53 protein-coding genes (2 of these 53 only partly in view) are annotated in these 56,386 nt (G+C 61.3%); 25 read left to right on the plus strand and 28 right to left on the minus strand.

Annotated elements, in window-relative coordinates; all coding sequences use genetic code 11:
- The 5 genes from OCT39_RS16715 to OCT39_RS16735 form a co-directional block, all read left to right on the plus strand.
- Positions 1-25: the 3' portion of a sarcosine oxidase subunit alpha family protein gene (locus tag OCT39_RS16715; RefSeq protein WP_263585561.1), read on the plus strand. It extends 3,017 nt beyond the left edge of the window; 25 of the gene's 3,042 nt are visible here — the last part of the coding sequence; its start codon lies off the left edge, out of view; its stop codon occupies positions 23-25.
- Positions 18-653, plus strand: coding sequence for a sarcosine oxidase subunit gamma (locus OCT39_RS16720; protein WP_263585562.1), 636 nt, complete (start codon positions 18-20; stop codon positions 651-653). Before OCT39_RS16715 ends, OCT39_RS16720 begins: the two co-directional genes overlap by 8 nt.
- Positions 654-722: 69 nt before the next feature.
- A complete protein-coding gene (gene purU, locus OCT39_RS16725; protein ID WP_263585563.1) occupies positions 723-1,589 on the plus strand; it encodes a formyltetrahydrofolate deformylase in 867 nt (288 codons plus the stop codon).
- Between the two features lie 120 nt (positions 1,590-1,709).
- On the plus strand, positions 1,710-3,092 hold the full coding sequence (locus OCT39_RS16730; protein WP_263585564.1) for an L-serine ammonia-lyase: 1,383 nt from the start codon (positions 1,710-1,712) through the stop codon (positions 3,090-3,092).
- 368 nt (positions 3,093-3,460) lie between these two features.
- Complete coding sequence (locus OCT39_RS16735) at positions 3,461-4,174, plus strand: SDR family NAD(P)-dependent oxidoreductase (RefSeq protein WP_263585565.1); 714 nt, start codon at positions 3,461-3,463, stop codon at positions 4,172-4,174.
- A 5-nt stretch (positions 4,175-4,179) separates the two neighbouring features.
- On the opposite strand, the gene OCT39_RS16740 is transcribed toward OCT39_RS16735, so the two are convergent.
- The 5 genes from OCT39_RS16740 to pobA all read right to left on the minus strand — a co-directional run bounded on the left by OCT39_RS16740 (position 4,180) and on the right by pobA (position 9,939).
- On the minus strand, positions 4,180-5,400 hold the full coding sequence (locus tag OCT39_RS16740; RefSeq protein ID WP_263585566.1) for a CaiB/BaiF CoA transferase family protein: 1,221 nt from the start codon (positions 5,398-5,400) through the stop codon (positions 4,180-4,182).
- A 36-nt stretch (positions 5,401-5,436) separates the two neighbouring features.
- Positions 5,437-6,936 carry a tripartite tricarboxylate transporter permease gene (locus OCT39_RS16745; RefSeq protein WP_263585567.1) on the minus strand — a complete coding sequence of 500 codons (1,500 nt, stop codon included), beginning with the start codon at positions 6,934-6,936 and terminating at the stop codon, positions 5,437-5,439.
- A 36-nt stretch (positions 6,937-6,972) separates the two neighbouring features.
- A complete protein-coding gene (locus OCT39_RS16750; protein WP_263585568.1) occupies positions 6,973-7,473 on the minus strand; it encodes a tripartite tricarboxylate transporter TctB family protein in 501 nt (166 codons plus the stop codon).
- A gap of 84 nt (positions 7,474-7,557) precedes the next feature.
- Positions 7,558-8,544, minus strand: a complete 987-nt coding sequence (locus tag OCT39_RS16755; RefSeq protein WP_412031145.1) for a Bug family tripartite tricarboxylate transporter substrate binding protein — start codon at positions 8,542-8,544, stop codon at positions 7,558-7,560.
- A gap of 210 nt (positions 8,545-8,754) precedes the next feature.
- Positions 8,755-9,939 carry a 4-hydroxybenzoate 3-monooxygenase gene (gene pobA / locus OCT39_RS16760; protein ID WP_263585570.1) on the minus strand — a complete coding sequence of 395 codons (1,185 nt, stop codon included), beginning with the start codon at positions 9,937-9,939 and terminating at the stop codon, positions 8,755-8,757.
- Between the two features lie 149 nt (positions 9,940-10,088).
- Here pobA and OCT39_RS16765 point away from each other — a divergent pair, with 149 nt between their 5' ends.
- Positions 10,089-10,991, plus strand: coding sequence for a helix-turn-helix domain-containing protein (locus OCT39_RS16765; protein WP_263585571.1), 903 nt, complete (start codon positions 10,089-10,091; stop codon positions 10,989-10,991).
- Positions 10,992-11,062: 71 nt separating this feature from the next.
- Positions 11,063-11,791, plus strand: coding sequence for a hypothetical protein (locus tag OCT39_RS16770; protein WP_263585572.1), 729 nt, complete (start codon positions 11,063-11,065; stop codon positions 11,789-11,791).
- Positions 11,792-11,809: 18 nt separating this feature from the next.
- On the opposite strand, the gene OCT39_RS16775 is transcribed toward OCT39_RS16770, so the two are convergent.
- The 8 genes from OCT39_RS16775 to OCT39_RS16810 all read right to left on the minus strand — a co-directional run bounded on the left by OCT39_RS16775 (position 11,810) and on the right by OCT39_RS16810 (position 21,344).
- Positions 11,810-13,099, minus strand: coding sequence for a TRAP transporter large permease (locus OCT39_RS16775; RefSeq protein WP_263585573.1), 1,290 nt, complete (start codon positions 13,097-13,099; stop codon positions 11,810-11,812).
- On the minus strand, positions 13,089-13,616 hold the full coding sequence (locus OCT39_RS16780; RefSeq protein ID WP_263585574.1) for a TRAP transporter small permease: 528 nt from the start codon (positions 13,614-13,616) through the stop codon (positions 13,089-13,091). Before OCT39_RS16780 ends, OCT39_RS16775 begins: the two co-directional genes overlap by 11 nt.
- 3 nt (positions 13,617-13,619) lie before the next feature.
- Complete coding sequence (locus OCT39_RS16785; protein WP_263585575.1) at positions 13,620-14,651, minus strand: TRAP transporter substrate-binding protein; 1,032 nt, start codon at positions 14,649-14,651, stop codon at positions 13,620-13,622.
- A gap of 151 nt (positions 14,652-14,802) precedes the next feature.
- Positions 14,803-16,380 (minus strand): sulfatase, encoded by a 1,578-nt coding sequence (locus OCT39_RS16790; protein WP_263585576.1) that lies wholly within the window; start codon positions 16,378-16,380, stop codon positions 14,803-14,805.
- Positions 16,373-18,337 (minus strand): TRAP transporter permease, encoded by a 1,965-nt coding sequence (locus OCT39_RS16795; RefSeq protein ID WP_263585577.1) that lies wholly within the window; start codon positions 18,335-18,337, stop codon positions 16,373-16,375. Before OCT39_RS16795 ends, OCT39_RS16790 begins: the two co-directional genes overlap by 8 nt.
- A gap of 84 nt (positions 18,338-18,421) precedes the next feature.
- Positions 18,422-19,432 carry a TAXI family TRAP transporter solute-binding subunit gene (locus OCT39_RS16800; RefSeq protein ID WP_263585578.1) on the minus strand — a complete coding sequence of 337 codons (1,011 nt, stop codon included), beginning with the start codon at positions 19,430-19,432 and terminating at the stop codon, positions 18,422-18,424.
- A gap of 65 nt (positions 19,433-19,497) precedes the next feature.
- On the minus strand, positions 19,498-20,487 hold the full coding sequence (locus OCT39_RS16805) for a LysR family transcriptional regulator (RefSeq protein ID WP_263585579.1): 990 nt from the start codon (positions 20,485-20,487) through the stop codon (positions 19,498-19,500).
- Positions 20,488-20,678: 191 nt separating this feature from the next.
- Entirely contained in the window at positions 20,679-21,344 is a 666-nt protein-coding gene (locus OCT39_RS16810; RefSeq protein WP_263585580.1) for a GntR family transcriptional regulator, read from the minus strand.
- 137 nt (positions 21,345-21,481) lie between these two features.
- Here OCT39_RS16810 and OCT39_RS16815 point away from each other — a divergent pair, with 137 nt between their 5' ends.
- Genes OCT39_RS16815 through OCT39_RS16825 form a run of 3 tightly spaced genes read left to right on the plus strand, consistent with a single transcriptional unit; the run spans position 21,482 to position 24,588 of the window.
- Entirely contained in the window at positions 21,482-22,549 is a 1,068-nt protein-coding gene (locus tag OCT39_RS16815) for an aromatic ring-hydroxylating oxygenase subunit alpha (RefSeq protein WP_263585581.1), read from the plus strand.
- Complete coding sequence (locus tag OCT39_RS16820) at positions 22,546-23,514, plus strand: PDR/VanB family oxidoreductase (RefSeq protein WP_263585582.1); 969 nt, start codon at positions 22,546-22,548, stop codon at positions 23,512-23,514. The genes OCT39_RS16815 and OCT39_RS16820 overlap by 4 nt, the downstream gene beginning before the upstream one ends.
- Positions 23,515-23,562: 48 nt before the next feature.
- Complete coding sequence (locus tag OCT39_RS16825) at positions 23,563-24,588, plus strand: TRAP transporter substrate-binding protein (RefSeq protein WP_263585583.1); 1,026 nt, start codon at positions 23,563-23,565, stop codon at positions 24,586-24,588.
- A gap of 104 nt (positions 24,589-24,692) precedes the next feature.
- On the opposite strand, the gene pcaG is transcribed toward OCT39_RS16825, so the two are convergent.
- The 5 genes from pcaG to mdlC form a co-directional block, all read right to left on the minus strand.
- The gene (gene pcaG, locus OCT39_RS16830) at positions 24,693-25,325 is read right to left on the minus strand and encodes a protocatechuate 3,4-dioxygenase subunit alpha (protein ID WP_263585584.1); all 633 of its coding nucleotides are present in this window, start codon (positions 25,323-25,325) and stop codon (positions 24,693-24,695) included.
- A 16-nt stretch (positions 25,326-25,341) separates the two neighbouring features.
- Entirely contained in the window at positions 25,342-26,064 is a 723-nt protein-coding gene (pcaH, locus tag OCT39_RS16835) for a protocatechuate 3,4-dioxygenase subunit beta (RefSeq protein ID WP_263585585.1), read from the minus strand.
- A 127-nt stretch (positions 26,065-26,191) separates the two neighbouring features.
- Positions 26,192-27,130: a pca operon transcription factor PcaQ gene (pcaQ, locus tag OCT39_RS16840; RefSeq protein WP_263585586.1), complete on the minus strand. Its 939-nt coding sequence runs from the start codon at positions 27,128-27,130 to the stop codon at positions 26,192-26,194.
- Between the two features lie 65 nt (positions 27,131-27,195).
- Positions 27,196-28,212: a TRAP transporter substrate-binding protein gene (locus tag OCT39_RS16845; RefSeq protein WP_263585587.1), complete on the minus strand. Its 1,017-nt coding sequence runs from the start codon at positions 28,210-28,212 to the stop codon at positions 27,196-27,198.
- Between the two features lie 75 nt (positions 28,213-28,287).
- On the minus strand, positions 28,288-29,868 hold the full coding sequence (gene mdlC, locus OCT39_RS16850) for a benzoylformate decarboxylase (RefSeq protein WP_263585588.1): 1,581 nt from the start codon (positions 29,866-29,868) through the stop codon (positions 28,288-28,290).
- A gap of 102 nt (positions 29,869-29,970) precedes the next feature.
- On the opposite strand from mdlC, the gene OCT39_RS16855 reads away from it, so the two are divergent.
- A complete protein-coding gene (locus tag OCT39_RS16855) occupies positions 29,971-30,870 on the plus strand; it encodes a LysR family transcriptional regulator (protein ID WP_263585589.1) in 900 nt (299 codons plus the stop codon).
- An 84-nt stretch (positions 30,871-30,954) separates the two neighbouring features.
- On the opposite strand, the gene OCT39_RS16860 is transcribed toward OCT39_RS16855, so the two are convergent.
- From OCT39_RS16860 to OCT39_RS16890, 7 genes are all read right to left on the minus strand, one after another.
- The gene (locus OCT39_RS16860; protein ID WP_263585590.1) at positions 30,955-32,406 is read right to left on the minus strand and encodes an aldehyde dehydrogenase; all 1,452 of its coding nucleotides are present in this window, start codon (positions 32,404-32,406) and stop codon (positions 30,955-30,957) included.
- Between the two features lie 70 nt (positions 32,407-32,476).
- Positions 32,477-33,646, minus strand: coding sequence for an alpha/beta fold hydrolase (locus OCT39_RS16865; protein WP_263585591.1), 1,170 nt, complete (start codon positions 33,644-33,646; stop codon positions 32,477-32,479).
- A gap of 11 nt (positions 33,647-33,657) precedes the next feature.
- Positions 33,658-34,860, minus strand: a complete 1,203-nt coding sequence (gene pcaF / locus OCT39_RS16870; protein WP_263585592.1) for a 3-oxoadipyl-CoA thiolase — start codon at positions 34,858-34,860, stop codon at positions 33,658-33,660.
- Between the two features lie 10 nt (positions 34,861-34,870).
- Positions 34,871-35,638, minus strand: a complete 768-nt coding sequence (locus tag OCT39_RS16875) for a CoA-transferase subunit beta (RefSeq protein ID WP_311960863.1) — start codon at positions 35,636-35,638, stop codon at positions 34,871-34,873.
- Between the two features lie 5 nt (positions 35,639-35,643).
- Positions 35,644-36,462 carry a CoA transferase subunit A gene (locus tag OCT39_RS16880; RefSeq protein WP_263585594.1) on the minus strand — a complete coding sequence of 273 codons (819 nt, stop codon included), beginning with the start codon at positions 36,460-36,462 and terminating at the stop codon, positions 35,644-35,646.
- A 225-nt stretch (positions 36,463-36,687) separates the two neighbouring features.
- Positions 36,688-38,016: an adenylosuccinate lyase family protein gene (locus OCT39_RS16885; RefSeq protein ID WP_263585595.1), complete on the minus strand. Its 1,329-nt coding sequence runs from the start codon at positions 38,014-38,016 to the stop codon at positions 36,688-36,690.
- 162 nt (positions 38,017-38,178) lie between these two features.
- Complete coding sequence (locus OCT39_RS16890; RefSeq protein WP_263585596.1) at positions 38,179-38,850, minus strand: TetR/AcrR family transcriptional regulator; 672 nt, start codon at positions 38,848-38,850, stop codon at positions 38,179-38,181.
- Between the two features lie 163 nt (positions 38,851-39,013).
- Here OCT39_RS16890 and OCT39_RS16895 point away from each other — a divergent pair, with 163 nt between their 5' ends.
- The 6 genes from OCT39_RS16895 to OCT39_RS16920 all read left to right on the plus strand — a co-directional run bounded on the left by OCT39_RS16895 (position 39,014) and on the right by OCT39_RS16920 (position 45,782).
- Positions 39,014-40,048, plus strand: coding sequence for a DctP family TRAP transporter solute-binding subunit (locus OCT39_RS16895; RefSeq protein ID WP_263585597.1), 1,035 nt, complete (start codon positions 39,014-39,016; stop codon positions 40,046-40,048).
- Between the two features lie 83 nt (positions 40,049-40,131).
- Entirely contained in the window at positions 40,132-40,629 is a 498-nt protein-coding gene (locus OCT39_RS16900) for a TRAP transporter small permease (RefSeq protein ID WP_263585598.1), read from the plus strand.
- Positions 40,626-41,891 (plus strand): TRAP transporter large permease, encoded by a 1,266-nt coding sequence (locus tag OCT39_RS16905; protein WP_252108025.1) that lies wholly within the window; start codon positions 40,626-40,628, stop codon positions 41,889-41,891. Before OCT39_RS16900 ends, OCT39_RS16905 begins: the two co-directional genes overlap by 4 nt.
- 100 nt (positions 41,892-41,991) lie before the next feature.
- The gene (locus tag OCT39_RS16910; RefSeq protein ID WP_263585599.1) at positions 41,992-43,878 is read left to right on the plus strand and encodes a bifunctional sugar phosphate isomerase/epimerase/4-hydroxyphenylpyruvate dioxygenase family protein; all 1,887 of its coding nucleotides are present in this window, start codon (positions 41,992-41,994) and stop codon (positions 43,876-43,878) included.
- Positions 43,875-44,747, plus strand: a complete 873-nt coding sequence (locus OCT39_RS16915) for a shikimate dehydrogenase family protein (protein ID WP_263585600.1) — start codon at positions 43,875-43,877, stop codon at positions 44,745-44,747. Before OCT39_RS16910 ends, OCT39_RS16915 begins: the two co-directional genes overlap by 4 nt.
- Before the next feature lie 84 nt (positions 44,748-44,831).
- Positions 44,832-45,782: an AEC family transporter gene (locus OCT39_RS16920; protein ID WP_263585601.1), complete on the plus strand. Its 951-nt coding sequence runs from the start codon at positions 44,832-44,834 to the stop codon at positions 45,780-45,782.
- Here the strand turns inward: OCT39_RS16920 and aroQ are convergent.
- Positions 45,779-46,228, minus strand: a complete 450-nt coding sequence (gene aroQ / locus OCT39_RS16925; protein ID WP_263585602.1) for a type II 3-dehydroquinate dehydratase — start codon at positions 46,226-46,228, stop codon at positions 45,779-45,781. The two genes, OCT39_RS16920 and aroQ, sit on opposite strands and share 4 nt — an antisense overlap.
- 139 nt (positions 46,229-46,367) lie before the next feature.
- On the opposite strand from aroQ, the gene OCT39_RS16930 reads away from it, so the two are divergent.
- The 3 genes from OCT39_RS16930 (at position 46,368) to OCT39_RS16940 (ending at position 49,586) form a co-directional block, all read left to right on the plus strand.
- Positions 46,368-47,162, plus strand: coding sequence for an IclR family transcriptional regulator C-terminal domain-containing protein (locus OCT39_RS16930; protein ID WP_263585603.1), 795 nt, complete (start codon positions 46,368-46,370; stop codon positions 47,160-47,162).
- Between the two features lie 57 nt (positions 47,163-47,219).
- A complete protein-coding gene (locus OCT39_RS16935) occupies positions 47,220-48,080 on the plus strand; it encodes a DUF72 domain-containing protein (protein ID WP_263585604.1) in 861 nt (286 codons plus the stop codon).
- Between the two features lie 162 nt (positions 48,081-48,242).
- The gene (locus tag OCT39_RS16940; RefSeq protein WP_263585605.1) at positions 48,243-49,586 is read left to right on the plus strand and encodes a sodium-dependent transporter; all 1,344 of its coding nucleotides are present in this window, start codon (positions 48,243-48,245) and stop codon (positions 49,584-49,586) included.
- Between the two features lie 96 nt (positions 49,587-49,682).
- Here the strand turns inward: OCT39_RS16940 and OCT39_RS16945 are convergent, their stop codons facing one another.
- The gene (locus OCT39_RS16945; RefSeq protein WP_263585606.1) at positions 49,683-49,898 is read right to left on the minus strand and encodes a PA3496 family putative envelope integrity protein; all 216 of its coding nucleotides are present in this window, start codon (positions 49,896-49,898) and stop codon (positions 49,683-49,685) included.
- A gap of 257 nt (positions 49,899-50,155) precedes the next feature.
- Here OCT39_RS16945 and hexR point away from each other — a divergent pair, with 257 nt between their 5' ends.
- From hexR to OCT39_RS16960, 3 genes are all read left to right on the plus strand, one after another.
- Positions 50,156-51,010, plus strand: a complete 855-nt coding sequence (hexR, locus tag OCT39_RS16950; RefSeq protein ID WP_263585607.1) for a transcriptional regulator HexR — start codon at positions 50,156-50,158, stop codon at positions 51,008-51,010.
- Between the two features lie 87 nt (positions 51,011-51,097).
- Positions 51,098-53,299 carry a DNA helicase II gene (uvrD, locus tag OCT39_RS16955; protein WP_263585608.1) on the plus strand — a complete coding sequence of 734 codons (2,202 nt, stop codon included), beginning with the start codon at positions 51,098-51,100 and terminating at the stop codon, positions 53,297-53,299.
- A 99-nt stretch (positions 53,300-53,398) separates the two neighbouring features.
- On the plus strand, positions 53,399-54,487 hold the full coding sequence (locus OCT39_RS16960) for a TRAP transporter substrate-binding protein (RefSeq protein ID WP_263585609.1): 1,089 nt from the start codon (positions 53,399-53,401) through the stop codon (positions 54,485-54,487).
- A 77-nt stretch (positions 54,488-54,564) separates the two neighbouring features.
- Here the strand turns inward: OCT39_RS16960 and OCT39_RS16965 are convergent, their stop codons facing one another.
- Entirely contained in the window at positions 54,565-54,990 is a 426-nt protein-coding gene (locus tag OCT39_RS16965) for an acyl-CoA thioesterase (protein ID WP_263585610.1), read from the minus strand.
- A 132-nt stretch (positions 54,991-55,122) separates the two neighbouring features.
- Here OCT39_RS16965 and OCT39_RS16970 point away from each other — a divergent pair, with 132 nt between their 5' ends.
- Both OCT39_RS16970 and OCT39_RS16975 read left to right on the plus strand, forming a co-directional pair.
- The gene (locus tag OCT39_RS16970) at positions 55,123-56,061 is read left to right on the plus strand and encodes a PstS family phosphate ABC transporter substrate-binding protein (protein WP_263585611.1); all 939 of its coding nucleotides are present in this window, start codon (positions 55,123-55,125) and stop codon (positions 56,059-56,061) included.
- Between the two features lie 81 nt (positions 56,062-56,142).
- Positions 56,143-56,386, plus strand: the beginning of a protein-coding gene (locus tag OCT39_RS16975; RefSeq protein WP_263585612.1) for an ABC transporter permease subunit. The gene runs 866 nt beyond the window's last position; the window shows 244 of its 1,110 coding nt (coding positions 1-244); it begins with the start codon at positions 56,143-56,145; its stop codon lies off the right edge, out of view.

Raw genomic sequence — 56,386 nt, forward strand, 5'->3', positions numbered from 1 at the left:
GAAAGGAGAGCGCCAGAATGTCTAACGTGAGCGCCAAGCAGTTCAACACCGTGCCCGCCGGTAATCCGGCGGTCGAGTCGCCGCTTCACTGGAGCTACCAGCAGCAAAAGAGCACCCACAGCGCCAATGCCGGCGTGGTGCTGCGCGAGAAGGCGCTGCTGGGTCACGTGGTGCTGCGCGGCGGCGCCATCGTGCTCGACGAGGCGGTGCGCCAGGTCCTGGGCATGAGCCTGCCGGCCAAGCCCAACACCGTCGAGCGTGACGAGGCCGGCGAGCGCTCGATTCAGTGGATCTCGCCGGACGAGTGGCTCGTGATCGTGCCCGGCGGCGAGGAGTGCGACCTTGAGCGCCGCCTTCGCGAGGCGCTGGGCGATGCCCACGTCAGCATCGTCAACGTCAGCGGTGGCCAGACCGTGCTGACGCTTGCCGGCGACAACGCCCGGGAAGTACTGATGAAGACGGTCTCGTTCGATGTTCACCCCCATGCATTTCCGGTCGGCAAGGGCGTGACCACCATTTTCGCCAAGGCGACCGTGGTGCTGCGCCGCTCAAGCGAGACCGAGTGGGAGCTGGTGGTGCGGCGCAGCTTCGCCGACTACTGCTACCGCTGGCTGCTCGACGCATCAAAAGAATACGGTATCGATACACAATAAAAGCAGGACGGCCGGCACCCGCCGGCCACCCTGACCGCGATGAACTGACCTTGATGAATGAGAAGCGCCATGAGCCGATTAACGGATACCTGGATCATCACCGCCCAGTGCCCGAGCATTCTGGGCACGGTCGATGTCGTCACCCGGTTTTTAAAAGAGCAGCACTGCTATATTACCGAGCTCAGTTCCTTCGATGACCGGCTGGGGGAGCGCTTTTTCATTCGTGCCGAGTTTCGCCCGGAGCTCGACGATTTTAGCGAACAGGCGTTCGAGGAGGCCTTTGCCCCCCGCGCCCGCGAGTTCGACATGAGCTTCGAGCTGACCCCGCCGGCCAAGCGCACCGGCGCGGTCATTCTGGTCTCCAAGGCGGACCACTGCCTGAACGATCTGCTCTACCGCTACCGTACCGGGCAGCTTGCGCTGGATATCAAGGCGATCGTCTCCAACCATCCGGATCTGCAGCCGCTGGCCGAGTGGCATGATCTACCCTATCACCACCTGCCGATCACCCCGGAGACCAAGGCCGAGCAGGAAGCCCAGGTACTCGACATCATCGAGCAGACCGGGGCGGAGCTGGTGATTCTGGCGCGCTACATGCAGGTGCTGTCGCCGCGCATGTGCCAGCTGCTCGACGGCCGCGCAATCAATATCCACCACTCGCTGTTGCCGGGTTTCAAGGGCGCCAGGCCCTACCACCAGGCCTACGACAAGGGCGTGAAGCTGGTCGGCGCCACCGCGCACTACATCAACAATGACCTGGACGAAGGCCCGATCATCGCCCAGGGGGTGGAGCCGGTGGACCATGCGCACTACCCGGAGGATCTGGTCGCCAAGGGGCGCGATATCGAGTGTCTGACGCTCGCTCGGGCCATCGGCTACCACCTGGAGCGGCGGGTGTTTTTGCACGGCGGCCGTACGGTCGTGTTCGGCAACTGACCGAACGCCCTCACCGCGGTACCTCGACTACAGTAAGTACAACAAACGACGTCGCCTTGCCGGCCGATGGGTTCGCCCGTCGCCGGTGAGCCGGCGCGCTATTCTCATCAGAGGTCTTCCATGCCTATCAGTGTCTTCGACCTTTTCAAGATCGGCGTCGGCCCATCCAGCTCGCATACGGTCGGCCCCATGATGGCAGCCTTCAAGTTCGCCGCGGCGGTAGAAGACGCCGGCGTACTCGACCGGGTCAGCCGTCTGGAAGTGCATCTCTACGGCTCGCTCTCCGCCACCGGCGTCGGCCACGGCACCGACCATGCCACCGTCATGGGCCTGATGGGCGAACGCCCGGATCGGATCGACCCGTCGATCATCGGCCCCACGATCGCGGCGCTCAAGGAGACGCGCACGCTGTCGCTCAATCGCCAGAAGGACGTCACCTTCGTCTGGGAACGGGACATGCGCTTTCACGACGAAAGCCTGCCCCACCACCCCAACGCCATGAAGCTCTGCGCGTATGACGAAGCCGACCAGGTCTTGCTCGCGAACACCTACTACTCAGTGGGCGGCGGCTTCGTCGTCGACCAGCACCAGGTGGACGCGAAGCTCGAGGACATGGACAGTGCCGAGATCCCTTTCGACTTCAACTCCGCCGAAGAGCTGTTGGCGATCTGCAAGCGCGAGAAGCTCAGTGTCAGCCAGCTGATGATGGCCAACGAGAAGACCTGGCGGCCCGAGCAGGAGGTGCGCGACGAGCTGTGGCGCATCTGGCAGGTGATGTGCGAGTGCGTCGACAACGGTCTGACTCACGAAGGCGTGCTGCCCGGCGGGCTCAACGTCAAGCGCCGCGCCAAACTACTGCACCAGCGTCTGTCCGCCGCCGAGCAGAACCCGTGCTTGATCGCGACTACCTTCTCCGCGATGGAGTGGGTCAACATCTTCGCGCTGGCCGTCAACGAAGAGAACGCTGCCGGCGGGCGCATGGTCACCGCCCCGACCAACGGCGCGGCGGGCATCATCCCGGCGGTGCTGCACTACTACATGAAGTTCCAGGCAGGCTCTTGTGATCGCAACGTGGTCGACTTTCTGCTCGCCGCCGGCGCGATCGGCATTCTGTGCAAGAAAAACGCCTCGATCTCCGGCGCCGAAGTGGGCTGCCAGGGCGAGGTCGGCTCCGCCTGCGCCATGGCCGCCGCGGGCCTGGCCGAAGTGATGGGCGCAACGCCAGAGCAGGTCGAACACGCCGCGGAAATCGGTCTGGAGCACAACCTCGGGCTCACCTGCGACCCGGTCGGCGGGCTCGTTCAGGTGCCCTGCATCGAGCGCAACGCCATCGCCACCGTCAAGGCGATCAACGCAGCCCAAATGGCGCTGCACGGCGACGGCACCCACTTCATCTCGCTGGATAAAGTGATCCGCACCATGCGCGACACCGGCCGCGACATGCTCGACAAGTACAAGGAGACCTCCAAGGGGGGGCTGGCGGTGAATGCGATCGAGTGTTAAAAATTTTATTATCTTGAAGATTGAGCCCGAGCTTCGCTTCGGGCTTTTTTCATTTTCACTGCCACTGTTTTTTCATTTGACGGCTGATCAACGCTGCCGATTCCTCAAGTTATTACCGCTTCAACTTTTATTTCCAAAAGCTTTTACAACTAATGTTGCATTGTTAGCACTCTCAACAAAAACAATCATGGATGCTATACGAACATTCGTACGCCATACGTACTTCAAAAAATCGGTCTATTGCCATGAGGCGCCATCGATATTGACTTTTCGGAACTGCACACCGGCTTAACGTCTCATGAGTGCCAAAAAATGGCCGCTGAGTAACGATCTTTTTGTTACCACTTCTACTCGATCAGGAATACCAAATGTCGACTCCCTTTGCTGTCGTAACAGGCGGCGCCCGAAACATCGGTCAGGCGATCGCCCTGCGCCTGCAGCAGGATGGCTACCGCGTCATCGTGCTCGATATCGTCGAACCCGACGCACCGTCGTTGAAGGAGTACGCCTACCAGGTCGACCTTTCGGACGCCGCCGCGACCCAGGAGCTCTTGTTGAAGGTGACGCAGGATCTCCCCATCAGCTGTCTGGTGAACAATGTCGGTATCGTGGCACCGGCGCTATTGGACGATACCGACATCGACGATTTCGACAGGCTGATGCACTTGAACGTGCGCGCGGCGCTGGTCTGCACCAAGGCATTGTTACCCAAGCTGCGTGAGAGCGGGAAAGGCCGTATCGTCTTCAACGCTAGTCGCGTGGTGCTGGGCAAGGAAGCCAGAACTCTCTATAGCGCCACCAAGGGCGCCGTGCAAGCCATGGCGCGCACGTGGGCGCTGGAGCTTGCTGGCGATAGCATCACCGTCAACTGCGTCGCGCCGGGGCCGATTGCCACCACGGCGTTCTGGAAGAACAACCCGCCAGACTCCGAGCGCGCGCGGCGCATTATCGATAACGTGCCGGTAGGGCGCATGGGCCAGCCAGAGGAGGTGGCCCATGCGGTGAGCTTCTTCTGTGACCAGCGCAGCGGCTTCATTACCGGCCAGACACTTTTCGTCTGCGGCGGTGTCACCGTCGGCTAAGGCGCCTACACGACGCCACTCTCCTGTAAACGGCGAATCGCTTCGTCGCTCTTGCCCAGCAGGCGGCCCAACACGTCCCGCGTATCTTCACCAAGCGCCGGCGGTGCCTTGGTGTAGCTCAGCGGCGTTTTGGAGTACTTGATGGGGTTGGCAACGCCGGGCACGCTTCCAAAGGCGCCCGGCACATCGATCTTCATTCCCCTGGCCTTGACTTGCTCGTCCTCGAAGACTTGCGCGATGTCCTGAATGGGGCCGCAGGGGACACTGATAGACTGCAAGAGCTCCGTCAGCGCCGCGCTATCAAAGCTCTGCGTAACTTGGCGGATGATGGCCACCAGCGCTTCGCGATGCTGAACCCGCATGGGGTTAGTGGCAAAGCGGGGATCATGGGCCACCTCGGCCAGGCCAACGGCGTTGCAAAAACGCTGGAACTGGCCATCGTTACCGATCGCGATAATGACTTTCTCGCCGCCCGCGGTGGGGAACGGCTGATAGGGAACCAGGTTAGGGTGGTATTCCCCGGTACGTTTCGGGGGCGTGCCGCTACAGAAGTAATTCAACGCCTGATTGGCAAGCCAGCTTACCTGTACGTCGAGCAGCGCCATGTCGATATGTTGGCCTTCGCCGGTCTGGTGGCGGTGATGCAAGGCGCCGAGTATGGCAATGACGGCGTTCATGCCCGTGGTCAGGTCCGCCACTGCCATGCCCACACGTTGTGGTCCGGCGCCCGGCTCATCGTCCGGCGCACCGGTGATGCTCATCAGCCCCGCCTGTGCCTGGATAAGGTAGTCATAGCCTGCCATGCTGGCCATGGGGCCGGTCTGCCCGAATCCAGTAACCGAGCAGTAGATAATGGCCGGATTGATCGCCGACAGACTCGCGTAGTCGAGCCGCTTGCTTGCAAGCCCACCCGTCTTGAAATTCTCCACGACGATATCACACTGCTCGGCGAGTTCATGAAGCAGAGCCTGGCCTTCCGATCGCGCGATATCGACCGTGACCGAGTGTTTACCCCGGTTGGCCGAGAGATAGTAAGCCGACTGGGGCGACTGTTGCCCCTCACCCTGCCACCAGGGCGGCCCCCAGTGCCGCGTATCGTCGCCAAGCTCAGGCCTCTCGATCTTGATCACCTCGGCGCCCATGTCCGCCAGTATCTGCGTACACCAGGGCCCAGCCATCACCCGGCTCAAGTCGAGCACACGTACTCCTTTTAAAGGCCCTGACATAGTCACTCCCCTGCTCGATTATCCTTACTAAACCGTTTACGATTCCAGCTGCTTGGCCTTATCGGCTGCACGTCGCTCCTGAAAAAACTTGAAGAGTGCATAGGCGATGGACCCAAACGTTAGTGCGATGAAAAACCAGGTGATGGGACCACGCACGAAGACCGACAGATCCCCGTGACTGATCAATAGTGAGCGCCGCAGGTTGTCCTCGAACATCGGCCCAAGAATAAATCCAATCAAAAACGGTGCAGCGGGTATGCCCGAACGATTGAAGAGATAGCCCACCAACCCGAACACCAGCATCAGCCAAATATCGAAGGTCGAGTTATTGACCGCGTAAGCGCCGTAGATACAAAACATCAACACGATGGGAAACAGGATGGACTTGGGAATATCGGCAATGAGCGAGAAGTACTTGATGGCCGCATTACCGACAACCAGCAGGATAACCGAGCTAAACATGATGCCCAAAAACAAGGCATAGATCAGCGAGAGGTTCTCCTGGAACATGATGGGCCCGGGGGTCAAGCCGTGTACCATAAAGGCCCCCAGAATGATGGCAGTAATGACATCGCCGGGAATCCCCAGCGACAGCAGAGGAATCAGCGTAGCACCCGCGACGCCGTTGTTACCCGCTTCGGCAGCGGCTACGCCCTCGACTTCACCCTTACCGAAGTTAGCCTTGTTAGGCGAGCGCCGCCGCGCGTCGCTGTAGGAAATGAAGGCGGCGGCCGTTGCACCGGTGCCGGGGATGGCACCAATCAGTACACCAATCAAGCTGCCTCGAATGATGCTTTTCAGGCTGCGCTTCAACTCGGCCAGGGTCATGCCCGCGCCGCTTGCCTTGGCCTTGATGTGAGGCACGATTTTCTTTCTATAGAATTCCAGTATTTCGGGTATGGCGAACAGGCCGATCAGTAGTGGAATAAAGGAGATCGAATCCATCAGGTTGTAATTGCCAAAGGTAAGGCGCTGCGAGCCAAAGACTGAATCCAGCCCCACCAGCGACAAGAGTATGCCCATGAAAGCGGCCAGTAGCCCCTTCACCATGGAGCCGCTGGCCAGCGAAATGATGATGGTCAGAGAGAAGCAAATGAGCCAGAAGAATTCCGGTGCGCCGAAGTTAAGCGCTATCTTGGCCAGATACGCGGCAAAGAAAATCAGGGCGATATTGGAGATGAAGTCGGCAATGACCGAGGAGAACAGTGCCGTTTTGAGCGCCTTCTTGGCGTTACCCTGCTGTGCCATGGGATAGCCATCGAGCAGAGTACAGGCCGAGGCAGGAGAGCCTGGCGTGCGAATCAAGATGGCAGTGATCGACCCACCATACATGCCGCCCTTGTAGATACCCACCAAAAGCAGGATAGCGGCGACCGGCTGCATCGAAAAGGTGAAAGGCAAGGCCAAAGCCACCGCCATGGTGGCCGTTAGACCGGGGATCGAGCCAACGGTGACACCGATAACGACGCCCAAGGCGATCGCAATGAAATTATCGATGCTCAAAAATAACTGTAAGACTTCCGAAACGTTTTCCATAAATCACCTAGGCCGTGCGTTGTTGCTGTCGCGTCTTTAGAGGGGCATCAACGGAAGTGGAACATTCATCACGTTGACAAAGAGCAACGTCACGCCAACGGGAAAAGCGATGGCAAAGCCGTACGCCCACCAGGTTCTGACGGGATGAGCCAGAAACAGGAGAACGGTGGCCAAAATGCCCGTCAAGATCGCGCCCAGTGACTCGAAGAACAGAACGTAGACCAGGATGGCGGCCAGCATGATAATGAAACGACGCAGCGGCCCTTTCACCAATTTCCGCTCATCGTTTTCGCCCTTTTGACGCACCAGCACCCCTTGCAGGATCAGAAGAACAGAAAATGCAAACATCAGCCAACTGACGATATTGGGTAGCCATCTGGGCGACATCATCGGGTTCTGAAGAATGGGAGGCTCACCGATATAATTGGGTACGAGGTAGAGCGCCAAAACAAGCGAAATCACCAGCAGTGCGACGCCGGTGATAAAATCCAGGGAGTCTTTGATTTTTTTCACGACATTGGGACCGGAGAACGACATAACTGCCTCTGGGAGAGACACGTTAAAGTAAGCAAGAAAAGCGAAGGCCGTTATGACCTTCGCCCTCGTTCTACAAACCAGCGTTTACTGACTGATGCCTGCCTGCTCGGCGACCTCCTGCCAGCGTGCCAGGTCGTCGATGACGAACTGCTTGAACTCTTCGCCTTCGACTTGTCCCGGCTGGGCGCCTAGCTGCTCGGCAAAGTCGAGGAATTCCGGGCGTTCCATCACCTCGTCCAGTGCCGTTTTCAAGGTGTCATAACCCTCTTCAGGGAACGAGTTATGCGCAATCAAACCAAACCAGGCGGTCGTCACGAACTGATCCAGGTTGTATTCGCCGATTTCAGAAAGCGTGGGTACGTCCGGTAGATAAGGCGAGCGCTCCGCTGAAGTAACGGCAAGTGCGCGCAAATCGCCGGATTTAATATGCGGATAGACCGTCGGCATGTTCTCGAAGGCGACGTCGACGTCTCCGCCCAGTAAGGCGGGGAGCGCCGCACCGCTACCGGCGAAAGGTACGGCGGTCATTTTAGACCCCGTTAAGGTCTTGAACAGCTCACCCGACATGTGGATAGAACTACCCACACCGCTGTGGCTGAAGGCCATGTCCTGATCCTGGGCGGCTTCAATGAACTCGATGACCGAGTGATAGGGACTGTCCGCCGGCACCACCATGACGTTGGGAATGTCGATAACGTTCTGAATGAAGGTGAAATCTTCGACAGGGTCATAAGACAGGTTGGGATAAATGGCGGCACCAATCGTATGCCCCGGAGAAGCCATCAAGAGTGTATGATCGGCGTCACGACCGCCGCGCGCCAAACGGCCAGTACCGACCGTTGAGCCAGCGCCAGGCCGGTTTTCGACAATGACATTGGCATCCAGCTCGTCGCTCAGCAGGTCAGCGACCCGGCGTGACAGCACATCCGTGGTACCGCCCGGCGCGTAGGGAACGACCAGCCGAATATCCTTTGTAGGCCAGTCGGCGACGGCAGCGGTAGAAAAAGAGGCGGAAATCAGCATGGCGCTGCTACAGACAGCCCAGGAACTGACGGTTAAAAACTTTTTCATCATGATCTTTCCTATGCGTAACTGCAGAATTGTTCGCCATTCGTACATATATTCGCACTACATACAAATAGGGTACTGCGTTACCCTACTGCTAAAAAACACAACTTTAGTAGCAGCTTGCTGAGCATTCTGAAAAGGGCCATTCAGCTCTGACGTGTGTTTGTCATTGAGGATGAACAGAAAATTCTGCTATTCCGATATGACTTAATGCTACTCGAGCGGCTCATAAGGCAATCCGACATAGTTCTCTGCAACCGTCTTGAGTCCCGCCTCGGAGCGTGTGACGTAATCGAGTTCGGCGAGCTGCAAGCGACTGTCGAAGTTGTCTTTCTCGGAGAAGGTGTGCAGCATCGACGTCATCCACCAGGAGAAACGCTCGGCCTTCCAGATGCGTTTCAGGCAGGTCTGCGAGTAGCGCTCGATCAAGTCCGTGCGGCCTTGCTGATAGACCTTCACCATCAGCCGGTAGAGCGTATTGACGTCACTGGCGGCGAGGTTGAGCCCCTTGGCGCCGGTGGGCGGGACGATGTGCGCCGCGTCGCCGACCAAAAACAGTTTGCCGTACTGCATGGGCTCCACCACGAAGCTTCGAAGCGGCGCGATACTCTTCTCGATGGAAGGCCCGGTCACGAGCTTGTTGGCCACCTCGTCGGGCAGACGGCGCTTGAGCTCTTCCCAGAAGCGCTCGTCGGACCAGTCCTCCACTTTTTCATCCAGCGGCACCTGCAGGTAGTAGCGGCTGCGGGTGGCGGAGCGCATGCTGCACAGGCTAAAGCCACGCTCGTGGCGGGCGTAGATCAGCTCATCCGACACCGGCGGCGTGTCTGATAACACCCCCAGCCAGCCAAAGGGATAGACCTTTTCGAACTCGGTGAGGCGATCACCGGGAATGCTCTGGCGCGAGACGCCGTGGTAGCCGTCGCAGCCGGCCACGTAGTCACAGTCGAGCCGGACGGTTTCGCCGTTATGCTCGAAGGTGAGATAAGGCGCGTCGCTTTCCAGATCGAAGAGCTGAACGTCGTCCGTTTCATAAAACGTGGTGGCGCCGGCGGCCTCGCGGGCCGCCATCAAATCGCGCGTCACCTCGGTCTGACCGTAAACCATCACCCGACTGCCGCCAGTCAGCTCATCCAGCGCCACACGCACGCGGCGGTTGTCGAAGGCCAGCTCGAAGCCGTCGTGGGGCAAGCCCTCTTCATCCATGCGCCGATCGACTCCCGCTTCACGCAAAAGATCCACCGTGCCCTGCTCCAGCACCCCGGCGCGGATACGGCTCAGCACGTACTCGCCGCTGCGCCGCTCGACGATCACGTTGTCGATCCCCTGGCGCTGCAACAGCTGCCCCAGCAGCAGGCCGGACGGGCCGGCACCGATAATCGCCACCTGTGTTTTCATTGAAGGCCCTCTCAAAGCATTGTTTCATCACGCGTCATGAATTGTATTTTTGATCGAATGAGGCGCTTGGATAAGGCAATATATCGCCTATTATCTGGATTTTTGGCGTATAAATGATCAACTTTAGTCACATGCGCCAGGAGCATGCGATGTCGTATTCTTCCATCGTTCCCGTATTCAAGCTCTACGGCGAAACCCGGCACTGGCCCACGCCGGATCTTTTGCACTGCGAATCGATTCCCGAGCGCAGCCGGCTGCACGACTGGCGTATTCGCCCGCACCGTCATACCGATCTGGTTCACGTGTTGTTGATCACTAAAGGCAGCGTGGATCTGGAGCTGGAGGGAGCCCACCACTATCAGCGGGATGCGGGGGTTATCGTGGTGCCGGCCATGACGATTCACGGGTTCTGTTTTTCGCCGGACGTGGCGGGGTACATCGTGACGCTGGCCCAACCGCTGGCGGACCATCTGGGGGTGGCGCTTGACGATGGCCGAGCGCTCAAGCAGCCGGGGTTTTACACCCTCGAAACCGCCGGAAATAGAGCGCAGATCGTCACGCTCGTCGAGCAGATCGACCGTGAGTATCGCCACCCGGCGCCGGGGCGGCGACAGCTTCTGGAGGTGCTGGCCCAGGCACTGGCCATCGAGCTCGAACGCCTGGTATTGCCGCGCAAACCCACGCCCCAGCGTTTGGTGCCCAAACCACGCGAAAAGGGCCGCCAGCACCTTGAACGGTTCCACGCGTTGGTCGAGCAGCGCTTCAGGGAGCAGCCCGGCATCGAGGCGCTGGCCGGCGAGGTTGGGCTCAGCCGCGCACACCTCAACCTTTTGTGCCGTCAGCAGGAGGGCCTGAGCGCCCTGCAGATACTCCACGAGCGGGTGTTGTTGGAGGCCAAACGCCAGCTTACTTATACCAACATGACCATCGCCGAGATCGCCGACGGCCTTGGTTTCTCCGAGCCGGCCTACTTCACCCGGTTTTTCAAGCGTAATACGTCGCTGGCTCCGCGCGCGTTTCGGCAGCGCCAATTTTCAGAGCGCGCAGAGTAGTGCCATAATTCAGGGACCGTCATCTCCCACGATACCCTATGGGTACTCACTCGGTAGCTTAAGGCTTGCGTATGTATAAAAAATTACAGCGATTCTTTTTTTTAAAGCGGCCTGGCTGGTACCTGCTCAACCGCGCGCCGGTGAATCCGGTGCTGAATCTGCACGGCTTGACGCCCATGCCTCACCTGGATGACAAGAGCAGCAGTCGCTTTTTCCTTCAGGAGAAGACCGATACGCTGTTCAAGCTCGTGCATGATAAATACTCGCCACGCGAGGATTTCTGGCGCTGGCTGGGGCGCGACATCATCTCCAAGCGCTTGACCGGCTCCTATGACGCCCACAAGGAGTACCAGAGCCGGCGTATTTTGAAAAAGCTGGGCCAGCGCACTGTCAACGTGCGCTGCTACGGCGTGGCGCTCAACTTCTTGAACCCGCTGGGCTCGCTCTATGCCATGGAGCACATGAGCCGGTGCCAGGCGGGAAGCGACTACTATGCCACCCTCGATGACACAAGCCGCGCCCGCTTCATCGATACCCTGGCCTCTCAGGTCGCGGCGCTGGCCGAGGCGGGCTACTATCACCGCGACCTGCACCTGGACAACCTGATGGTCGACGAAAGCACTCAGCTGATCTGGATCGATACTCACGTGAAGGCGCTGCCCTCGTCGCGGGAAAAGCGCCAGGCGCTGTTCGACAACATGCTGACCAACAGCCGCATCGACGACCCGGCCGACCGGGCCCGACTCAAGGGTCACCTCGCGCCGTATTTTTCCAGCGCAAACGAGGCCCGGAGCCATTAAGGATGAGAGCAGATAAGGCTAGAGCAAAAAGAACGTGCTTAGAATCGGGAAAATGATCAGCAGCGCCAGCCGAACGAAGTCCGACACGATGAACGGCGCCACGCCCTTGAAGATCTCGCCAAGCCCGACGTGCGGCGCCATGGCCTTGATCACGAACACGTTCATGCCCACCGGTGGGGTGATCAGGCCAAGCTCGACCGTCAATACCGTGATGACCCCGAACCAGACCGGGTCAATCCCCAACGCCTGGATGATCGGATAGACCACTGGAACGGTGATCACCAGCATGGCGATGGAATCCATGAACATGCCGAGCACGAAGTAGAGCAGCAGGATGCACAGCACCACCACGATGGGCGCCAGGTCCATGCCGTAGAGAAAGTCGCTGATGGAAAACGAGATGCGCGATACCGAGATGAAGTAGCCCAGTGTCTCGGCGCCGACCAGCATGAAGAACACCACCGACGACAGCGCCAGCGTCTCCTGCAGGCTGCGCCAGAGACCGGCCCCGCGCATGCCCTTGTAAAGCGCGTAGAGAAGCGTGGCGAATGCCCCGACGCTAGCGCCCTCTGTGGGCGTGAACAGGCCGAAATAGATACCCAGAATCATCACCAGAAAAACGGCGAAGAAAGGCACGAGACCGGATATCGAGGAAAACTTCGCCCGCCAGGACGTCCGCTCGCCGGCCACGGCCAAATCTGGGCGCAAGCGCATGACGACCGTTACCGTCAGCGCGTACATGACCAGCCCCATCAGGCCCGGAATCAGCCCCGCCATGAACATGTCGCCGACCGACTGCTCGGTCAAAATGGCGTAAATCAGAAGCGCGATACTCGGCGGAATCATGATGCCGAGCGTGCCGCCCGCGGCCAGCGCCCCGGTGGCCAGGCCCCGGTTGTAGCCGTAACGCTCCATTTCCGGTAGCGCCACGCGGGTCATGGTGCTGGCGGTGGCCAGCGACGAGCCTGAAATCGCCGAAAACACTCCGCAGGAGCCAACCGCGGCAATCGCCAGGCCCCCTTTCCAGCCGCCGCAGATCGTGCGCGTGGCGTCAAACAGCTTGCCCGCCATGCCCGAGTGTGCCGCCAGCACGCCCATCAGGATGAACATGGGAACGGCGCTGAAACTGTAGTTCGACAGCACCTCGATGGGCACCGTTTTGAGCTGCGCGATGGCGGCGTCCCAGCTGATGATCTGCGCAAAGCCGCCCACGCCGATGATCAGCATGGTCAGCGCGACGGGCACTCTGAGCACCATCAGTACCAGCAGCAGGCCAAGACCGATGGCCCCGATCATTTCACTCCCCATCGGCCACCTCCACATCGACACCAAAGAGCGCACCCAGCAGCGCATGCAGGGCGCTGCGAATGCCGAGCAGCAGGCTCATGGCCGCCGCCGCGTAGTAAATGGGTCCCATGGGCAGGCGCAGATCCTGGGTTACTTCACCGTGACGCGAGGCCGCCGCCGCCGAATCCAGAAGCCCGGTAAACAGCACCAGTCCCAACGCGGCAAAACCCAGCAGATAGACGCCGTGAAGGCGATTTTTCACCCACTGGGGCAATCGATGCGAAAACGCCTCGACCACCACCTGGCTTTTTTCGACGTTGGCCGCCATGGCCGCCAGCAGCGAACACAGCATGAGGTAGCTCACCAGCTCGACGCTGCCGCTCACGCGTAGCGCAAACGCGCCGTCGGTCAAGCGATAGAGATAACGGGTACTGACATCGGCGATCGTGACCATTAGAAGCGCCACTAGCGCCACACCGGCGACCACGCGACAACAAAAGGCCAGCCAGTGGCTGGCCTTCTCCAGAGAACGCTGCACCGATTACTCCTGGGGGCTTTCGCAGGCTGCGCTGGCGCTCAGCGCGGCCTGATAAACGTCCCGCGCCTGATCGAGGCCGCGCTCTTCGAGCTGGCTCAGGTAGGTTTCGATACCTTCCTCCAGCGGTCCCTGCCAGTCCGGGTCCTCGAGCGGATTTTCGATTTCGCGAATCGTGTGCCCGGCGTCGACCGCTTCCTGCTTGCCTTCCACATCGAGACGATCAAAGACCTCGCCAGCCTTCTCGGCCCACTTCATGCCGGAGTTGTCGTCGATCACCGCCTGCTGCTCCGGCGTCAAACGATCGTAGGCGCGCTGGTTCATGGTCGCGACGAAAATCAGTGTGTAGAACGGCACCTCGGTGTGATAGCTCACCAGCTCGTTGATACGAAAGCTGCCAAGCCCCTCCCAGGGAAAGCTCAAACCGTCGATGACGCCGCGCTGCATCGACGTATAGATGTCCGGCGCCGGCATACCGACAGGGCTTGCGCCCATGTTCTCGAGCATTTCACCCGCCACGGCGGTCGGGCGGCGAATGCGAAGTCCTTCGAGATCTGCCGGTGTCTGCACATCGGTGCCGGTGGTATGGATGCCGCCGGGGCCGGTGGTGAACATGAACAGCGGCCGCGTATCCTCGTACTCGCTGTCCAGGTGGCCTTCGTCATAAAGGGTTTGCAGTACGCACGCGCCCTGGGTTGCCGAACTCGCCACGCCCGGAAGCTCGACGATCTGGGAAAGCGGAAAACGCCCCGCCGTGTAGCCCTGAGCGGTTGCGCCGATGTCGGTAATGCCATTAGCCGCCGCTTCGTAGATGGAATCCGGCTTGGCGAGTGTACCCGAAGGGAACATTTGTACGGTCAAGTCACCGCCCGACTCTTCGGCGATGGTATCGGCCCAGGCCTGTAGAATATCCTCGTTGACTCCAGAGGCGCCGGGCCAGAAGTGAGCCATACGCAGCGTGGTGGCTGCCTGGGCGGAAGCGATGGAAAGGCCAGCGATGGTGGCGGCGAGCGCACACCGGGCGAAAACAGCTTTCATGAGGAGCTCCCGTTCTTTAGGTAGAACACGGTTGTTCGCATAACGAATATTAGTTCGTCTTATGGAGTCAACCTTAATCCACTAGTCGCCCCCAAAGCTAATCGACCTTGGTCTATATTTAGAATCCATCCATTCCCGCTTCTCCGCATTACTAAGCGCGAGCGACCGGCGCAGGTACCGTTTCGCTGTGCGCCAGCTCAGTTTGAAGTAATTTTTCCAGCAGCCGAGTCTTGAGCGCCGACGCTTCCGGAGCGCTCCATAGGTTATGAAACTCACCAGGATCGCTCTCAAGATCATAGAGCTCTCCCCATTCCAGCCCCTGGAATACCGATAATCGATACCGTTTATCTCGAAGCGAGTGAATATTGGGACATACCCCCAGGCCATTCATGGGCGCCTGATGCGCATACTGGATGAGCAAGGAATCCGGTGCTGTCGAGGCATCGGTCAAATCACGCCCCTGCATTCCCCAGGCCGGCTCGATGCGGGCTCGCTCCAGAATCGTTGCGCCGATATCCAATGTTTGGCCCAGCCGCTCACTACGTACGCCCCGCTCGCCTTCAGGATCGGCCCAGATAAAAGGCACACGGGTAATCTGTTCGTATTGCTCGGCTCCCTTGAACAGCAACCGATGATCGCCCAGATGGTCCCCGTGGTCAGATGTGAATATGGTGACCGTCTCATCGGCTCTTCCTGAATCGGTCAGCGCCTGCTGTACCCGACCGACTGCGTCATCGATCATCGTGATCATGCCACAGGTCAACGCCTGCGCTTCTTGTGCTTCTCTGGCCGAACAACCAATAGCGTTCATGCCTTGAAGGTTGGCCTTGCCCGCTTGACGGGTTTGCAATACGCCAGCCACGTGCGGCGGCGGAGTCCAGTCGCTGGCCTTGAAGGCCGCCGGCAACGGCATCTCATCCGGTGAGTACATGTCCCAGTACTCGCCTGGCGGGTTGAAGGGGTGGTGAGGATCAGGCCAGCTCACCATCAAAAAGAAGGGACGATCGCTATCCTTACGCGCATCGATCCATGCACTGGCGCGTTCAGCAATGTAGGAAGTCGAGTATAGTTCTGCAGGTACGGCGGTACGTACCGCTTGCGGGCAGGAGTAGTCGTGCGGAAGCTGATTTTCCTGCCCCATCAAACAGCTCGCTTCGGGCTTTCGCTCGAGCATCCACTGGGTATAGTCGCCCCCCACCTGGTCACCGTGTCCCGTTACCAGTTCCACATGATCGAAGCCATAAAAAGGCGTTGGCACCCTGGGCATCTTGCCCGCCCAAAAATCAGGCTCCTCGACATGGTAGAGAGGGGAAGCAAAGTCATGACGCACTGCCTCGCCCAGCTCTCCCTTTGCCTTATGGTAGCCAGGCCGACCTTCATCAGGCTTGTGTAGCGGCGCGATACCGGTAAACGTCTGCAAATGACTCTTGCCGATCAGCGCCGTTTCATAGCCGGCGTCGCGCAATAGCTCGACGAAGGTGACATTGCGTTGAGAAAGCGGAATACCGTTGTAGCGCACCCCATGCCCGGAAGGCAGACGGCCGGTCATCAGACTGGCGCGATTGGGCATGCACACAGGGCTTGCGACATAGAAACGATCAAAGGTCGTACCTTGCGCCGCCATCGTGTCGATATTGGGCGTACGTACTAACGGATGGCCATAGCATCCAAGGAAATCAGCGCGATGCTGATCGGTGATGAAAAGAATGAAATTGGGTCGATCAGACATCAGTGAGCCTCGCAGAAGTAGAGTTTGCACGAGAATTGCGAGTGGCCATGCGTCGCCAGATAATGAGCGCAACGCTCAGTATCAAAGCAATCGCTCCGGCCCATATATAGGGCGACAGCAAAACCATTGCACATATAATGCGCAGTAACCGCTCCCAGATCGGTAGTGGTCGCTTGTCAAAGCCGATCAGCGCGCTGGCTGCCTGATACAGGGATACCGCCAGCGTCAGCAGTGAAAAGAACACGAAGCCAAACGACGCCGCTGCCGCCGCTTCACTGCCTAGCAGCAGTGCCGGGTTGTAGACAAAGGCAAACGGAATGATGAAGATCATCGCCCCTACCCGCGTCGCCTCGACCGCCGTGCCAATGGGGGTCCCCTTGGAAATCGAAGCAGCCGCGTAAGCCGCAATGGCCACGGGCGGTGTAATCACCGAAGCCACGCCGAAGAAAAAGACAAACAGGTGGGCGGTCAATAGATCAACCCCAAAGCCGGTGAGCGTCGGCCCCATCACCGCCACAATCGCGATGTAAGCAGGCAGGGTCGGCATGCCCATACCCAACACGATGCACCCGCCAGCGGCAATGAGTAAGGCAGCGATAAGCGAGCTGTTCGCGGCTGCCGACAAGAGCACGGCAAACTTGGTCGGCATGCCGGTCGCATTGAGCGTCGACACCACGATACCAACGATGGAAATTGCAATGGCGAGCTGCGCCACCGTCTTGCCACCGTCTGCCAAAGCGACAATCAACTTCCATGGCGCGCGACGAACGTCCGGGTTGATGAAGCTCATGGGCACCAGCGCAAGGATTGCCGCAATGGAAGCTCCTGCCGGAGAGAGGCCGCTGATCAGCAACCAGACGATCAGCGCAATGGGCCCAAATACCAGTGCCAGATTGACCCAGTCCTGCCCCATCGGCTTTTCGATGTTGGCTTCTTCATCTTCGCGGGCGACGATACCCAGTTTTTCGGCTTCAAAAAATACGGTAAGAAACAGGCTCACGTAGTAAGCGATAGCGGGAATCACTACAGCGAGGATCACGGTGAGATAACTAACCCCGACGATATCCGCCATAACAAGCGCAGCGGCCCCCATGATGGGCGGCAAAATTTGTCCGCCGGTGGAGGCAGAAGCTTCTACCGCACCAGCAAAGTTGCCGGAAAACCCACGCCGGCGAATCATGGGAATAGTGACGACGCCGGTGCCTACCACGTTAGCTACAGCGCTGCCGGAAACGGTTCCAAACAGTGCCGAGGCGAAGATAGCGGCGTAGGCCGGGCCGCCGCGAAACCGGCGCATCAAGTGAAAGGAGATGCGAATCATTGAGGCACCTGCGCCACAGCCTTCCAGCACTGCCCCAAGAATGATGAAGGGTAATACAGTGGAAAGCACGATCCCCATGATGTTGCCAAGAATGCCCTGGCTGGCGTCATACCAGATATTCTGCGCCACAAACTCGTTCATGTCGCCGATGATGGTTTCAAAGACGCCCGGCCAATAAGGACCGGTCACCAGATAGCCAAATACAATGGCTCCAAGAATGGCGATGGGCCCGCCCCACAGCCGCCAGCAAGCGATAATGGATAGTACCGCCGGGATGGCAGCCATCCACGCTTCTCTGGCCGAGAAGAACATGAAACTATCCTTCAGAATCATCGAGATCTGGTAATAGTCCCAGCAAACCCAACTCATTAGAGCCAGCGCCACGGTATAGAGAGCCACATGCAAAACCGTTAGACGTTCCTGCTGAGCCAGACGTTGGGCGTCCCATATCAGAAAGTTCAGAAAGCACAGCCAGTAAAACAAGGGACGGAACCAGTCGAGTTCAAAAGGCCCCACCCGCGGGAGCACGCCATAAGTGGGCAGAACATTCGCCAGTCCTACCAGGGCAATAGCGAGGCCCACGGCAAAACTCGTCCACTGCAGCATTTTTAAGCTGCGTGAAAAAAGGGTTGTCATTGGATGATCTCCCGGCCTGAATAGGCCTGAATCCTTCACAGCAAAGCAGAGGATCCCCGATCCGTTCCGGGATCAGGGAATGGCTCAATCGGCTACCAGGTGCTCAGGAATGGTGATGCCTTGCTCTTCGTAGTAGCGCGCTGCGCCGGGGTGAACCGGCATGTTCGCACCTGCGAAAGGGTCATCTGCGTCCAGGCGAGCCAACAGGGCATTGGCAGACTGCATGTTATCGAGATTATCAAAGAACGACTTGGTCAGCGCATAAGCGGTTTCATCCGACATATTCTTGTTAGCGCCCAGCATCATCACCGTCACCATGATGTTTTGATCCATGTCGCCATTAACCTGACCCTGGTAGGTACCTGCAGGCACTACTTCGGTGCGCACCGCTTGATCTTCGAGGTAATTGCGCCAGCCTTCACTGTCGACCACCTCACCCGGTACGCCAAGAATGCGAATGTCACGTTGCAGGCTCAACTCCTGAACCGACTGCTGGCCCACGGCCGCCGACATGATATACATGTCAAACTGACCATCCTGAAACGCTTGGCTAGCACTCTCCCAGGGCAGTCGGACGCCTTCGTAATCACTGCCATCCTCTAGTCCACCGGACGCTTCATGGATCATACCGCGCGCCTGGTTGGCCGCCGCACCGGCGGGGGGGCCCACGTAAATACGCTTACCTGCCATATCATCCCAGCTATCGATACCGCTATCCGCCCAAACGATGGGGTGAAACGATCCGCCCGGGAAAGTGAAAAGCATGCGCAGGTTGTCCGCGAAGGACTGCGCTTGTTCGGCGGTATTGGCATAGGGCCCGACACCCCGCTGCATTGCATTGAATGCCGGGGGCGGCACCACGGCCAGATCCAGTCGGCCCGCTCCAACCTTGATCGCTGAGCGAGTTAGCGCCTGTCCTAAAGATACTTGAAGGTCATATCCGGCAGCAGGTGTGAACTGGGCCCAGGCCTGGGGCACAATGCCAGTCAATGAGGCGCTGCCGCCTCCCTCGATGCTAAGTGTTTCGGCGTGCGCCGATAGTGCTCCCCCAGCAAGGGCGACTACCAGGCTGATCGATTTCATTGTTTTAAGCATTTTATTGTCTCCAGCTCAGAATTAAGCGCTGAACCATGAGAGTAGAACATTCAATTGCCAGTAGCTTATTCTTTATCCATCATTTTCATATCATTTTTGGTATGTTGCGAAGCGCCTGGCAGGTTCTCACGAAACATTTGCATCAGCATACGCAAGGCCGGCCCCGGCTGCGTATCAGGCAGCATGGTTAGTCCCACCGGACCGCGTAAGGCATCATCGCGGATTGGCAGCACCACCACGTCTCCACTGGTACGCGCCTCCGTCACTAGTGCCTCAACCGTCACCACCACATGATTTGAAGCGCGTATGATCTTGTTGATAAACCCAGCATCGATGGACTCCAGAGCGAAATTAGGCGCCACTACCCCGCTACGAAAGAGAAAACGCTCCAACTCCTGACGAATGACAGTCCCTGGAATTGGCGCCAGCATGGGCATTTCCAACACCGTTCGAAGCTCAACATTGGCACCCGGTTGCGCCAGCACGTGCTGCGCTCCCACGGCAAAGACGATCTCCTCGTCATAGAGATGCTGAAACGTCAGGCCCTTCATGGAAACGGTATCTGAAAGTCTTCCAATGACCAGATCCAGCCCCCCCTGGCGCAGCCGCGCTAAAAGGTCTGCATTGGCCCCCGAAACGATACGAATAGTGGTGTGTGGGTAAACATGCTGAAAATCTTCGATAATAGCGGGTAATACCAAGCCGCAGACATTGGGTAGCGCCCCAATGCGCAGTAGCTCACGACTACCGCTAATATCCTGGGTCGCCCGTACACCTTCCGCCATTAGCGCTATACCAGCCTCGGCGGCATCGAAAAGTTTTCGACCGTGTGGCGTGAGTACCGCGCCGCGTAACGATCGATCGAACAGGGAGACATTAAGTATCGATTCGATCTCTCGAATTGAGCGAGAGACAGCGGGCTGCGTTATGCCGAGCACGTTCGCTGCCGCCATGAAACTGCCATTTTGCGCCACTGCAATGAAACAACGGATTTGACGAAAGCTTATTCTCGCCAACAGATGGGCGGTATTTTCGATGAGAGACTCCTTTTTCAATTCACCAGTCGAACATCGATCGTTCTTTTGGTGCCTTTGATAACGCGCGACAGTTGACGTCAATTACTGGAAAGAGATCAAAGGGCGCCTTTAAGCCATGTATTAATCGATAAACACCTGAAGTCTCGATATATTTAAATATTATCCAGAGTTAATACGGACTGATCGAAATGATTGATCTTCAAATAAAATCAAAAAAGCTCCTGATAGCGAAGGCCAATCAGAGCGTGCTCGCGCATCAGCATTTCAGCCCGTGCACCTTCGCCATTGTCCAGTGCCTGAAAGATAAGCTCGTGATGTAATTGAGCCAACTGTAGCTTTCGAAACTCCTTTATCAGGTCATTATCATCAATCACGATAGAAGCGGCCGCTGCAAAGGGTAGATGGTTGTTACGAGCAATGGCATCGCCAATGACGGCGCTACCGGCAGCACTCACGATCCGCTCGTGAAAACGGTAATTGAGCTCGATCCAGCGCTCGACATCCTCGTCCTCAAGAAACCCCTTCTCCAGCACGCCCTGACCTTTTTGGATCCAAAAAAGCAAATCGCCGCGCAGATCGTCGGCCATACCGCGCTCTGCGACGCGTTTGGCGGCCAAGCCCTCCAGCGCGCCACGCACTTCTACGGCGCAGTAGATGTCCGCATTAGTGAATTCCCGCACCATATAACCACGCTTGCCCGCGCGCTTTAGAAGCCCCTCCTGCTCCAGGCTTCGAAATGCGAGCCTGACAGGCGTTCTGGAAACACCCAAGCGATTGGCCACGGCTTCTTCACCCAATCTCGCGCCCTGGGGATAGAAGCCATCCTCAATCAGCTTACGCAATCGGCTGGCTACGCTTTTATCGTTATTGCCCATTACCGCTCCTGTATCAATCATTTATCGCTGCGCGCAATGAGAGCTAAACCAAAAGTATAGGTTGACGAATAAAACGGTCACGCTCTTTACTTTGGATCCAATTATAAAAAAACCATAATACCTAAAAGGATACCACCGTGACTCATCAAGCCCCCTATCCCCAGAACACCTGGTACGTTGCGTGCACACCTGACGAGATTTCTGAAAAGCCCCTCGGGCGAACCATTTGCAATAAGCAGCTGGTTTTCTTTCGCGGTGATGAAGGCCGCATCGCCGCCATGGAGGATTTCTGCCCTCACCGTGGTGCGCCGCTCTCATTGGGGTTCGTGCGCGACGGTAAGCTGGTGTGCGGTTATCACGGCTTGGAAATGAACTGTAGCGGCAAGTGCGACAGCATGCCCGGCCAGCGCGTACGCGGCTTTCCCAGCGTCCGGACGTATCCGGTCGAGGAGCGCTACGGGTTTATCTGGATCTGGCCAGGCGATTCTGACAAGGCGGACACGAGCCTCATTCCCGTGCTCGAGTGGGCGGATAACCCCGAGTGGGCCTATGGCGGCGGACTCTATCATATTGGCTGCGAATACCGGCTGATGATCGATAACCTCATGGATCTGACTCACGAGACCTACGTTCACGCCTCCAGTATCGGCCAGCCGGAGATCGAAGAGGCCGCGCCGGATACCAACGTCAACGGCGATGAAGTCGTCACCCGCCGCGAGATGGAGAACATTCCGGCCCCGCCGTTTTGGCAAGCGGCGCTGCGCGGCAACGGCCTGGCCGACGATGTCCCGGTGGACCGCTGGCAGATCTGTCGCTTCACCCCGCCAAGCCACGTGCTGATCGAAGTGGGCGTCGCTCATGCCGGTAATGGCGGGGCCAAGGCGCCGGCAGACAAGAAGGCGTCGAGTATCGTGGTCGACTTCATTACACCGGAGTCGGATACCTCGATCTGGTACTTCTGGGGCATGGCGCGCAACTTCAAACCCGAGGATCAGGCGCTGACCGACAAGATCCGCGAAGGCCAGGGCAAGATTTTCGAGGAGGATCTGGAGATGCTCGAGGCGCAACAGCGCAATCTGCTCAGGTACCCGGACCGCCAGCTTCTGAAGCTCAACATCGACGGCGGCGGCGTACAGGCACGCCGGATCATCGACCGCATTCTTTCCGAGGAGCGCGAAGCCGCAGGCACGGAGGCGAGCGTATGACCCACACCGCCCCCTCGATGATCGTGGAGGTCAAGGCGCGCCACGTCGAGGCGCGCGATATCGTTACCTTCGAGCTTGCCGACCCTCACGGGCGGGAGCTGCCGGCGTTCAGCGCCGGCGCGCATATCGATGTGCGCGTCAAGGAAGGGCTGGTGCGCCAGTACTCGCTTTGCAACCATTCAAATGACCGTGACCGTTATCTGATCGGTGTGCTGCGCGATGCCAATTCACGCGGCGGCTCCCACGCCATGCACGATGAGCTCCAGGTCGGCGATCTGGTGCCAATCAGCGCGCCGAAAAATCACTTTCCGCTCGAGCCCGCCGAGCACACGCTGCTGTTGGCCGGCGGTATCGGTATTACGCCGCTTTTATGCATGGCCGAACGTCTGGCGCATACCGACGCTGGATTCGAGCTGCACTACTGTACCCGCTCCCAGGAGCGCACGGCATTTTATCAACGCCTAAAGGACTCGAGTTTCGCCGAACGCGTGCACTTTCACTTCGACGACGGCGACGCCAGCCAGCACCTGAACCTCGAAGCGCTGCTCGGCCACCCCAGGGCCGATACCCACGTTTACGTATGCGGCCCCAAGGGTTTCATCGATGCGGTCATGACCACCTGCAAGGCTAGCGGCTGGCCGGAGGATCAGGTGCATACCGAGTACTTCAGCGGCGCCGACATCTCGAGTGACGACGATGGTAGCTTCGAGGTGCGCATCGCCAGCAGCGGTGCAAGCTTCACCGTGCCGGCGGACAAGACCGTCCATCAAGTGCTGGCCGAAAACGGTATCGAGATCATGGTCTCTTGTGAGCAGGGCGTGTGCGGCACCTGCCTGACCCGCGTGCTCGAAGGCGAGCCGGATCACCGCGACCTGTATCTGGAAGAGCACGAGCACGCGGCCAACGACCAGTTCACGCCGTGCTGTTCACGTGCTAAAAGCAGCGTACTCGTATTGGACCTTTAAGTTTTCATCAACCCGGATCCTGCTCGAGAAAGCAAAAGGATAACTATAATGAAAAAAATCCCGACAACCGTGACACGTGCCGCGCTGATGAGCGCGCTCGTTTTCTTACCCGCCGCCGCCCAGGCCCAGACCACGCTGCGCCTGGCCCACGTTTGGCCCGGCGGCTCGATGGTCGACAGCGCGCTCTTTCAGGCCTGGGCCGACAGCGTCAGCGAAGCGTCCGGCGGCGAGCTCGACGTGGAGGTGTTTCCCAGCCAAACGCTCGCCAAGTCTGCCCAGACGTATGACAGCACTGCCCGCGGCATTGCCGATATCGGCGCCTCGGCCCAGGGTTATACGTCCGGACGCTTCCCCTTGACGCAGATCGTCGAGCTGCCCGGCGTCTCCTCGAGCGCCCGCGAAGGCGCCTGTATTCTGCAGTCGCTCTATGACCAGGGCTACCTGGAGGACGAGTATGCCGACACCCGGCCACTGTTTTTCTTTACCACCGGCCCGGGTTACCTGCACACCAAAGAGCGCCAGATCGAAAAGCCCGAGGACCTGGCCGGCCTGCGGCTGCGCCGGCCCACCTCGGTGGTCGGTGACATGATGGAGCGGCTGGGGGCCCAGGCCGTCGGTATGCCGGCGCCAGACGTCTTCACTGCCATGCAGCGCGGTGTCGTCGACGGGCTGAGCTTCAACTGGGAAGGCATGAAGACCTTCCGCCTCAGCGAGCTGGCGAACTACCACACCGAAGTACCGCTTTACGATCTCTCGCTGTTTGCCGTTATGAACCAGCGTAACTACGATGCCCTGCCGGTAGAGCTTCGCCAGGTGATCGATGAACACAGCGGCATGGCATGGTCGATGCGCGCCGCCGAGGTCTACGACACGCTGATTGCCGAAGGTCGCCAGGAGGCCGTCGAGGCGGGCCACACGTTCATCGAGATCGACGATGCGCTCACCGACCCCGACTGGGGCCCGGTGCTGCAGGAAACCATCGACCGCTATCTCAACGAGGTCGGCGGTAATGCGCAAGAGATTTACGATACGGCCATGAGCCTCAAGGCAGAGTGCGCGGTGAGCGACGCCTGACGCTCAATAAAAAACCGAGCAAACGAGGCGGCTTTAAGGAGCCGGCAGATACGAAAGCGCCGGGGCAAAGCCCCGGCGCTTTTTCATAGCATGCTGAGCAAGGCTCAAAAATCGAAAAAGACCGTTTCGCCCGGCCCCTGCAGATGGATATCGAAGCGGTAGCGGACGGCGCCATCACGCTCTTCGCGCCTGGCGATCAGCGTCTGGCGGCGGATATCGGACTCGACGCGGGAGAGCACCGGGCAGGCCGCGTTGGCCTCAACCTCATCGTCGAAGTACAAGCGCGTTTGCAGGTGAATATTGATACCGCGGGCGAAGATCGCCAGGTTGATGTGCGGTGCCATCGGCTGGCCGTTTGGGTGGCTCACTGCGCCGGGCTTGATGGTCTTGAACGACCACTCACCGCCCTGTTCGGCGATCGTGGCGGTACGGCCAAACCCGTTAAAATCATTACGTAAATCGTAATCCATTTGATAATGACCATCGGCGTCGGCCTGCCAGGCTTCCAGAAATGCGTCGCGAACCAGGTCATTGTTGCCGTCGATGACGGTGCCGACGATTTCGATATGTTCACCCCTGGCATTGGGCCCGGCCATCTCGTTCCAGATCTCTTCGTCGCGTTCCGGATTACCAGCGGCGGCCGGCGCCAGACCGATATGGACGTAGGGCCCGGCGGTTTGCGAGGCGGTCTCGCGCAGCATCAGCTCGCTGGTCGGCTGGGTGTTGGGCTGTTTCATATGGTTCTCCCCTGCCTTACTGGTTTTCGAAATAGGTTTGGAGTTCACCGCGCACCACGATATCGAAACGATACGCGAGGCAGTCCATCGGCCGGCTCTGAGCCATATCCAGGCGCCCGACCATCGTCTCCACGGCGTCCGGGTCTTTCAGCGTATGCACGATCGGGCAAAGGGGAATCAGCGGGTCGCCTTCGAAATACATCTGGGTGATCAGGCGCGTCGAGATCGAGGGCCCCATGACGGAAACGTGAATGTGCGCCGGGCGCCAGCTGTTGACGTCGTTGGGCCAGGGGTAAGGGCCAGGCTTGATGGTACGAAAACGATAAAAGCCCTGATCGTCGGTCAAACAGCGCCCCACGCCGCCGAAGTGCGGGTCCAGCGGCGCCAGGTAGGCATCCTTTTTGTGGCGGTAGCGCCCGCCGGCGTTGGCCTGCCACATTTCCACCAGTGTATGGGGTATGGGCTTGCCGAACTGATCGACCACGCGGCCGTACATGATGATTCGCTCGCCCTGGGGCAGACCTTCGCCCTGGGTGAAGTTCATCAGCAGGTCGTTGTCGAAACGGCCCATGCGCAGGTGGCGAAAGTCCGGTCCGGTCAGCTCCGAGGCGGTGGGCTGTTGCAGGCTCATCAGCGCCTGCTGGGGCGAGCGCGCCACCGATGTCTTGTAGCCGGGGGCATAGGCCGGGGGATGCCAGGTGCGGTCACGGGTCACGAAGCGGTTATAGTGCTGGGTCATGGGAGAGGCTCTTGATGGCATTATAAGCACCGGCCAGGCGTGCGCCGGTAAACCGCGAGTGTGGCGCGTTGCCTCTCGCTTGCCAATTGAAGAGTCATGGCCACTCATAACCCATGGGTTATGAGCACTAAGACCTTGGTCGAATGCGCTGTGCCGCGACCTGACGCAGTGTTTCGCAAAACGCATCGCGGCTCATCGAGGCCTTCATGCTCGCGTTGGTGCAAACCCCCACCGACCCGCCGTGGGCCTCGAAAGGCAGCGCGACCTCGACGAGTTCGCCCTTGTCGAGCTCGCCGATCACCGCCTCGCGCGGGGCGATCCAGAGCGCATCGCTTTCCAACGTATAGCGGTGGCTGACCGGCAGCGACAGCGTTTCAAGCAACAGCGGCGGCAGCGTGATGGCGTGGCGCACGCAGAAGCTGTCCACCTGCTGGCGCAGCGTGGTTTGGGGCGGCGGCAACACCCAGGGGTAGTCGACGAGTTGGTCGGCGGCGACCGGCGCCACCCGTGCCAACGGATGAGCACGGCGGGCAACGATCACCAGTGGCTCGTAGTAGAGATGCTCGAAGTAAAGATCGCCGATTTCCCGCGCCTCGGTCATCCGGCCCACCACCATGTCCAACTCGCCCAACCGCAGGCGCGACAGCAGATAGGCGCTGGCCCCGGTCACGACCGATACGCACACCTCCCCGATGCCAGGCGGTGGCGCGGCATGAAAGCGCTGGATCGCCAGCGGCAGCAAACGGCTTTCGACGGTAGAGAGCGCCCCCACCCGCAGCCAGCGCGTACCGCGATGACCGTCGCCAATGGCACCCACGCCTTCATCGAGCGCTCGCAGAGCGGGCCCGGCGTGGCGCAGTAGTGTCAGCCCCGCCTGGCTAAGCGATACGCCCTGGGGCCCCCGTTCGAACAGCGGCGTCTCGAGAATCTCTTCGAGCTCGCGAATCGCCTTGGAGATGCCTGGCTGGCTGATCGAAAGCGCCTCGGCGGCACGAGCAAAACTGCGCCGCTTGGCGACTTCGAGAAACGCCGTCAGGTGGCGCAGTTTGATACGGGCGTTCAGCATGGCGCTCTATCCGCGAAACGAAAGCACTACCTTCGCCGATTCACGCGCGCATGAAAACCGTGGCGTTACTCGCCGCACTCGTCACGCAGGCTCAGCGCGCGCTCATGAACCTCGCGAGCGTTGTCCAGCCCGCGCTCCTCGAGCCGCGTCAGATAGCGCTCGGTGCCCTCCTCCAGCGGGCCCGCCCACGCCGGGTCACCGAGAGGGTCCTCGACGGTATGGATGGTGTCGCCCTGTTCCAGCGCTTCGTCGCGCCCCACCGCGTCCAGGCGGTGATACACCTCGCCAGCCACCTGCGACCACGCCATGCCGCTGTGCTGATCGATCACCGCGCGCGCCTCGTCGGAGAGCGCCTCAAACGCATCGCGATTCATCACCGCCATGACCGCACCAGAGTAGTAGGGTACTTCCAGATGATAGTCGACCAGCTCATTGATCCCAAACACGCGCATCGCCTCCCAGGGGAAGCTCAAACCATCCATCACGCCGCGCTGAAGCGAGGTGTAGATATCCGGCGCCGGCATGCCGATCGGGTCGGCGCCCAAACTCGAGAGCATTTCGCCGGCGACGTCGCTTGGGCGGCGAATGCGCAGCCCCGCCAGATCCGACGGCGACTGAATCTCGGTGCTGCGCGTATGCAGATACGCCGGGCCCGTGGTGAATAAAAACAACACCTTGACGTCCTCGTACTCGCTGTCGATCAGCCCCTCGTCGAACATCGTTTGCAGAATACAGGAGCCTTGAGTGGCACTACTGGAGATGCCCGGTAGTTGCACGATCTCGGAGAGTGGAAAGCGCCCGGACGTGTAACCCTGAAGCGAGGCGGCGATGTCGGAAATGCCATCGACCGCACCCTGGTAGGCGTGATCGGGCTTGCTCAGCGTACCCGAGGGAAATATCTGAACGTCGAGCTCCCCCTGGGAGGCTTCTTCGACGCTGTCGGCCCAGACCTCGAAGATCTCCTTGTGAACGGCGGAGGCCGACGGCCAGAAGTGAGACAGGCGCAGTGTCTCGGCGTGAGCGGCAAGCGACGCGGTGGCGGCCAGCGTTACGATGAGGCCTTGTGAGATGGCGCGTTTCATGAGGTCATCCTCTTTTTGTCGTTGTAGGGCGATAGCCGTGATCGGCGTGTCGCAAAAGCGTGGCGGCGCCCGCCGCTAGGTCTGCAGGGTGGGCACCTCGATCAGTAACGGTGCATCCATGGCTAGGCCCTTCGTCAGCGCGGCCTCCAGACGCTCCCGATTGCTGGCGCACACGGTCTCCACGCCGTAGCCTTTGGCCAGCGCGCAGAAGTCGATATCGGGTACATCGAGCCCCGGCGCATCCTCCGCCTGCATGTGCCTGGCAAAGCCGCGCAGTGCGCCGTAGGTGCCGTTTTTGAGGATGATGAAGATCACCGGGACGCGGTACTGCGCGGCGCTCCAGAGCGCCGTAATGGCGTAGTTGGCAGAACCATCCCCTACCAGAGCGATCACCTGACGCTCGGGCCTGGCGAGCTGGACCCCCACCGCGGCCGGCAAACCAAACCCGAGCCCGCCGGCGGCGGGAAAGAAGTAGCTGCCGGGATGGCGCATCTCGACCCGCTCCCAGAAGATCTCTACCGTCGAGGTGGCCTCCTTGACGTAGATGGCATCCTTTGGCGCCAGCGCGTTCACGGCCTCGAATACGTTGGCCGGCGCCATTCGGCTCTCTTCGTCAGCAACGCCGCCAGGCGCGGGCAGCGCCTCGGGCATTGGCCGCTCGCTGGGCTGCAAATGCGGCAAGAGTGCCTCGAGCATCGCGTGCACACTGCCTACGTATGCCTCGCCCATGGGTGCCCGAGCGGCTTCGTCCGCGTCGGAGGTAACGTGTATCAGGCGGGCCCCATCCGGCAGGTAATGCCCCGGCGCGTACTTGTGATAGCGAAATACCGGCGCGCCGACGACGACGACCAGATCATGACCCTCGAGCTGCTCGGTGATTCCGGCGATCGCCGCGGGCAGAACGCCGCGAAAGCAGGGATGACGATTGGGAAACGGGCAGCGCGACGCAGACGGCGCCACCCACACCGGCATTTTCAGACGCTCGGCAAGCGCAACGGCCAGGGCATTGGCCTGCTCGGCGTCTACCTCCGGGCCGAGTACCAACACCGGGTTGTTCGCTGACTGAAGGCGCAGGGCCAACTGCTCGACCTGCGCCACCTGCGGTGCGCCGGCCTGATGTAGCTCACGCGCCAGCAGATGCCGGGCGTCATCGCCGGTCTCACGCTGCCAGTCGTCGTGGGGAATCGAGACGTAAACCGGCCCCCGGGGCCGAGCGTTCGCGCTGTGAATCGCCTGGCTCAACGCTCGAGGCGTGTCTTCCGCGCAGGCCGGTTCATAGCTCCACTTGACCAGTGGCCGGGGGAGTTGCGGCGCGTCGACGTTGGCGAGCATCGACTCCACGCCGATCATCGAACGCGCCTGCTGCCCGGCGGTGAGCACCAGCGGCGAGTGAGAGTACCAGGCGTTGGTCAGCGCTCCCATGGCGTTGCCAGTCCCCGCGGCCGCGTGCAAATTGACGAAGGCAGGCTTGCCACTTGCCAGCGCGTAGCCGTCCGCCATGCCGGTCACCACGCCTTCGTGCAGGCCCAGAATGTACTCGAAATCCGCCGGCATACCCTTGAGAAACGGCAGCTCGTTGGATCCTGGATTACCAAAGATTTTGGCGATCCCTTGGCGGCGCAAGAGTTCATAGCTAATCGCGTGAACGCTGGGCATCGTCTGCTCCTGATTGAATTTGTTTCATTCACGCTAACGGGCTCACCTATAATCAATCAAATCAATATTATTTCTTATAAAAATAGATGAGGCTTATAGACAATGGCGCAGGTCGATCTGAATCTGATGCGCACTCTGGTAATGCTGTATGAAACCGGCAGCGTGACCCAAGCCGCCGAGCAGCTTCACGTTACCCAGCCGTCGATCAGCTACGCCTTGAATCGGCTCCGCGAGCTGTTCGACGACCGGCTGTTCGTGCGCACCGCCCGGGGAATGGAGCCCACCACGGTGGCGCGCCAGCTCTATCCGTCGCTGAAAGAGGCCTTGCGACAGATCAGCGACACCATCGACGGCAGCCGTCACTTTACGCCCGAGCGCTGTAAGCTCCGCTTTCGCCTGGCGCTGACCGACCTGGGTGAAATGTCATTGCTGCCTGCCATTTTGAAATCATTCTACGCTCAGGCGCCCCAGGCTGAGCTCGAGGTCGTACCGCTGGAGATCGACAAGGCGCGAGAGTGGCTGACGACCGGGAAGGTCAATGCGGTGATCTGTAGCCGGACGCTCGGCGGCGCGGGTATCGACAAGCACGTGCTGCTTGAAGACCGCTATGTTTGCCTGCTCGACCGGCAAGGCGGCGCAGTCGACGACTTGAGCCTCGAGCGATTCATTCATGGCAGGCATGTATCGATCGCTTCCTCATCGGGCCACGGCCTGGTCGAAGAGGTGCTGACGCAGCGCGGCATCGAACGCAAGGTGAGCCTATCGCTTTCGCACTTCTCGGTGCTCCCTCAGGTCCTTCAGGGCAGCGACCTCATCGCGATCCTGCCGCTGCAGATCGCCGCACGTTTCGCGGATGCCAGGCTCAAGGTCCACGAACTGCCCTTCACGGTGCCAGGCTTCGAGGTGGCGCTGCACTGGCACGCTCAACCCCGTAGCGCGGCGTCCCAGCGCTGGTTCTGCGCGACCGTGACCGACGCCGTCACTGCCGCGCAGCGAGCGTAGCCTTGGCGCGGTGCGGACCCAAAAAAGCGGCGCACCAGGCGCCGCTTTCGGGGTCGTGATTGAAGGCGGGCCAAGGCGCCGGCCTTAAATGGGATAGTGGCGCGGGCCGGTCTGAAGCGTCAGCCAGCGCAGGTCGGTGAACTCCTCGATTACCGCCTTGCCACCGAACCGGCCGTAGCCGCTGTTTTTGACGCCGCCAAACGGCATCTGGGGCTCGTCGTGTACCGTGGGCGCGTTGATATGACAGATGCCGGTGACGATCTGGCCGGCCACGCGCAGTCCGCGGGCGCTATCACGCGTAAACACCGCGCCGGATAGGCCGTACTCGCTGTCGTTGGCGATGCGGATGGCCTCCTCTTCACCCTTGACGCGCATCATCGCGACCAACGGGCCGAAGGACTCCTCGGCGTACAGCCGCATTTCGGCGGTCACGCCATCGAGCAGCGTCGGCTGCATGACCACACCTTCCGCCTTGCCGCCACAGGCGAGCCGCGCGCCCTTGCCAGTGGCGTCGTCGATCAGCCCGTTGAGTTTGTCGCCAGCGGCCGGCGCGATGAGCGTGCCCAGGGCGTTACCCTCTTCGCGCGGGTCGCCGGCACGCAGGGTCTTCGCCTTCGCCGCGAGCTTCTCTGCGAACTCGTCGGCCACGGCCTCATCGACGATCAGGCGCTCGGTGGACATGCAGATCTGGCCCTGATTGAAGAAGGCGCCAAAGGCCGCCGCCTCGACCGCCGCATCGATGTCCGCATCGTCGAGCACCAGAAACGGTGCTTTTCCCCCCAACTCCAGCAGCACGGGCTTCAAGTGCCTGGCGGCCTGCTCGGCGATAATCCGTCCGACGTGGGTAGAGCCGGTAAAGTTGACGCGCCGCACCGCTGGATGCTCGATCAGCGTGCTGACCACGGCCGCCGCCTGTGTCGGGTCGTTGTGGATGACGTTGACCACACCGTCACCCAGGCCCGCCTCATGTAGCACCTCCCCAATCAGCGCGTGGGTTTTAGGGCACATCTCCGAGGCTTTCAGGATGACGCTGTTACCGCAGGCCAGTGGCCCGGCCAGCGCCCGGGTACCGAGAATGATGGGCGCGTTCCAGGGCGCGATGCCGACCACCACGCCGCAGGGAACGCGCACGCCCATCGCCATGCTCCCCGGCACGTTCGAAGGAATCACGTCGCCCTGGATCTGCGTCGTCAACGACGCCGACTCGCGCAGTACGTTGGCCGCTACCATCACGTTGAATCCGGCCCAGCCCGGCGTCGCCCCGGTTTCATCCACCATAGCGTCGATAAACGCTTGCTGGCGCGCCTCCATCAGGTCGGCGGCCTTGTTGAGTTTGGCGCGCCGCTCGCCCGGGCCCGTTTGCGACCAGGCCGGGAACGCGCGCTCGGCCGCTTCCACGGCGCGGTTGGCGTCGGCAGGCGACGCCGCCGCTGTCCGAGACACCGCGTCACCGCTAAGCGGATTACAGCGATCGAAGGTGGCGCCCTCTGAGGCGGGGCACGATTGACCATCGATGAATAGCTGAACTGGGGTCATGGTATGGCTCCGGTGAAAGCACACGCTGAGTGCATGCATTGTTATTGGTGATACGTCGTCATCCCGGCGATTATTCCCCCCAGCCCAGCTCCTTGGCCAGCGCAAAGGCGTGGTTGGCGGCAGGGACACCGGCGTAGATCGCCACGTGCATCAGCACCTGGCGAAGCTCGGCCTCGGATAACCCGATGCGCTGGGCGGTCTTCAAGTGCAGCGTCAGCTCTTCACGGCCAAGCGCCGCCAAAATGCCGGTGGTGATCAGGCTGCGCTCGCGCCGGGTCAGGTCCTCGTTGCTCCAGAGCTCACCCCAGGCCAGGCGGGTGATCATCTGCTGGAAAGGCGCGTCCAGGCTGTTGGCGTTTTTGGTGGAGCGCTCGACGTGCTCCTCGCCCAGCACCTGCTTGCGCGTGGTCAGGCCCGTGGCGTAGCTCACGCCCCGGTTGGCCACGTCACCAAGTTCAGCCGCCATGACGCTCAAAAGCGTCTGCGCCAGGCGCGCCGGGGCCTCGACGGAGGGCACGTGGCCAACATTGTCGAACACCTCGAGCGGCGCGCCGTCGAGCTCGGAGGCCAGCCCCTGAAGCGTCTCGGGCGGCGTAGCCAGATCGTCGCTACCGCCAAGCAGTTGAACCTTCACTCCCTTGCCGGAAAGCTTCCCGGTGAAGGTATCGCGGCCGAGCATTTCGCAGAGCTGAGCGTAGGACTCATCGTCACCGCGCCCCATCTGCACGCACCACCCCGCTTTTAGCGCAGGGCTTGCCTCGAACGCACGGGGGCCGAACCAGCGTGGCACGATCTCCTCGGCCATCGCCGCAAGCCCTTCATCACGCACCCGCGCGGCACGGGTGTTCCAGAGCTCGGGATTGCCGATGACCGCGCCGGTATTGGTGAGCGTGGCCGACAGTAGCCGGTCGCCGTGCGCCTCGATCAACTGCTGACCGATCACTCCGCCGATGGACGTGCCCACGAAGTAAAAGTGTGCGTCTCCCGCCTGATCCACCAGCGCCAGCGCCTCATTGGCGAGATCCGCCGGCGTGACGCGCTCGCCGCTCACGCCCTGGCTTGCGCCGTGACCGGGCAGATCCCAGGTCAGCACGCGGTAGCGCGGCAGAAGCGCCGGAAGAACGTCGTCCCACACCGCCTGACTCATGCCCAGCGGATGCGCCAGTACCACCAGCGGGTTGGTCTGGGCGCCGAGCAGCCGATAGGCGACGCTGCGGCCGTTGAACTCCAGATATGCCATGAAAACCTCCGTCAGGCGCGTTCGATCAGCGTGGAGATACCCTGGCCAACACCGACGCACATGGTGCACAGGGCGTAGCGCTTGCCGCTTTGCTGTAGCTCAAAGGCGGCGGTGAGCAACAGCCGCGCGCCGGACATGCCGAGCGGGTGGCCAAGCGCAATTGCGCCGCCGTTGGGGTTGACCCGCGGGTCGTCGTCTTCAAGCCCCAGATCGCGCATACAGGCGAGCGCCTGAGCAGCGAAGGCTTCGTTAAACTCGAACACGTCGATGTCGTCGAGCGACACGCCGGTGCGCTCCAGAAGCTTTTTGACCGCGGGCACCGGGCCGTAACCCATGATGCGCGGCTCGACCCCGGCGGTGGCCATGCCGATGATCTTCGCCATCGGCTCAAGACCGTGACGCTTCACCGCCTCCTCGCTTGCCACCAGCATGGCGGCGGCGCCGTCGTTGACGCCGGAAGCATTGCCGGCGGTGACGCTGCCGCCGTCACGAAACGGCGTGGGGAGCCCCGCGAGCTTCTCCAGCGTGGTTTCCCGCGGATGCTCGTCGGTATCGAACACCAGCGGTTCCTGCTTGCGGCGGGGAATCTCGATGGCGGTGATCTCGCGCGTAAAGCGCCCGGCCTTTTGCGCAGCGGCGGCCTTCTGCTGGGAGCGCAGCGCAAAGGCGTCCTGGTCTTCGCGCGAAATATTGAACTGCTCGGCGACGTTTTCCGCGGTCTCCGGCATGGAGTCGATGCCGAAGGACTTTTTCATGATCGGATTGACGAAGCGCCAGCCGATGGTGGTGTCCTCGATTTTTTGGCCGCGCGAGTAGGCGCTATCGGCCTTGCCCATCACATAGGGCGCCCGGGACATCGACTCCACGCCGCCGGCAAGTGCCAACGCCATTTCGCCCGCCTTGATGGCGCGAAACGCGGTGCCCACGGCGTCCATGCCCGAACCGCACAGACGGTTCATGGTGGTGCCGGGCACCGAGGTGGGAATGCCCGCTAAAAGCGACGCCATGCGCGCCACGTTGCGGTTGTCCTCGCCGGCCTGGTTGGCGCAGCCCATGAAGACTTCCTCGATGGCCGCCGGGTCGAGCTGTGGCGCCTCGGCAAGAACCGCCTTGAAAATCGTCGCGGCCATATCGTCCGGGCGTACCGGGGCGAGCGTCCCACCAAAGCGGCCGACCGCCGTGCGGCGGGGGTGACACAAATAGACATCGCTCATGGGGGGCTCCTTACTGGCCGGCGTGGGCGCGATCGGTGCGCGCTTTCAGCTCGCGCAGAATGGTCAGCTCGTTCTCGTCGGGCTCCGGGGTGCTTTCCAGCTGCTCGGCGAAGCGAATCTCCCAGCCGGTGGCCTCCTGGACCTGCTCGCGGGTTACCCCCGGGTGCAGCGACACCACCACCAGCTCTTTGGTCTCCGGGTCGGGCTTCATCACGCAGAGATCAGAAATCACGCGGGTCGGGCCCTTGCCGATGTTGGGCACGTCATCGCGGCCCTTGCCGTCCCGGCCAAAGCCGAGTGTGGTGACGAAATCGACCTGCTCCACGAACGCACGGTTGGAGTGCTTGAGCGTAATGAACACTTCGCCGGCATTGGTCGCGATTTCCGGGGCGCCGCCGCCGCCTGGCAGGCGTACCTTGGGCTCGCGGTAGTCGCCGATCAGCGTGGTGTTGAGGTTGCAGTACTTGTCGATCTGGGCGGTGCCCAGAAAGCCAACGTCGATCTTGCCGCCCTGCAGCCAGTAGCGAAACATCTCCGGCACCGCGACGGTGGTCAGCGCGGTTTCGGCAAGCTCGCCATCGCCGATGGAGAGCGGCAGCACGTTGGGTTTGGTCTGCAGCGTACCGGACTCATAAATCAGCACCACGTCCGGGGCGTGGGTCAGCCGCGCCAGATTGGCGGCTTCCGATGGCAGGCCAATGCCCACGAAGCAGGTCGAACCGTTCTCAAGCGCGCGCGCCGCAGTGACCGTCATCATTTCAGAAGAGGTGTACTCGATACTCATCAGGCGTTTTCTCCTGTTTGATGCACGTTTTCCTTGATCCACTGGGTGAAAGTGTCGCGGTCACGGGCGATAGCGTCCCACTCCTTGTAGAAGCGGTTGCTGCGCCCGTAATAGCCGTGGGTATAGGAAGGCAGCGCCCCCTTCTCGGCGACCGCAATGGCGCTGATCGCCCAGCCGGGAATCACGCAGGCGTTAGGGTGGGTATCGAGGTCATCGACGATCTCCTCGACCGTGACGATGCTGTGTTTGGCCGCCAGCACGGCTTCCTTCTGCACGCCGACGATGCCCTCGACCAGCACGTTGCCCTGGCGGTCCGCGCGCTGGGCGTGAATGATCGACACATCCGGGCGTACCGACGGTACCGCCGCCAGCCGCTCGCCGGTGAACGGGCACTCGATGAACTTGATCTGATCGTTGACGCTGGGCAACTCGCTGCCGATATAGCCGCGAAAAACCGCCAGCGGCAGGCCCGCCGCGCCGGCTTCGAACGCGCAGGCCATGGCGGCGTGGCTATGCTCGAGAATCTCGACCTTGTGCGGCCAGCCCTTCTCGACCGCATCGCGCAGTCGGTGCAGCGAGCCCACGCCCGGGTTACCGCCCCAGGAGAAGATCACCTTTTTTGCACAGCCGGCGCCGATCAGCTGGTCATAGATGATGTCCGGCGTCATGCGAATCAGGGTGAGGTCGCGCTTTTGCTGACGAATGACTTCGTGGCCCGCCGCGAACGGAATGAGATGGGTAAAGCCTTCCATGGCGACGGTAGCGCCGTCTTCGACGAAGCGCGCTACCGCGTCATGCAGGCTGAGAAATTCGGCCATAGGACTGCCTCTTCAGGATGAGATGATCATCGGAACACACTGTTCGCACAACACTGTTTGCAAAACACTGTCCGCACAACGAAGTTCGCATAACGAACATAGATTCTTGATACGAACAAGTTACTGCGCTACACGATGACCGTCAAACCTGTGACCGGGACGACAGCGCCAGCTCGACACTGGCCAAGAAGAAAAGCAGCGGGAATTATATTTTTATTCAACTACTTATACAGTGATAAGCCACTGCCTGGCGCGCTCGACCTGTCGCGTACTGCTACCAAGGTATAAAGCCGGATCGCAGGCTTTCTCCAGCGCCTGCCGGGATACGGCGTTGGTGACCTCGGGATAGTCGGCCAACACCTCAGCGTAGGGGCGCGCGTTCAGGCGGGCCTGCTCCGCGGCCTCGGCGCTCACGGATTTCGCTTTATCCGTTCCCAGCGCCGGTGCCAGCAGCTTCGCCACCGGCTCCGCCATGATGCCGCCCCCGGTGGCCGCCAGGTTGCGCTGCATCCGCTCGGCGTGAACCTCCAGCCCCTCGAGCAGGGTCGCCGCCTGCTCAAGCGCCCCCTCCACCAGCAGCGCGCTCTCGGTCAGCGGCGCCCATTCGGCGTGCCATTCGCCCAGCCCCCGCTCGAGAGGCTGGGCAGCGGCATTGATTACCACGCTCGTATGGCCATGGACCTGGCGCGCGGCACTGCGAATCAGCGCACAGCGCACCGGATTGCGCTTGTGGGGCATCGACGAGGATTCGCCCATGCCGGGCGCAGCGGGCTCGGCCACCTCGCCGATTTCGGTCTGGGTCATCAGGGAAATATCCAGGGCGATCTTGTCGGTAGCAGTGGCCACGGCGTCGAGCGCGGTGACGAGCGTATGCACCGGATAGCGGTCGGTATGCCAAGGCAGCACCGGCGAAGCCAGGCCCAGCCGGGTTGCCAGCGCGTCCATCCACTCAAGGCCCTCTGCGTCCCACCCGGAATGCACACCCACCGCGCCGCCGAACTGGACGGGCAGCTCGATTTCCATCAAGCGCCGCCGCGCCTGCTCGAGCCCTACCGCCCAGTGGGCCACCTTGACGCCGAAGGTGATCGGCAGCGCCTGCTGCATGAGGGTGCGCCCAACCATGGGGGTCTCGGCATGGGTCTGTATGAGGTCGATGGCCGCCGAACGGCAGCGCAGAAGCCACGCTTCCAGAGCGTGCAAGCGGGGCTTTAACAGCAGCATCAGCGCCGAATCGACCACGTCCTGGCTGGTGGCGCCCTTGTGCCAGGCGCTCTTGAGCTCGTCGTCGAGCAGCGCTCGTGCCTGCTTGACGAAGGGAATGGCCACGTTGCCGCCGGTGGCGATCCCCTGGGCGATCTCGGCGGTATCGAAGGTAGCGCCTTGAAGCTGTTCGCGCAGGCGCCGGCTCGTACCCTCGGCAAGCGCGCCCCCCTGCTCCTGAACCTCGGCCAGCGCCAGCTCGAAGGCCAGCATGGCGTCCACCACGGCGTTCTCGTCGCAGGCAGCCAGTGCCGTGCGACTCATGAAGGGGTGCTTGAAAAAGTCAGCGGGCATGAGGGAAAAGCCTCCAGTGAGCGTTGCTACCCAAAACAGTGATGATGATCTTCGAGACGGGAGCCGAGCATACCTGTGCATATGCTCGGTATTCGAACCTTACGTTAATGAGCGCCATGGGCGTTTGCAATCAGTGACCCTGGGCTACCCTACGCTTCAAGGCTACTCATCGCCCGGGCGCACATAGCGCAACACCATGTCGTTGACGTGGTCTTCGAGCTTCTTCTGGTTTTCCGGCGAATCCTGCTGCCAATCAAAAATTTTCGAAAACGTGTATTGGTTGGAAACATTGAAAAAGGACAGCGCGCTAATCAGCCAATGCAGCTCGCGCGGGTCCAGACCGGCACGAAAACACCCCGCCTCCACGCCACGACCATAGACGCGCGAAAGCACATCAATCACTCCTGCGTTAAGCGATTGAATGAGGTCGGACTGAGCCAGAAACCGGCCGTGATGAATGTTCTCGATCATGACCAGACGAATGAAATCAGGATTTCTCGTATGGTGATTGAAGGTGAATCGTACCAACCGGCTTAGCGCCTCGAGTGGGGGTAAATGGTCAAGGTCGAGTTCGGCCTCCTGAAGACGAACTTTTTGATAGGCCGCTTCCAGGGTGTGTAGATAAAGCGTTTCCTTATCTGTGAAGTAGTAATAGATCATTCGCTTGGAGGCACGGGTCTTGTCGGCGATTTCGTCGATGCGTGCACCGGAAAACCCCTTTTCAGAAAACTCACGTGTCGCCACCGCCATGATATCGGCGCGCACCGATGCGGGATCGTTTTTTCGCTGCCGCTGAGGCTTGGCAGATACGGAGTTGGTTGCAGAACGTGCCATGAGAGTGCCTTTTGTTGTGATGGTAGCCTTTGGTCTAGTATGCCGTATATTGACTGAACGTACCATTTCGTACATTGTTTTTGGAGACACTACGAAACCCTTGAAAACGTCACGTCATGCGGCTTTCGAGACCGCTCACCGCTTAAAATAGAGGACAATAACAATGTCATCACGCCCAAACCGCACCATTCTCAAACGCGCGCTGACCGCCGCCGTCGCCACCGCCGTGCTGACCGCCACCGCCCAGGCGAGCGCTCAGACGCTACGCTTCGCCCACGTCGACCCGGATGATTGGACCACCTCCAAGAAAGGCGCGGCCGGCCAAGTCTTCAAAAACCTGGTGGAAGCCGAGACGGACCTGACCGTCGAGCTCTATCCGGCGGGCTCACTTGGTGGCGAAACCGAACTGATCGAAGGCGCCCAAGACGGCACCATCAGTATTGCCATGGTGTCCGGTGCCTACGCCAACTTCTGCCCGGCGGTGGCCGTGACGGACATTCCCTACACCTTCCCGTCCGCTCCGGTGGCGTGGTCGGTCATGGACGGCGAATTCGGCGACGCGCTGGCCGAGCACTGCCTGGAGCAAACAGGCCTTCGCACCCTGGCCTACGGCGAAACCGGTTTTCGCCACTTCACCAACTCGGTGCGCGCGATCCACTCGCCGGAGGACATGGCGGGTCTGAAATTCCGTGTGCAAACCATTCCGCTGTATCTCGAGATGGTGAGCGCGCTGGGTGCCGAACCTCAGGGCATCGCCTGGGGCGAAGTGCCGACGGCGCTGGCCACCGGCGTGGTCGACGGTCAGGAAAATCCGATTTCGGTGATCTACGGCAACAACTTCTACGAGTTCCAGGACTACCTGACCCTGGACGGCCACGTCTACGGCGTCGATCACCTGTTGATCAACGACGAAATCTTCCAGTCGCTGACCGAGGAAGAGCAGGCCGCGGTGAAACGCGCCGCCGTGGTGGCGGGCAACACCGGTCGCGTCATCCAGCAGTTCAACTCTGCCGAGGGCATCGCCAAGCTGCAAGAAGAAGGCATGGAAGTTACCCAGCCCACCGCCGAAGAGCTCGAAGCCTTCCGCGAAGCAGCGCAGCCGCCGGTGCAGGCGTACCTGAGCGAGGAGCTGGGCGATGACGCCGCGTGGATCGATCGTCTCTCTTCCGCCGTAGAAGAGGCTTCCGCACGCTTTTAACCCTGTCGAATAACGCTTTGCGAGCGGGCCGGTGCGGTCCGCTCGTCGTTTCGTGTGCCTGACTACCGCCCGAAGGTGCTCTCATGTCGTCTCTTCTCGCCCGGCTGCAACGTGGCCTGATCCTGTTCAACGCCGGCTTGGCCGGCCTTGCCATGATTTTGATCTTTTTCCTGGTGGCGGGTAACGCCTTCGCCCGCTACACCTACGGCGGCTCCATCAGCTGGGGCGAAGATACCGCCATCTACCTGATGATCTACGGGCTGATGTTTGGTATGGCGTGGGCGTATCTACAGGACAAGCACATCGGCTTCGACCTCATTCGCCGGTTGCTGCCGGCGCGTTGGCTACGCTGGCAGGCGATCTTGATCGACCTGGTGGTGATGGCGGTGGGCATCGCACTGGTGGTCTCGGCCATCGAGTTCATCGACGCCAGGGGAAGTCGCACCTCGGCGAGTACCGGCATGCCGATGTGGCTGTACCAAGCCTCGATGCTGCTCGGCGGCGGGCTCTTGAGCCTGTCAGCCCTGATCATGGGCGCACTGAGATTAACCACGCCCGCCGACCAGGAGGTGGCGCCATGATTTTCGTTCTGCTGTTGGCGCTGGTGCTGATCGGTGTACCGTTCGCCTTCGCCATTCTGGGCACGCTAACGGTACTGATGAGCACCGGCGATCTGCCCTATCACATTCGTATCGTGTCGCAGCAGTTCTTCGGCGGCATGGAGTCCTTTCCGCTGCTGGCGATTCCGCTGTTCATCCTGGCCGGTGAGTTGATGAACGAGGCGGGCATCACCCACCGCATCATCAACCTGGCCAGTGCTATCGTCGGCCGGCTCAAGGCCGGGCTTGCCCACGTCAATATCTGGGCCTCGGTGATCTTTGCCGGGCTCTCCGGCTCGGCGATCGCCGATACCTCCGCGCTCGGGCGGGTCTTCATTCCATCGATGGAGAAAGAGGGTTACCCGCGGGATTTTGCCGCCGCGCTCACCGCGGCCTCCTCGGTGATCGGCCCGATCATTCCACCGAGCATTCCGGTCATCATCTACGCGCTGACGGTCTCCGGCGTCTCGGTACCCGGACTCTTTCTGGCCGGCATCGTGCCTGGCTTTTTGCTGGCACTCGGGCTTTCGATCTACGTCTACTTCTTTGCCGGTGACCTTGGCGCCTCGAAGACGCAACAGCAGTCTCGCCGCCACGCCCTGCTGCACGGCCTGCTGCCGGCGCTGATGCCGGTGTTCGTGGTCGGCGCGATTCTCGCCGGCATCGTCACTCCGACCGAAGCCGCAGCCTTTGCCGTGGTCTACGCGCTGATTCTGGGGGTGGTGCTGTATCGCAACATCAAGCTCACTCATTTGCCGGCGATTTTCGCCCGCGCCATGCGCGACAGCGCCGTGATCATGGTGATAATGGGAGCCGTCGCTGCCGCCAACTGGGTGCTGACGTTCGAGCGGGTTCCCAACATGCTCACCGAGTGGGCGCTGATGAGCATCGACACCCAGTGGACCTTCCTGCTCGCGGTCATTGCGCTGCTGCTGGTCGTCGGGCTGTTCCTGGAAGGAATCGCCGCCATTCTGGTGCTGGTGCCCATCCTTCACCCGATCGCCATGGCACTGGGGATCGACCCGCTGCACTTCGGCATCGTGGTGATCTTCAACCTGATGATGGGGCTGATCACGCCGCCCATGGGGCTTTGCCTATTCGTCGCCGATTCGGTTTCCGGCGTCGGCATGGGCGCGATCATCCGGCGCATTCTGCCGATGCTGCTCGTCCAGTTTTTGATTCTGCTGCTGATCACCTTCGTGCCGACGCTGGTCACTTTCCTGCCAAGACTCTTTGGCTATTGATCCATGAGCGACCGAGTTTCCAGCGACCAGGTTTTAACGATTGGGTTTTAGCCACCGAGTGTTCGACGGCTGTTTTTCCGACTGCAAGGAGCGTGTTGTCATGTATTCGTCCATCGCCACGGTGTGCCTGAGCGGCTCGCTCGAAGAGAAGGTCGACGCCATCGCCGAAGCCGGCTTTGAAGGCCTCGAACTCTTCGAGAACGACCTGACCGCCTTCACCGGCTCCCCCCGGGAGGCCGGCGAGCTGATCCGCTCGCGCGGACTCAGGCTGGTCACGCTCCAGCCGTTTCGCGATTTCGAGGGCCTCGAGGGCCGTGCCCGGCAGCAGGCGTTCGATCGCGCCGAGCACAAGTTCGACCTGATGCAGGAGCTGGGCACCGATCTGCTGATGGCCTGTAGTACCACCCGCGCGGATTCACTGCCGGGTCTGAGCCGGGCCGCCGACGACTACCGTGAGCTTGGCGAGCGCGCCGCCAGGCGCCAGCTGCGCGTCGCCTTCGAGGCGCTGGCTTGGGGCCGGCACATTCATGATTATCGCGATAGCTGGGAAGTGGTGCGCCGCGCCGCCCACCCAAACGTGGGGCTGGTGCTGGACACCTTCCACATCTTCTCGCGCCAGACCGAGCTTGGCACCATCGGTCGTATTCCGGGCGACAACATCTTTCTCGTGCAGACCGCCGATGCGCCCAGGCTCTCCATGGATCACCTCTCCTGGAGCCGTCACTATCGCTGCTTTCCGGGCCAGGGGGAGCTGCAGATGGATGCGTTCATGGAAATGCTCCAGGAGACTCGCTACGACGGCCCGCTCTCCCACGAGATCTTCAACGATGTCTTTCGCATGGGCCACAGCGACCAGACCGCCCGCGACGGGCTTCGCTCCTATCACCTTTTACGCAGCATGCAGAATGGCAGCGGTATTCCCGCCCCTCAGCCGGTTGAGTCGGTGGCGTTTCTGGAGATCGCCGTCGAGCCCGGGGACCTGGACCCGCTGCGTGACGAGCTCACCGCGATGGGGCTCGCCTGCGTAGGGCGCCACCATACACTGAACGCTGAACGCTGGGCCGCGGGGGACGTGAACCTGGTACTCAACACCGAGTCGAATTTCACCGGCCGGGTGCCCGGACGCGACGCCACCGCGATCACCGCCATCGGCCTGAAGGTGGACAACGCTTACGAGGCGTTCAAGCGCGCCGACAAGCTGGGCTACGATATCGTCGAGCCCGAGGACGTCGGCTCGAGCCACCGAATGAGCGCGCTGCGCAACGTCGATGGCAGCCTCTCCTACATCATCGACGACTCCCAGCTCAGCCGCACCTGGGATCGCGAGTTTACCGTCGATGTAAAACCGATTCCGCAAAGTGCGCTGGTCGATATCGACCACATCAGCGTGGCGCTCTCCTATCACGACTACCTGTCGCTGATGCTGCAGTACCGCGCCATCTTTGCACTTGAGATCACACCGTCGTTCGACGTGACCGACCCGCGCGGGCTCATCCAGAGTCAGGTGCTGCAAAACCATAACGGGCGGTTTCGTTTGGCGCTCAACGCCAGCGCCTCGCCGGATACCGCCAGCAACCGCTTCGTGCGCCAGTACGGCGGCTCCGGCGTCCATCATGTGGCGCTGCGTACCCGCTCGATACGCGAAACCGGCACCGCGCTCAGCCAGGCCAACGCCCCGACGCTGCCCATTCCGGGTAACTACTACCGCGATCTGAGCGCGCGTTTCGACCTGAGCGCCCAAACCCTTCAATGGATGCAGGACCATGACGTGCTGTTCGACCAGGACAGCGGCGGCGACTTCCACCAGCTCTATACCCGGCCGGCGCATAAGGCGTTCTTCTTCGAGCTGGTGCAGCGCGAGGGCTACCAAGGCTTGGGGGCGCCCAATGCCTTTATCCGCGTGACCGCCCAGCAGCGCCTGGAAGCAGAGATCGACGCCATTGCCCCACGAACACCTTCTGACGACACGAAAGAGACGCCCGCATGATCAAGCTCGGTTTGGTAGGAGAGGGCATCGCCCAGTCCCAGTCGCCCGACCTGCACGTCCGCCTTGGCGCCGCGCTGAACGAAACCGTCCGGTACGACCTGGTGGATAGCCGCGGCGTCGAGGACTTCGACTTTCCGGACGCCATAGACACACTGCGCCGCGAAGGATATCGCGGCACCAACGTCACCTTCCCGTTCAAGGAGCGCGCCGCACAGCTTGCCGATATTTGCGGTGAAGGCGTCAAGCGCGTCGGCACCGCCAACACGTTGCTGTTCGAGGCAGGCGGGCTACGCGCGGAAAACACAGACTACACCGGCTTCATCAGCGCTTACCGCCACTCATTTGGCGAGCGCCCTGCCGGTGAGGTGCTCTTGATCGGCGCCGGCGGCGTAGGCCGCGCGGTGGCCTGCGCGCTGGGCGAGGTGGGTGCCACCTGCGTTCATATCATGGAGCGCGACGCCGACCGCGGTGAGCGTCTGGCCCAGGATCTCAACGCCATGGGCATCACCGCCGACTGCGTTGCCCGGGAGCAGGCCGAGCGCAAGCTGGCGAACTGGCAAGGCGTGGTCAATTGCTCGCCGATCGGCCACCTTCATCACCCGGGCTGCCCCATCGACACCGCCGGACTCAGCAAGCGCCATTGGGTGTTCGACGCCGTATACGTGCCCGCGCATACCGAATTTTTAAACGCCGCCACTCAAGCAGGCGCCGACGTCCTTTCCGGGGTCGAGCTGTTCGTCTTTCAGGGCGTGGATGCGTTTCGCTTTTTTACCGCAGATCGGCTGAGCGCTGATCGAATCGATGCGCACGTCATTTCGCTGCGCCAGCACTATATCGACCGACTGGTGACGTCGCCGCCATCTTCTTAAGACGTATTTTGGTCACATAATGAGCTGGATACGCCCGGCAACGGGTGAAACGATCATGTGCTTCACGTGCCGAAAAGGATCTCCATGCTCGCCATTCTTGCGATCACAACGCCTATCTTTTTATTGATCGGTGCCGGCTATGTCGCAAGACGTAGCCGGCTGATGAGTGCTGAACAAATGCAGGGCGTGAGTATTTTCGTGCTCTACCTGGCGCTGCCGGCGCTGGTGATACGCGCTTTCAATCAGCAGCCGCTGGGCGAGATTCTTCAGCTCAACTACCTGGTGGCTTACGGGCTGGCGTCGGCGCTGGTGTTCGGTTTGGGGCTTCTGATCAGCTTGAGGCGCGAACGCGACAACCTGGCGGCTGGGGCCATGCAGGCGCTTGGCATGGCGGCGTCCAATAGCGGTTTCATCGGCTACCCGGTAGCGGCGATGGTCATCGGCTCGCCGGCGGCGGTGCTGTTGGCGCTGAACATGATGGTCGAGAACCTGCTGATCATTCCCACCGCGCTCGTTCTGGCGGAGATGGCGAGCCAACGCAGCGGGCGGCTGGGCACGACGCTCAAGAAAACCGCACTCAATCTGGGCAAAAATCCGGTACTGGTCGGGCTTGCGATCGCATTGGGCTTTGCAGGCTCCGGCCTTTTGCTGCCGGCGCCGCTGGCCAAGGCGATCGACATGCTGGCTGAAGCAGCGGGGCCGGCAGCGCTGTTTGTGATCGGGGGCGCGCTGTTCGGGTTGCGGTTCAAGGGGCAGACCCGGCACGTCAGCCTGATCGTGATCGGCAAGCTGCTGATCCACCCGCTGGCGGTGCTCGCGGCCTTTTGGGTGATACCCGGCATCGACCCGGTGTACATCGTCGGCGCCGTTTTATTCGCCTCGGCGCCGATGATCAGCATCTATCCACTGTTCGGCCAGCGTTTTGGTGTGGGCGATATGAGCGCGGCGGCCATGCTGACCGCGACGGTGGCATCGTTTGTCACGCTAAGCCTGATCATCGCGCTACTGCTGCATACCCCGTCGCTGGCGCTTTAAGAGGCGCCGTCGCTTTTGATGATGGCATCGAGCGCAGCCCGGTACCCGTACGTGCCGAGCCCGGCGATGACGCCATCGGCGCGCAGCGAGACGTAGGAGTGGTGGCGAAAGCTTTCGCGCTGGTGCACGTTGGAGATGTGTACCTCGAACACCGTGCCCTCGAAGGCGTTGAGCGCATCGAGTATCGCCACGGAGGTGTGCGTATAGGCCGCCGGGTTGATGATGATCGCGTGCGTTCCGTCCTGGCGGGCGGCGTGAATCGCATCGATCAAGGCGCCTTCGTGGTTGCTTTGAAAGCAGACGACCTCCCAGCCGGCCAGCAGCGCCGCTTCGCGCAGCCGGTTGTTCACGTCCTCCAGGGTGTCGGCCCCGTAGATCTCGGGCTGGCGGGTGCCCAGAAGATTAAGGTTCGGCCCGTGTAGCACGGTGATTTTTTTCTGTTTCATTAAAAGGGCTCCTCGTAAGTAACGCAGGACGATATTGTCGGCGAGGACAGCGCCCAGGGCGAACGAATAATTGTTCGCTATTCGAACATCGTGTTAGATTCAGGGTTTCAACTGCGCGCCTATCGGTCAATGATTCATTATGAAAGACGCTTTACAGGAAGATACGCTCACGCCGGATAGCCGTGATTTCGTCTCCGCCCTCTCCAGCGGACTGGACGTCATTCTCGCCTTCGACGACGTCCATTCGCGCATGACGCTAAGCGAGGTCGCCGCGCGTACCGGTATGAACCGCGCCAAGGCGCGCCGCTTTCTACTCACGCTGCACGCGCTGGGCTACGTGCGAAAGCATCAGCGCTATTTCGAGCTGGCGCCGAAGGTGCTGCAGCTGGGCTATGCGTTTCTGTCCGCGAACAATTATCGTAGCGTCATCCAGCAGTTCCTGGAAGATATCACCGCGCAGACCGGCGAGTCCTCGTCGCTGGCTCAGCTCGACGGCGACGAGGTGATCTACGTGGCACGCTCCGCTGCGCCGCATCGTCTCATGGCGATCACGCTCTCCGTGGGCACCCGCCTGCCCGCCGCTTATACGTCGATGGGCCACGTGCTGCTGGCGCAGCTTGATGAGCCGGCGCTCGACGCGTATCTCGAGCGCATTGCCCTTACGCGCCACACCGACAAGACCGTTGTGGATAAACACGCGCTCAGGCAGCGCATCGACACCGTTCGTAAGCAGGGCTATGCCATCGCCGACCAGGAGCTGGATTCCGGGCTTCGCTCGCTGGCGGTGCCCGCCTTCAACGCAAGTGGCCACCTGCTCGGTGCGATCAATATCAGCACCAACGCGGCGCGCATCGATATGGATACGCTGCTCGGAGATTATCTGCCGCTGTTGCAGGATAAAGCCGCGCAGATACGCGCCTCTATCGCGAGTTAAGCCTCCCCATGCCGACCGCTTTTACCCCATTACGTTTTGGCCAGTAGACAAGTGCCAATGCAGCCATCGCGCCCCTTCTACCTGGGCCTGCCGATGTGGGCCAACCAGGATTGGCAGGGCAGCCTTTACGCCCGCCACGCCAAAACCGAGCTTTTGAGCGACTACGCGGCGGTGTTTTCGACCGTCGAGGGCAATACCACCTTCTATAGCGGGGCGCCGAAGGCCGAGACCATCGCCGCCTGGGCGCGCCAGGCGCCGAGCGATTTTCGCTTCTGTTTGAAGCTTCCCGCCCGCGTTACCCACGAACAGCGTCTGACGCGGCTGGATGAGGCATGGTGCTTTCTCGAGGCGTTTACGCCGCTGCACGACCGGTTGGGGCCCACCATGGTCCAGCTTCCGCGGGATTTCGGCCCCGATGAGCTGCCCCGGCTGGAGGCGCTGCTCGCTGGATGGCCGGCGCATCTGCCCTGCGCCGTCGAGGTGCGCCATCCGCTCTTTTTCCACAAGGGAGAGGCAGAAAAGAGACTCAACCAATTGTTGATAACTTTTGGGGCCAACCGCGTGATGCTGGATGTGCGCCCGGTGTTCTCTACGCCGCCCAATGGCCACGAGGGGCTTACCCACGCGCAGCAGGAAAAGCCGAAACTCCCGCTACACGTGCTTTCCACGGGAAATGCGCCGGTCATTCGCTTCATCGGCCATATTGACAAAGCGATCAATAGCCGCTACTTCGCCCCCTGGATATCACGCATCAACCTGTGGATAAATCAGGGGAAAACCCCTTTCTTGTTTGTGCATACCGCGGATAATCGCGCCTCGCCGCAGATGGCGCGGCTGCTCTATAACGCCTTGAACGAAAAAGCTTCTCTGGCGCCTCTTGCGGCCTTTCCCGGCGAAACCCAAACGTCTCTTTTCTAGCACGGGTTGTTTCATGATGCTTTGCTCATCAAACTGAGCCCAAGCGGCTGGCATGGCGCGCCGCGTTCCTATAAATTGCGCGTACTTTCGGCCTGGCCCTGGCAAGGTCGAGCTCGACGAAGCGCACACACGCATCTTAAAAACTGAACACCTGGGTGATGTATGGCAAAACTGGCACACGCACAGTGGTCCTCGAAGATGGGCTTCGTGCTGGCCGCCGCGGGGTCCGCGGTAGGTCTTGGGAATATCTGGCGCTTTTCGTATCTCACGGGGGAGAGCGGCGGCGCGGCGTTCGTACTGGTCTACCTGGCCTGCGTGGCGCTGGTGGGGCTGCCGATTCTGGTGGCGGAGTGGATGATCGGCCGACGCGGTCAGAAAAACCCGATCAATACCATGGCGGATCTTGCCAAGCGCCACGGTCGCTCGCGCGGCTGGGCCATGGTGGGGGTCAGCGGCGTATTGGCGTCGTTTTTGATTCTGTCGTTTTATAGCGTCATCGGCGGCTGGTCGCTCAATTACACGGTCGGTGCGGTGATCGGCTCGTTCAGTGGCCAGGACGCCGCGGCCAGCGAAGCGGCGTTCGGTGCGCTGCTGGGCAACCCGGGCTCACTTCTGATCTGGCACACGCTCTTCATGGTACTGGTCGTGGGCATCGTCGCTCGCGGCGTTACCAAGGGGCTCGAGGCCGCCGCGCGCATTCTGATGCCGGCGCTGGTCGTGCTGCTGCTGGTGCTGGTGGGTTACGGCGCCACCAGCGGCGCTTTCGGCCAGGCATTCGCCTTCATGTTCACACCGGACTGGAGCGCACTCGACGGCGGCGTCATGCTGGCGGCCATGGGTCAGGCATTTTTCACCCTGTCGCTGGGCATGGGTATCATGATGGCTTACGGCTCTTATTTGGGTGAGGACGTCAACCTGCTCGGCACCGCGCGTACGGTGATCATTCTGGACACCGCCATCGCGCTGTTGGCCGGCCTTGCCATCTTCCCGATCGTGTTCGCGACCAATCTGGACGCATCCAGCGGTCCTGGCCTTATCTTCGTCACGCTGCCCATCGCGTTTGGCAATATGGTCGGCGGCACCCTGCTGGGCCTCGGCTTCTTTTTGCTGTTGACCTTTGCCGCCCTTACCTCGGCGATCTCGCTGCTTGAGCCGGTGGTGGAAACGCTGGAAGAGCGCACCGCGCTTGGCCGTTTGGGCGCCACGGTGGTAAGCGCCTTGGCCGTCTGGCTGGTGGGCGTGGCGGCACTCTTGTCGTTCAACGTGTGGGCCGACGTGCTGCTGTTCGGGCTGAACATCTTCGACTTCCTGGATACCTTCACCGGCAAGATTCTGCTTCCGCTGACCGGCCTTGGCGCGATCGTGTTCTACTCGCTCTGTCTGGACAAGGAGGAGTCGCGGCGCGAACTCGGTATGGACGTGTACGACTACAGCCTGTGGAACCTGCTGACCAAATACGTCGCGCCCATTGGCGTGATCGTGGTCTTCGTGGCGGGCTTCATTTAAACCGCGGCGAAGTTGTAGCCAACTCCGGGCCCTGCCATTGGCAGGGCCTTTTTTATGGCCGCGCATTAACGCGGCAATATTTTGATCGCTGAAAGCTTAATGGAGTGCGCTGGGCGGGAACTCCTCGTCTGCCAGCGGGGCGATCGCGCGCGACAGCTTCTGTGATTCGCGATGCAGCTCGATGCCGCGTCGGGCGCGCAGATTGCGCTGGGCGGCGCTCTGGCGGCGTTTGGTGTGTTCGTCGACTTCCATTCCCATGAATATATCGAGCAGCTCGTTTTTAAGCGACGTCAGTCGTTCGACGTTTTTCATCATCGATGCTCCCTTGGGTGAATAAGCACTTGTCCACCTGCATCCGTGACGGCGAAAGCAATGATGCAGTGCGGCACGACACTTATTACTATAACCTACTTGACAAAATGATGACGGCTCAGGAAGAAAGAGGCCAACGGCCTTTAAACGCTATCCTCTTGCCCGCGGGCCGGGAGCGCACAGCGCACCGGGTTCAGGCATACTGTCGCAAACGCCAACGGCACCAGGCCGTGCCCTGACACTCAAAGGAGCTCACCGTGAGTCGCGCCCTGTTCGATGAAATGAGACGCCGCATGGAGCACTTTCGCCGCTCCGAACAAAAGGTCGCGCGGTTCGTGCTGCGAAACCCGGACGAAGTGATCCATATGCGCATCGTGGATCTCGCCACCGAGGCCGGCGTCAGCGAGCCCACGGTGGTGCGCTTTTGCCGGGCGCTGGGCTGCAACGGCTTTCAGGACTTCAAGCTTCAGCTAGCGCAGATGCTCGCCTCGGGCAGCCAGTTCGCCCAGTTCTCGATGAACGATAGCGACTCGGTGGCGGAGTTCTCCCACAGCATTTTCGACTCCACCGTGGGGACGCTTCTATCGGTGCGCGACCGGCTCGACAACGAGGCGCTCGGCCGCGCGGTGAACGCGCTGGCGATGGCCAACCGGGTGGAGTTCTACGGCTTCGGCGCCTCCGGCGCGGTGGCGTTCGACGCCCAGCACAAGTTCTTTCGCCTGCAGATCTCGACCTCGGCCTACGCCGACCCGCACATGCAGAACATGTCGGCGGTCACGCTTACGGAGGGCGACGTGGTGGTGGCGATCTCGCAAACCGGGCGCACCCGGGCGCTGGTGGCGAGCGTGCGCCTGGCGCGCGAGGCCGGCGCTACGGTGATCGGCCTTTGCCCGAGCGAATCGCCGCTGGCAAGCGAGGTGAGCCTACCGCTCTACATCGACGTTCACGAAGACACCGAAATCTACACGCCCTTGAGCTCGCGCATCGCGCATCTCGTGCTGATCGACGTGCTGGCGGTGGGCGTGGCGAAAACGCGCGGGCCGAAGCTCGCCGAGCAGCTGAAGGCAGTGAAGAAGAGCTTGAACACACTGCGCTACCCGGAAGAGGGCTGATCAAACCGCCCTCGCGCCACTGTATGGTCGTCCAGTGGCGGGGCTGTGCTAAACTACCCGCCCATTTGCAAACCGGCAGCGGCGACCATGGATGACGTAACGGCGATTCTCGATCAGCTCAACCCCGCTCAGCGCGAGGCGGTCAGCGCCCCCCAGGGCAACCTTCTGGTGCTCGCCGGCGCGGGCTCGGGCAAGACCCGGGTGCTGGTACATCGAATCGCCTGGCTAATGCAGGCCGAGGGCCTTTCGCCCTACGCGCTGCTCGCCGTCACCTTCACCAACAAGGCCGCGCGCGAGATGCGCACCCGCCTCGAGGCGCTGTTGGGCATCTCGATGCGCCATGTCTGGGTGGGCACCTTCCACTCCATCGCCCACCGGCTTCTGCGCACTCACTGGCAGGACGCCAGGCTCCCCCAGAACTTTCAGATCATCGATTCCGACGACCAGCTGCGGCTGATCAAGCGCCTGATCAAGGACTACAACGTCGACGATGAGCGCTTTCCGCCGCGCCAGGTGCAGGGCTTCATCTCCGGCTGCAAGGAGGAGGGGCTTCGCCCGCACCAGGTCAACGTCGACGGTGACGGCTATCTCGGTCAGATGGTCGAGCTCTATGAGCGCTACCAGTTCACCTGTGAGCGCGGCGGCCTGGTCGATTTCGGCGAGCTGTTGCTTCGAAGCCTGGAGCTTCTGCGCGACAACCCGGCGCTTTTGAACCACTACCGCGAGCGCTTCGGCCACGTGCTGGTCGACGAGTTTCAGGACACCAACACCCTGCAGTACGCCTGGCTCAAGCTTTTGACCGGCCTGCAGACGCCGATGACCGCGGTGGGCGACGACGACCAGTCGATCTACGGCTGGCGCGGGGCGAAGATCGAGAACATCCGCCGCTTCGAGGAGGAGTTCCCCGAGACCAAAATCGTGCGGCTCGAGCAGAACTACCGCTCCACCAGCGCGATTCTCGACGCGGCCAACGCCTTGATCAGCCACAACAGCGAGCGCATGGGCAAGAATTTGTGGACCGACGGCGTCGAAGGCGAGCCGATTTCGGTCTACGCCGGCTTCAATGATCTCGAAGAGGCGCGCTACATCGTCGATACCATCAAGGAGCGCGTCGACGAAGGCGTGAACCGGCGCGACGTGGCGATTTTGTATCGCTCCAATGCCCAGTCGCGGCTGATCGAGGAGACGCTGATCCGCCAGGGCATGCCGTACCGCATCTACGGCGGCCACCGCTTCTACGAGCGTCTCGAGATCAAGAACGCGCTGGCCTACCTGCGCCTTTTACTCAACCGTGACGACGACGCCTCACTCGAGCGGGTGATCAACGTGCCCACGCGCGGCATCGGCACGCGCACCGTCGAGATCCTGCGCCACCGTGCGCGCCTTGAAAGCGTATCGCTCTGGCAGGCGCTGCACGACGCCCTCGGCGACGGCACGCTCAAGGGCCGGGCGGGCAACGCGGTGCAGGCATTCACCAACCTGATCGAGCAGCTCGATAACGATGCCGCGGGCCTCACCCTTCATGAGATCATCGATCATGTGATTGCCCATACCGGGCTCATCGAACATCACAAGAGCGAGCGCGGCGAGAAGGGCCAGGCGCGGGTCGAAAACCTGGAAGAACTGGTGACCGCCGCGCGCGCCTTTACTCAGGGCGATGCCTTTGAAACGCCAGAAGCGGGAGAAGGTATGACCGCGCTGGAGGCGTTTCTGTCCGAGGCCGCGCTCAACGCCGGCGACCACGAGGCCGAGGAGTTCGAGGACAGCGTGCAGCTGATGACGCTGCACTCCGCCAAGGGCCTCGAGTTTCCGGTGGTGTTCATCGCCGGTGTGGAAGAAGGGCTGTTCCCGCACAAGATGTCCGTCGAAGAACCGGGGCGCCTGGAGGAGGAGCGCCGGCTCTGCTACGTCGGCGTGACCCGTGCCATGCAGAAGCTCTATCTTACCCACGCCGAAACGCGGCGGCTGCACGGCAAGGAAGTGTTCCCGCGCCCGTCGCGCTTTTTGCGCGAATTGCCGGCGCAGCTTCTGGAAGAGGTGCGCCTGCGCGGCCATGTCTCGCGCCCGGTGACCGCGCAAGCGCGCCCCAGCTACGCGCAAACCTCGATCGAGTCCGACGGCGAGCTGCCCGAGCTGCATATCGGTCAGCGCGTCAGCCACCCGGTGTTCGGCGAGGGCATGATCTTGAACGCCGAAGGTCAGGGGGCGCGGGCGCGGGTGCAGGTGAGCTTCGAAGGCGAAGGCGATAAGTGGCTGGTACTGGGCTTTGCCAAGCTCACCCCCCTTTAGGCTAACTTGCCCAGCAAAACCGGTTTGGCGCATACTCGGCTGGGATGCTTGCGCTCAGGTGCAACTATAAAAAAACAGATTCTGTGGAGAAATTCCTTCATGCAACGCCGTCAATTCATCAAGACCGCCGGTTTCGGGGCCGCCGGTGTCGCCGCCGCTCCCTTCGTGAGCACCGCCCAGGCTCAGGAAACCTACACCTGGGACATGGTCACGTCCTGGCCGAAAAACTTCCCGGCGCTGGGCACCGGCGCCAACGATTTTGCCCGCCGAGTGGAAGAGCTCTCCAACGGGCGCATGCGTATTCGCGTGCACGGCGCCGGCGAGCTGGTGCCGGCGCTCGAGGTGTTCGACGCGGTGTCCGCCGGCACCGCCGAAATGGGCCACTCCACGCCCTACTACTGGCGCGGCAAGGTGGCGGCGTCGCAGTTCTTCACCGCCGTGCCGTTTGGCATGACCACCACCGAGATGAACGCCTGGATCTACCACGGCGGCGGCCAGGAGCTGTGGGACGAGGTGTACGCCAACCATAACCTCAAGCCCTTCGCCGTGGGCAACACCGGTCCACAGATGGCCGGCTGGTTCAAAAAAGAGATCAACTCGCTCGAGGACATGCAGGGTTTGCGTCTGCGCCTGCCCGGGCTTGCCGGCGAAGCGATGAACGCCATCGGCGTGAGCACCGTGACCCTGCCGGGCTCGGAAATCTTCACATCACTGCAAACCGGCGTGCTCGACGCCGCGGACTGGGTCGGCCCCTACAATGACCTGGCCTTCGGCCTGCACCAGGTGGCGGACTACTACTACACCACGGTGTGGAACGAGCCCTGCGCGCTGGTCGAAAGCTTCATCAACCTGGATGCCTGGAACGAGCTGCCGGAAGATCTGCAGGCGGTCATTCGCGAAGCGGCGCGGGCCTCCAACCTGGCCATGTTCACCGAGTTCGCCTTCCATAACGCCCAGGCGCTGGAAACGCTGGTCGACGAGCACGGCGTCGAGCTTCGCACCTTCCCGGACGACGTCATGCAGGCGCTTTATGAGGCGACCCGCGAGGTGATTCAGACCCAGACCGAAAACGACGAAGAGTCGCGCCGCGTCTACGAATCCTACTCGGCGTTCCAACAGCTGATGCGCCCGTTCAGCGACATCGGCGAGTACGCCTACTTCAAGGGCCGCGACAGCATCGGCGCGTAGCGCTTTCAGCGTTCAATGATGTCAATGCAAGGGCGCTCAGGCGCCCTTTTCTCATTTGTTAGGGTAAAAGCGACGCGTTAAAGCTCGTTAGTCGCATGCACCGCGCGAATGCGGCCGTTGTCGTCAAGGGCGACGACGACGAAGCGCGCCTCGGTCACCTTCTGGCGCTCATTGAGGGTGCGCCCCAGGGGCGGTCTGACCCACACCTCGACGTCGATCTTGATCGAACTGTGGCCGATCTCCTTGACCTGGGTGTACACGCTGACGGTGGCGCCCACGCGCACCGGGCTCAAAAAATCCATCGATTCGATCGCCACCGTCGCGGTGCGCCCGCCGGCCTCGCGCCCAGCGGCAAGCTCCGCGGCCTGGTCCATTTGATTGACCAGCCAGCCGCCGGGAATATCGCCGTAAAGATTGGTCTCCTGGCGCGACGCCAGTAGCTTCAACGTCAGCTGCCCAAGCGGGGCAGGCACGTCGTCCAGATCGTGTTCAAGGGGTGTCATGGTCGGGTCACTTCGGGGGCTTGTTGTTGTCGAATGTCGCGTGGCATATCGTGGTGACGTATGTTTGTAACAGGAAAGGGTAACGATGATGTGTTACTCAACGGCGTCAGTTAATCACAAGAGGTGGTGCGTTTGAAGAGTTGCAGAAGCAGGCCCGCCAGGATTGTCGCGGCGCTTCTCACGGGTGGGCTTTTATGGCTCGCCACGCCTGCCGCCTGGGCGGCGCCGATCACCGGCACCCTGGGTGCGACCGGCTCGGACACCATGGCGAGTCTGGTGCTGCGCTGGGGAGAGGCGCTGGCCGCGCGTCATCCGGGCATCACCATGCAGCTACAGGCCGGCGGCTCCTCCATTGCCGCGGCGGCGCTGGTGGCGGGGACCACGCGCCTGGCGCCCATGTCGCGCCCGCTGAGCCGCGCCGAGCGCGAACGCTTCGAGCAGCGCTACGGCTACCCGCCCCGGGAGCTTCGTGTGGCTCGGGACGCGCTGGTGGTGGTGGTGCATCGCCACAACCCGTTGCGCGCGATCACGCGGCAAACCCTGGACGCCCTTTTCTCCAGCACGCTGGCCTGCGGTGGCGAGGCGCCGATTCGCCGCTGGGACGACCTCCCCCAGCCGCTCGACTGGCCCTTTGGCCACATAGCGCTTCACGGGCGCAACCAGGCCTCCGGCACGTTCGATCTGTTTCGCCAGCGCGCACTGTGTGGCGGGCGCTTTCGCGCGGACATCAGCGAGTACCCCGGCTCATCGGCGGTCATCGCCGCGGTAGGCAGCGCGCCGAACGCGGTGGGCTACAGCGGCTATCACCACCTGACGCCGATGGTTCGCGCGTTGGCCCTGGTCAACGCCGAAGGTGAGGCCATCGCCCCCACCCCGGAGACGATTCAAAGCGGCGAGTACCCGCTGGCGCGCAATTTATACCTGTATGTGAACGCGGCGCCGGACACGCCGCTGCCCCCCGCCGAGCGCGCCTTCATCGAACTGATCCTGTCCGATGAGGGCCAGCAGATCGTGCGCGCGGCGGGGTTCGTGCCCTTGGCGGACGAGGCGCTCGAGGTGTCACAAAACTGACATGAAAATGACCTACGCTAGTCAACGTTGGATGCCTGGTTGGCATACCGATACCCTCTTGCTCCCTTTTATGATGTCGTTATGACGCCACCTTCCTCGGCCCCCTCGTCACTTCGAACGCTCAAGGATCGAATCGCCACCGGCTTGATCACCGCGGCGGGCATCGGCGTGCTGCTGGCGATTCTCGCCATCGGCGTGTTTCTGGTGTGGGAGACGCTGCCGCTTCTGACCCGCTTCGAGTCACTTTCGCTGGAAACGCTGTCCCCCCTGGCCTGGGGCACGCTCAAGGCAGCCATCGCCGCGCTGGTACTGGCGGTGCCGGTGG

This window comes from Halomonas sp. GD1P12 (assembly GCF_025725645.1).
Taxonomy (GTDB): domain Bacteria; phylum Pseudomonadota; class Gammaproteobacteria; order Pseudomonadales; family Halomonadaceae; genus Vreelandella.

Excerpts from the sequence above, each read along its gene's own strand:
- OCT39_RS16915 (WP_263585600.1), top strand. The coding sequence starts at position 43,875 with ATGATCAAGCTCGGTTTGGTAGGAGAGGGCATCGCCCAGTCCCAGTCG.
- pcaG (WP_263585584.1), bottom strand. The coding sequence starts at position 25,325 with ATGAAACAGCCCAACACCCAGCCGACCAGCGAGCTGATGCTGCGCGAG.
- purU (WP_263585563.1), top strand. The coding sequence starts at position 723 with ATGAGCCGATTAACGGATACCTGGATCATCACCGCCCAGTGCCCGAGC.
- mdlC (WP_263585588.1), bottom strand. The coding sequence starts at position 29,868 with ATGCCCAGCGTTCACGCGATTAGCTATGAACTCTTGCGCCGCCAAGGG.
- OCT39_RS16960 (WP_263585609.1), top strand. The coding sequence starts at position 53,399 with ATGCAACGCCGTCAATTCATCAAGACCGCCGGTTTCGGGGCCGCCGGT.
- OCT39_RS16920 (WP_263585601.1), top strand. The coding sequence starts at position 44,832 with ATGCTCGCCATTCTTGCGATCACAACGCCTATCTTTTTATTGATCGGT.
- OCT39_RS16890 (WP_263585596.1), bottom strand. The coding sequence starts at position 38,850 with ATGGCACGTTCTGCAACCAACTCCGTATCTGCCAAGCCTCAGCGGCAG.
- OCT39_RS16800 (WP_263585578.1), bottom strand. The coding sequence starts at position 19,432 with ATGCTTAAAACAATGAAATCGATCAGCCTGGTAGTCGCCCTTGCTGGG.
- OCT39_RS16885 (WP_263585595.1), bottom strand. The coding sequence starts at position 38,016 with ATGCCCGCTGACTTTTTCAAGCACCCCTTCATGAGTCGCACGGCACTG.
- OCT39_RS16785 (WP_263585575.1), bottom strand. The coding sequence starts at position 14,651 with ATGAAAGCTGTTTTCGCCCGGTGTGCGCTCGCCGCCACCATCGCTGGC.
- pobA (WP_263585570.1), bottom strand. The coding sequence starts at position 9,939 with ATGAAAACACAGGTGGCGATTATCGGTGCCGGCCCGTCCGGCCTGCTG.
- OCT39_RS16930 (WP_263585603.1), top strand. The coding sequence starts at position 46,368 with ATGAAAGACGCTTTACAGGAAGATACGCTCACGCCGGATAGCCGTGAT.
- pcaH (WP_263585585.1), bottom strand. The coding sequence starts at position 26,064 with ATGACCCAGCACTATAACCGCTTCGTGACCCGTGACCGCACCTGGCAT.
- OCT39_RS16755 (WP_412031145.1), bottom strand. The coding sequence starts at position 8,544 with ATGAAAAAGTTTTTAACCGTCAGTTCCTGGGCTGTCTGTAGCAGCGCC.
- OCT39_RS16895 (WP_263585597.1), top strand. The coding sequence starts at position 39,014 with ATGTCATCACGCCCAAACCGCACCATTCTCAAACGCGCGCTGACCGCC.
- OCT39_RS16945 (WP_263585606.1), bottom strand. The coding sequence starts at position 49,898 with ATGAAAAACGTCGAACGACTGACGTCGCTTAAAAACGAGCTGCTCGAT.
- OCT39_RS16790 (WP_263585576.1), bottom strand. The coding sequence starts at position 16,380 with ATGTCTGATCGACCCAATTTCATTCTTTTCATCACCGATCAGCATCGC.
- OCT39_RS16740 (WP_263585566.1), bottom strand. The coding sequence starts at position 5,400 with ATGTCAGGGCCTTTAAAAGGAGTACGTGTGCTCGACTTGAGCCGGGTG.
- OCT39_RS16795 (WP_263585577.1), bottom strand. The coding sequence starts at position 18,337 with ATGACAACCCTTTTTTCACGCAGCTTAAAAATGCTGCAGTGGACGAGT.
- OCT39_RS16935 (WP_263585604.1), top strand. The coding sequence starts at position 47,220 with ATGCAGCCATCGCGCCCCTTCTACCTGGGCCTGCCGATGTGGGCCAAC.
- OCT39_RS16765 (WP_263585571.1), top strand. The coding sequence starts at position 10,089 with ATGTCGTATTCTTCCATCGTTCCCGTATTCAAGCTCTACGGCGAAACC.
- OCT39_RS16775 (WP_263585573.1), bottom strand. The coding sequence starts at position 13,099 with ATGGGGAGTGAAATGATCGGGGCCATCGGTCTTGGCCTGCTGCTGGTA.
- OCT39_RS16825 (WP_263585583.1), top strand. The coding sequence starts at position 23,563 with ATGAAAAAAATCCCGACAACCGTGACACGTGCCGCGCTGATGAGCGCG.
- OCT39_RS16865 (WP_263585591.1), bottom strand. The coding sequence starts at position 33,646 with ATGGCATATCTGGAGTTCAACGGCCGCAGCGTCGCCTATCGGCTGCTC.
- OCT39_RS16940 (WP_263585605.1), top strand. The coding sequence starts at position 48,243 with ATGGCAAAACTGGCACACGCACAGTGGTCCTCGAAGATGGGCTTCGTG.
- OCT39_RS16855 (WP_263585589.1), top strand. The coding sequence starts at position 29,971 with ATGGCGCAGGTCGATCTGAATCTGATGCGCACTCTGGTAATGCTGTAT.
- OCT39_RS16820 (WP_263585582.1), top strand. The coding sequence starts at position 22,546 with ATGACCCACACCGCCCCCTCGATGATCGTGGAGGTCAAGGCGCGCCAC.
- uvrD (WP_263585608.1), top strand. The coding sequence starts at position 51,098 with ATGGATGACGTAACGGCGATTCTCGATCAGCTCAACCCCGCTCAGCGC.
- pcaF (WP_263585592.1), bottom strand. The coding sequence starts at position 34,860 with ATGAGCGATGTCTATTTGTGTCACCCCCGCCGCACGGCGGTCGGCCGC.
- pcaQ (WP_263585586.1), bottom strand. The coding sequence starts at position 27,130 with ATGCTGAACGCCCGTATCAAACTGCGCCACCTGACGGCGTTTCTCGAA.
- OCT39_RS16845 (WP_263585587.1), bottom strand. The coding sequence starts at position 28,212 with ATGAAACGCGCCATCTCACAAGGCCTCATCGTAACGCTGGCCGCCACC.
- aroQ (WP_263585602.1), bottom strand. The coding sequence starts at position 46,228 with ATGAAACAGAAAAAAATCACCGTGCTACACGGGCCGAACCTTAATCTT.
- OCT39_RS16965 (WP_263585610.1), bottom strand. The coding sequence starts at position 54,990 with ATGACACCCCTTGAACACGATCTGGACGACGTGCCTGCCCCGCTTGGG.
- OCT39_RS16735 (WP_263585565.1), top strand. The coding sequence starts at position 3,461 with ATGTCGACTCCCTTTGCTGTCGTAACAGGCGGCGCCCGAAACATCGGT.
- OCT39_RS16900 (WP_263585598.1), top strand. The coding sequence starts at position 40,132 with ATGTCGTCTCTTCTCGCCCGGCTGCAACGTGGCCTGATCCTGTTCAAC.
- OCT39_RS16730 (WP_263585564.1), top strand. The coding sequence starts at position 1,710 with ATGCCTATCAGTGTCTTCGACCTTTTCAAGATCGGCGTCGGCCCATCC.
- OCT39_RS16745 (WP_263585567.1), bottom strand. The coding sequence starts at position 6,936 with ATGGAAAACGTTTCGGAAGTCTTACAGTTATTTTTGAGCATCGATAAT.
- OCT39_RS16810 (WP_263585580.1), bottom strand. The coding sequence starts at position 21,344 with ATGGGCAATAACGATAAAAGCGTAGCCAGCCGATTGCGTAAGCTGATT.
- OCT39_RS16880 (WP_263585594.1), bottom strand. The coding sequence starts at position 36,462 with ATGGCCGAATTTCTCAGCCTGCATGACGCGGTAGCGCGCTTCGTCGAA.
- OCT39_RS16750 (WP_263585568.1), bottom strand. The coding sequence starts at position 7,473 with ATGTCGTTCTCCGGTCCCAATGTCGTGAAAAAAATCAAAGACTCCCTG.
- OCT39_RS16910 (WP_263585599.1), top strand. The coding sequence starts at position 41,992 with ATGTATTCGTCCATCGCCACGGTGTGCCTGAGCGGCTCGCTCGAAGAG.
- OCT39_RS16720 (WP_263585562.1), top strand. The coding sequence starts at position 18 with ATGTCTAACGTGAGCGCCAAGCAGTTCAACACCGTGCCCGCCGGTAAT.
- OCT39_RS16770 (WP_263585572.1), top strand. The coding sequence starts at position 11,063 with ATGTATAAAAAATTACAGCGATTCTTTTTTTTAAAGCGGCCTGGCTGG.
- OCT39_RS16860 (WP_263585590.1), bottom strand. The coding sequence starts at position 32,406 with ATGACCCCAGTTCAGCTATTCATCGATGGTCAATCGTGCCCCGCCTCA.
- OCT39_RS16905 (WP_252108025.1), top strand. The coding sequence starts at position 40,626 with ATGATTTTCGTTCTGCTGTTGGCGCTGGTGCTGATCGGTGTACCGTTC.